Origin of the sequence: Halalkalicoccus sp. CG83 (genome assembly GCF_037081715.1) — an archaeon.
Taxonomy (GTDB): Archaea; Halobacteriota; Halobacteria; order Halobacteriales; family Halalkalicoccaceae; genus Halalkalicoccus; species Halalkalicoccus ordinarius.
In genome coordinates this window covers 1-57,671 of record NZ_JAZDDH010000003.1, presented here as the reverse complement: position 1 = coordinate 57,671, position 57,671 = coordinate 1, and the positions used below count along the sequence as shown (strand labels likewise).

Annotated in this window: 53 protein-coding genes and 2 pseudogenes (1 of these 55 running past the window's edge); 32 read left to right on the top strand and 23 right to left on the bottom strand. The window is 58.1% G+C overall.

Features of this window, described 5'->3' with window-relative positions:
• A protein-coding gene (locus tag V0Z78_RS17370) for a TIGR03557 family F420-dependent LLM class oxidoreductase (RefSeq protein ID WP_336345945.1) crosses the window boundary here: on the bottom strand, positions 1 to 510 show its 5' portion. The gene continues 468 nt to the left of window position 1, outside the view; only the first 510 of its 978 coding nucleotides appear in the window; it begins with the start codon at positions 508 to 510; its stop codon lies beyond the left edge, outside the window.
• A gap of 115 nt (positions 511 to 625) precedes the next feature.
• On the opposite strand from V0Z78_RS17370, the gene V0Z78_RS17365 reads away from it, so the two are divergent.
• The 4 genes from V0Z78_RS17365 (at position 626) to V0Z78_RS17350 (ending at position 3,189) form a co-directional block, all read left to right on the top strand.
• Complete coding sequence (locus V0Z78_RS17365) at positions 626 to 1,429, top strand: sugar phosphate isomerase/epimerase family protein (protein ID WP_336345944.1); 804 nt, start codon at positions 626 to 628, stop codon at positions 1,427 to 1,429.
• 112 nt (positions 1,430 to 1,541) lie between these two features.
• Entirely contained in the window at positions 1,542 to 1,706 is a 165-nt protein-coding gene (locus V0Z78_RS17360) for a hypothetical protein (protein WP_336345943.1), read from the top strand.
• Positions 1,707 to 1,734: 28 nt separating this feature from the next.
• The gene (locus V0Z78_RS17355) at positions 1,735 to 2,334 is read left to right on the top strand and encodes a sugar phosphate isomerase/epimerase family protein (protein ID WP_336345942.1); all 600 of its coding nucleotides are present in this window, start codon (positions 1,735 to 1,737) and stop codon (positions 2,332 to 2,334) included.
• Positions 2,335 to 2,643: 309 nt separating this feature from the next.
• Complete coding sequence (locus V0Z78_RS17350) at positions 2,644 to 3,189, top strand: VOC family protein (RefSeq protein WP_336345941.1); 546 nt, start codon at positions 2,644 to 2,646, stop codon at positions 3,187 to 3,189.
• A gap of 297 nt (positions 3,190 to 3,486) precedes the next feature.
• Here the strand turns inward: V0Z78_RS17350 and V0Z78_RS17345 are convergent, their stop codons facing one another.
• The 3 genes from V0Z78_RS17345 to V0Z78_RS17335 form a co-directional block, all read right to left on the bottom strand.
• Complete coding sequence (locus tag V0Z78_RS17345; protein ID WP_336345940.1) at positions 3,487 to 4,539, bottom strand: substrate-binding domain-containing protein; 1,053 nt, start codon at positions 4,537 to 4,539, stop codon at positions 3,487 to 3,489.
• A gap of 139 nt (positions 4,540 to 4,678) precedes the next feature.
• Entirely contained in the window at positions 4,679 to 5,440 is a 762-nt protein-coding gene (locus V0Z78_RS17340; protein ID WP_336345939.1) for an ATP-binding cassette domain-containing protein, read from the bottom strand.
• A gap of 5 nt (positions 5,441 to 5,445) precedes the next feature.
• Positions 5,446 to 6,447: an ABC transporter permease gene (locus V0Z78_RS17335; RefSeq protein ID WP_336345938.1), complete on the bottom strand. Its 1,002-nt coding sequence runs from the start codon at positions 6,445 to 6,447 to the stop codon at positions 5,446 to 5,448.
• 943 nt (positions 6,448 to 7,390) lie between these two features.
• Here V0Z78_RS17335 and V0Z78_RS17330 point away from each other — a divergent pair.
• Positions 7,391 to 8,488, top strand: coding sequence for a Gfo/Idh/MocA family protein (locus tag V0Z78_RS17330; RefSeq protein WP_336345937.1), 1,098 nt, complete (start codon positions 7,391 to 7,393; stop codon positions 8,486 to 8,488).
• Positions 8,489 to 8,593: 105 nt separating this feature from the next.
• Complete coding sequence (locus tag V0Z78_RS17325) at positions 8,594 to 8,962, top strand: MDR/zinc-dependent alcohol dehydrogenase-like family protein (RefSeq protein WP_336346136.1); 369 nt, start codon at positions 8,594 to 8,596, stop codon at positions 8,960 to 8,962.
• Positions 8,963 to 9,539: 577 nt separating this feature from the next.
• On the opposite strand, the gene V0Z78_RS17320 is transcribed toward V0Z78_RS17325, so the two are convergent.
• The 3 genes from V0Z78_RS17320 to V0Z78_RS17310 form a co-directional block, all read right to left on the bottom strand.
• Entirely contained in the window at positions 9,540 to 10,325 is a 786-nt protein-coding gene (locus tag V0Z78_RS17320; RefSeq protein WP_336345936.1) for a hydroxypyruvate isomerase family protein, read from the bottom strand.
• Positions 10,326 to 10,426: 101 nt separating this feature from the next.
• A complete protein-coding gene (locus V0Z78_RS17315) occupies positions 10,427 to 11,497 on the bottom strand; it encodes a 2,3-butanediol dehydrogenase (RefSeq protein WP_336345935.1) in 1,071 nt (356 codons plus the stop codon).
• Between the two features lie 150 nt (positions 11,498 to 11,647).
• Positions 11,648 to 12,229 carry a universal stress protein gene (locus tag V0Z78_RS17310; RefSeq protein WP_336345934.1) on the bottom strand — a complete coding sequence of 194 codons (582 nt, stop codon included), beginning with the start codon at positions 12,227 to 12,229 and terminating at the stop codon, positions 11,648 to 11,650.
• 220 nt (positions 12,230 to 12,449) lie between these two features.
• Here V0Z78_RS17310 and V0Z78_RS17305 point away from each other — a divergent pair, with 220 nt between their 5' ends.
• Positions 12,450 to 13,241 (top strand): sugar phosphate isomerase/epimerase family protein, encoded by a 792-nt coding sequence (locus V0Z78_RS17305; RefSeq protein WP_336345933.1) that lies wholly within the window; start codon positions 12,450 to 12,452, stop codon positions 13,239 to 13,241.
• Between the two features lie 154 nt (positions 13,242 to 13,395).
• Here V0Z78_RS17305 and V0Z78_RS17300 read toward each other — a convergent pair whose 3' ends face one another.
• A complete protein-coding gene (locus V0Z78_RS17300) occupies positions 13,396 to 14,628 on the bottom strand; it encodes a mandelate racemase/muconate lactonizing enzyme family protein (protein ID WP_336345932.1) in 1,233 nt (410 codons plus the stop codon).
• A 36-nt stretch (positions 14,629 to 14,664) separates the two neighbouring features.
• Positions 14,665 to 15,756, bottom strand: a complete 1,092-nt coding sequence (locus tag V0Z78_RS17295) for a Gfo/Idh/MocA family oxidoreductase (RefSeq protein ID WP_336345931.1) — start codon at positions 15,754 to 15,756, stop codon at positions 14,665 to 14,667.
• Positions 15,757 to 15,960: 204 nt separating this feature from the next.
• On the opposite strand from V0Z78_RS17295, the gene V0Z78_RS17290 reads away from it, so the two are divergent.
• On the top strand, positions 15,961 to 16,752 hold the full coding sequence (locus V0Z78_RS17290) for an HpcH/HpaI aldolase family protein (RefSeq protein WP_336345930.1): 792 nt from the start codon (positions 15,961 to 15,963) through the stop codon (positions 16,750 to 16,752).
• A gap of 82 nt (positions 16,753 to 16,834) precedes the next feature.
• Here V0Z78_RS17290 and V0Z78_RS19095 read toward each other — a convergent pair.
• Positions 16,835 to 17,573, bottom strand: a pseudogene (locus tag V0Z78_RS19095) (aldehyde dehydrogenase family protein).
• A 438-nt stretch (positions 17,574 to 18,011) separates the two neighbouring features.
• Between V0Z78_RS19095 and V0Z78_RS17275 the strand changes: the two are divergent.
• Entirely contained in the window at positions 18,012 to 18,779 is a 768-nt protein-coding gene (locus V0Z78_RS17275) for an IclR family transcriptional regulator (protein ID WP_336345928.1), read from the top strand.
• 181 nt (positions 18,780 to 18,960) lie between these two features.
• Here the strand turns inward: V0Z78_RS17275 and V0Z78_RS17270 are convergent, their stop codons facing one another.
• From V0Z78_RS17270 to V0Z78_RS17255, 4 genes are all read right to left on the bottom strand, one after another.
• Positions 18,961 to 20,913 carry an archaea-specific SMC-related protein gene (locus V0Z78_RS17270; protein WP_336345927.1) on the bottom strand — a complete coding sequence of 651 codons (1,953 nt, stop codon included), beginning with the start codon at positions 20,911 to 20,913 and terminating at the stop codon, positions 18,961 to 18,963.
• A 106-nt stretch (positions 20,914 to 21,019) separates the two neighbouring features.
• Entirely contained in the window at positions 21,020 to 21,646 is a 627-nt protein-coding gene (rdfA, locus tag V0Z78_RS17265; protein WP_336345926.1) for a rod-determining factor RdfA, read from the bottom strand.
• Positions 21,647 to 21,944: 298 nt separating this feature from the next.
• A complete protein-coding gene (locus tag V0Z78_RS17260) occupies positions 21,945 to 22,712 on the bottom strand; it encodes an IclR family transcriptional regulator (RefSeq protein ID WP_336345925.1) in 768 nt (255 codons plus the stop codon).
• A gap of 415 nt (positions 22,713 to 23,127) precedes the next feature.
• A complete protein-coding gene (locus tag V0Z78_RS17255; protein WP_336345924.1) occupies positions 23,128 to 24,162 on the bottom strand; it encodes an alcohol dehydrogenase catalytic domain-containing protein in 1,035 nt (344 codons plus the stop codon).
• Between the two features lie 372 nt (positions 24,163 to 24,534).
• Here V0Z78_RS17255 and V0Z78_RS17250 point away from each other — a divergent pair, with 372 nt between their 5' ends.
• The 6 genes from V0Z78_RS17250 (at position 24,535) to V0Z78_RS17225 (ending at position 31,227) form a co-directional block, all read left to right on the top strand.
• Complete coding sequence (locus V0Z78_RS17250; protein ID WP_336345923.1) at positions 24,535 to 25,929, top strand: extracellular solute-binding protein; 1,395 nt, start codon at positions 24,535 to 24,537, stop codon at positions 25,927 to 25,929.
• A 33-nt stretch (positions 25,930 to 25,962) separates the two neighbouring features.
• On the top strand, positions 25,963 to 26,895 hold the full coding sequence (locus tag V0Z78_RS17245) for a carbohydrate ABC transporter permease (protein ID WP_336345922.1): 933 nt from the start codon (positions 25,963 to 25,965) through the stop codon (positions 26,893 to 26,895).
• Entirely contained in the window at positions 26,895 to 27,773 is an 879-nt protein-coding gene (locus V0Z78_RS17240) for a carbohydrate ABC transporter permease (protein WP_336345921.1), read from the top strand. Before V0Z78_RS17245 ends, V0Z78_RS17240 begins: the two co-directional genes overlap by 1 nt.
• Before the next feature lie 82 nt (positions 27,774 to 27,855).
• Positions 27,856 to 29,028, top strand: a complete 1,173-nt coding sequence (locus V0Z78_RS17235; RefSeq protein WP_336345920.1) for an ABC transporter ATP-binding protein — start codon at positions 27,856 to 27,858, stop codon at positions 29,026 to 29,028.
• 67 nt (positions 29,029 to 29,095) lie between these two features.
• Positions 29,096 to 29,749 carry a class II aldolase/adducin family protein gene (locus V0Z78_RS17230; RefSeq protein WP_336345919.1) on the top strand — a complete coding sequence of 218 codons (654 nt, stop codon included), beginning with the start codon at positions 29,096 to 29,098 and terminating at the stop codon, positions 29,747 to 29,749.
• Between the two features lie 17 nt (positions 29,750 to 29,766).
• Entirely contained in the window at positions 29,767 to 31,227 is a 1,461-nt protein-coding gene (locus tag V0Z78_RS17225) for a rhamnulokinase (RefSeq protein WP_336345918.1), read from the top strand.
• Between the two features lie 5 nt (positions 31,228 to 31,232).
• On the opposite strand, the gene V0Z78_RS17220 is transcribed toward V0Z78_RS17225, so the two are convergent.
• Entirely contained in the window at positions 31,233 to 32,006 is a 774-nt protein-coding gene (locus V0Z78_RS17220) for an SDR family NAD(P)-dependent oxidoreductase (RefSeq protein ID WP_336346134.1), read from the bottom strand.
• A gap of 103 nt (positions 32,007 to 32,109) precedes the next feature.
• Here V0Z78_RS17220 and dgoD point away from each other — a divergent pair, with 103 nt between their 5' ends.
• The 3 genes and pseudogenes from dgoD to V0Z78_RS17205 all read left to right on the top strand — a co-directional run.
• Positions 32,110 to 33,261 carry a galactonate dehydratase gene (dgoD, locus tag V0Z78_RS17215; RefSeq protein WP_336345917.1) on the top strand — a complete coding sequence of 384 codons (1,152 nt, stop codon included), beginning with the start codon at positions 32,110 to 32,112 and terminating at the stop codon, positions 33,259 to 33,261.
• An 83-nt stretch (positions 33,262 to 33,344) separates the two neighbouring features.
• Positions 33,345 to 34,376, top strand: a complete 1,032-nt coding sequence (locus V0Z78_RS17210; RefSeq protein ID WP_336345916.1) for an NAD(P)-dependent alcohol dehydrogenase — start codon at positions 33,345 to 33,347, stop codon at positions 34,374 to 34,376.
• A 111-nt stretch (positions 34,377 to 34,487) separates the two neighbouring features.
• Positions 34,488 to 34,739: pseudogene (locus V0Z78_RS17205) on the top strand (FGGY family carbohydrate kinase); the annotation flags it as partial.
• Positions 34,740 to 35,025: 286 nt separating this feature from the next.
• Here the strand turns inward: V0Z78_RS17205 and V0Z78_RS17200 are convergent.
• Positions 35,026 to 35,421: a PIN domain-containing protein gene (locus V0Z78_RS17200; RefSeq protein WP_336345915.1), complete on the bottom strand. Its 396-nt coding sequence runs from the start codon at positions 35,419 to 35,421 to the stop codon at positions 35,026 to 35,028.
• Positions 35,418 to 35,813: a hypothetical protein gene (locus V0Z78_RS17195; RefSeq protein ID WP_336345914.1), complete on the bottom strand. Its 396-nt coding sequence runs from the start codon at positions 35,811 to 35,813 to the stop codon at positions 35,418 to 35,420. Before V0Z78_RS17195 ends, V0Z78_RS17200 begins: the two co-directional genes overlap by 4 nt.
• 176 nt (positions 35,814 to 35,989) lie before the next feature.
• Between V0Z78_RS17195 and V0Z78_RS17190 the strand changes: the two genes are divergently transcribed.
• Entirely contained in the window at positions 35,990 to 36,340 is a 351-nt protein-coding gene (locus V0Z78_RS17190) for an SWIM zinc finger family protein (protein WP_336345913.1), read from the top strand.
• A 178-nt stretch (positions 36,341 to 36,518) separates the two neighbouring features.
• Entirely contained in the window at positions 36,519 to 37,103 is a 585-nt protein-coding gene (locus V0Z78_RS17185) for a SprT family zinc-dependent metalloprotease (RefSeq protein ID WP_336345912.1), read from the top strand.
• A gap of 322 nt (positions 37,104 to 37,425) precedes the next feature.
• On the opposite strand, the gene V0Z78_RS17180 is transcribed toward V0Z78_RS17185, so the two are convergent.
• Entirely contained in the window at positions 37,426 to 37,851 is a 426-nt protein-coding gene (locus tag V0Z78_RS17180; RefSeq protein WP_336345911.1) for an EamA family transporter, read from the bottom strand.
• 440 nt (positions 37,852 to 38,291) lie between these two features.
• On the opposite strand from V0Z78_RS17180, the gene V0Z78_RS17175 reads away from it, so the two are divergent.
• Positions 38,292 to 38,957 (top strand): helix-turn-helix domain-containing protein, encoded by a 666-nt coding sequence (locus tag V0Z78_RS17175; RefSeq protein ID WP_336345910.1) that lies wholly within the window; start codon positions 38,292 to 38,294, stop codon positions 38,955 to 38,957.
• Positions 38,958 to 39,939: 982 nt separating this feature from the next.
• Here V0Z78_RS17175 and V0Z78_RS17170 read toward each other — a convergent pair.
• A complete protein-coding gene (locus tag V0Z78_RS17170; RefSeq protein WP_336345909.1) occupies positions 39,940 to 41,799 on the bottom strand; it encodes a glycoside hydrolase family 15 protein in 1,860 nt (619 codons plus the stop codon).
• A gap of 167 nt (positions 41,800 to 41,966) precedes the next feature.
• On the opposite strand from V0Z78_RS17170, the gene V0Z78_RS17165 reads away from it, so the two are divergent.
• The 5 genes from V0Z78_RS17165 (at position 41,967) to V0Z78_RS17145 (ending at position 46,836) form a co-directional block, all read left to right on the top strand.
• The gene (locus V0Z78_RS17165) at positions 41,967 to 42,737 is read left to right on the top strand and encodes an NAD-dependent epimerase/dehydratase family protein (protein WP_336345908.1); all 771 of its coding nucleotides are present in this window, start codon (positions 41,967 to 41,969) and stop codon (positions 42,735 to 42,737) included.
• Between the two features lie 713 nt (positions 42,738 to 43,450).
• On the top strand, positions 43,451 to 44,473 hold the full coding sequence (locus tag V0Z78_RS17160; protein ID WP_336345907.1) for an NAD(P)/FAD-dependent oxidoreductase: 1,023 nt from the start codon (positions 43,451 to 43,453) through the stop codon (positions 44,471 to 44,473).
• Positions 44,474 to 45,280: 807 nt separating this feature from the next.
• Positions 45,281 to 45,715 carry a hypothetical protein gene (locus V0Z78_RS17155; protein WP_336345906.1) on the top strand — a complete coding sequence of 145 codons (435 nt, stop codon included), beginning with the start codon at positions 45,281 to 45,283 and terminating at the stop codon, positions 45,713 to 45,715.
• Positions 45,716 to 45,907: 192 nt separating this feature from the next.
• Entirely contained in the window at positions 45,908 to 46,615 is a 708-nt protein-coding gene (locus V0Z78_RS17150; protein WP_336345905.1) for a hypothetical protein, read from the top strand.
• A 56-nt stretch (positions 46,616 to 46,671) separates the two neighbouring features.
• The gene (locus V0Z78_RS17145) at positions 46,672 to 46,836 is read left to right on the top strand and encodes a hypothetical protein (RefSeq protein ID WP_336345904.1); all 165 of its coding nucleotides are present in this window, start codon (positions 46,672 to 46,674) and stop codon (positions 46,834 to 46,836) included.
• A 334-nt stretch (positions 46,837 to 47,170) separates the two neighbouring features.
• Here V0Z78_RS17145 and V0Z78_RS17140 read toward each other — a convergent pair whose 3' ends face one another.
• Together V0Z78_RS17140 and V0Z78_RS17135 are read right to left on the bottom strand one after the other, a co-directional pair.
• Entirely contained in the window at positions 47,171 to 47,773 is a 603-nt protein-coding gene (locus V0Z78_RS17140) for a GNAT family N-acetyltransferase (protein ID WP_336345903.1), read from the bottom strand.
• Positions 47,774 to 48,047: 274 nt separating this feature from the next.
• Positions 48,048 to 48,932 carry a hypothetical protein gene (locus V0Z78_RS17135; RefSeq protein WP_336345902.1) on the bottom strand — a complete coding sequence of 295 codons (885 nt, stop codon included), beginning with the start codon at positions 48,930 to 48,932 and terminating at the stop codon, positions 48,048 to 48,050.
• An 819-nt stretch (positions 48,933 to 49,751) separates the two neighbouring features.
• On the opposite strand from V0Z78_RS17135, the gene V0Z78_RS17130 reads away from it, so the two are divergent.
• The 6 genes from V0Z78_RS17130 (at position 49,752) to V0Z78_RS17105 (ending at position 56,279) form a co-directional block, all read left to right on the top strand.
• The gene (locus V0Z78_RS17130; protein ID WP_336345901.1) at positions 49,752 to 50,663 is read left to right on the top strand and encodes a glycosyltransferase; all 912 of its coding nucleotides are present in this window, start codon (positions 49,752 to 49,754) and stop codon (positions 50,661 to 50,663) included.
• An 89-nt stretch (positions 50,664 to 50,752) separates the two neighbouring features.
• The gene (locus tag V0Z78_RS17125) at positions 50,753 to 51,085 is read left to right on the top strand and encodes a hypothetical protein (RefSeq protein ID WP_336345900.1); all 333 of its coding nucleotides are present in this window, start codon (positions 50,753 to 50,755) and stop codon (positions 51,083 to 51,085) included.
• 643 nt (positions 51,086 to 51,728) lie between these two features.
• Positions 51,729 to 52,466: an ATP-grasp domain-containing protein gene (locus V0Z78_RS17120; RefSeq protein ID WP_336345899.1), complete on the top strand. Its 738-nt coding sequence runs from the start codon at positions 51,729 to 51,731 to the stop codon at positions 52,464 to 52,466.
• Positions 52,467 to 52,778: 312 nt separating this feature from the next.
• A complete protein-coding gene (locus V0Z78_RS17115; protein WP_336345898.1) occupies positions 52,779 to 54,110 on the top strand; it encodes a hemolysin family protein in 1,332 nt (443 codons plus the stop codon).
• An 82-nt stretch (positions 54,111 to 54,192) separates the two neighbouring features.
• Positions 54,193 to 54,516 (top strand): hypothetical protein, encoded by a 324-nt coding sequence (locus V0Z78_RS17110; protein ID WP_336345897.1) that lies wholly within the window; start codon positions 54,193 to 54,195, stop codon positions 54,514 to 54,516.
• 560 nt (positions 54,517 to 55,076) lie between these two features.
• Complete coding sequence (locus tag V0Z78_RS17105) at positions 55,077 to 56,279, top strand: inorganic phosphate transporter (RefSeq protein ID WP_409338759.1); 1,203 nt, start codon at positions 55,077 to 55,079, stop codon at positions 56,277 to 56,279.
• Positions 56,280 to 56,302: 23 nt separating this feature from the next.
• Here the strand turns inward: V0Z78_RS17105 and V0Z78_RS17100 are convergent, their stop codons facing one another.
• Both V0Z78_RS17100 and V0Z78_RS17095 read right to left on the bottom strand, forming a co-directional pair.
• Positions 56,303 to 56,734, bottom strand: a complete 432-nt coding sequence (locus tag V0Z78_RS17100) for a universal stress protein (protein ID WP_336345896.1) — start codon at positions 56,732 to 56,734, stop codon at positions 56,303 to 56,305.
• Positions 56,735 to 57,119: 385 nt separating this feature from the next.
• Positions 57,120 to 57,671, bottom strand: a 552-nt coding sequence (locus tag V0Z78_RS17095; RefSeq protein WP_336345895.1) for an inorganic phosphate transporter, incomplete at its 5' end; no start/stop codon positions are given.

The window sequence follows — 57,671 nt, the reverse complement described above, 5'->3', positions numbered from 1 at the left end:
GACGTGGACCTCCGGGCGGGTCTTCGGCTTCGTGTAGAGGTGTGCGTCGTCGAGCCCGAAGTGCTCACCGTCATAGCTAACGAAGTCGTCGCGTTCGAACAGTTCGAGGACGATCTCGATGGTCTCCTCGAGCCGATCGCGGCGCACGTCGTACTCCGGCCATTCGTGATCGAGCGGCTTCTCGTTCATCGCCTCGCCGGTGGAGAGTCCCAGTACGACCCGGTCATCGTGCATCTCCCCGATGGTGGCGAACGCCTGCGCGATCATCCCGGGATGGTAGTGCTCGGCGGCGGGAGTCACGTAGGTTCCGATCGGCAGGTCGAGTTGCTGGCTCGCGGCCCCGAGCCACGACCACGCGAAGCCCGCTTCGGCGTCGGTGTGGAACCACGGGTGGAAGTGATCGGAGGTCCAGACGAAGTCGTAGCCGGCCTCCTCGGCGAGTCCGGCATACTCGAGTAGTTCGCTCGGGCTGTACTGCTCCTGGTGGGCCATGTAATCGATCGCGACCATGCTGGTCTCCCGTTCCGGGAGCGGCCGTAAAGGCGTTTCCAAACCCATAGTGAACCCGTCATGAACCGAACCGTTGGCACGAAACGTTTTTGTGGCACGTGAGAGATCCGAAGACATGGGTCTTGGATACGCGACCCTCATGTACGACCCCGACGAGATCGTCTCGGAGGGCCTCGGTGACATCGCCGCCTGTCGGTATGACGGCGTCGAGATCGGGTTCCCGAAAGTCAACGCGATCGGAATCGACACGCTTGAGGACCGCCTCGAGGAGTACGACCTCGAGCTCTACTGCGTGATGGCCGGTTGGCTGAACGACGAGGAGGACGTAGAGGAGGCCATCGAGGGGACCGAAACGGCGGCCGCCCTCGGCGCGGAGTTCCTCGGCATCCTTCCGCCGCCGCGGGGCGTCGTCGACGATGAGACGTTCGGGCGGTGGATCGACGAGATCGGTGCGGCCGCGGACGACGCCGGCGTCGTTCCCGTTCTCCATCATCACGCCGGCGCCCACGTCGAGCAACCCGAGGAGATCCGCCGGTGGCTCGACGATGGGCCGGATAATCTCGAACTGGTGTTCGACACCGCTCACTACTACGCCTACGGCGACGTCGCCGAAGGGATTGAGCGATTCGCGGACGCCATCGCCTATGTCCACCTCAAGGACATCGACCCGCCGTCGGATTTCGACAGCCACGTCGCGAACCTGAGCGCCGGCAAGGTCGATTACGACAGCATCGTCACCTACTTCGGTTCGTTCATCGACCTCGGTGACGGCGTCCTCGATTTCAGTGCGGTCGATCAAGCGCTTGACCGCATCGACTACGACGGCCACCAGACGGTCGAGATCGAAAATCAGCGGTCACTGCCGTTGGTCCACGCCAAACGTAACATCACCCATCTGCGCAAGGCGACCGATCGGTAGCGGCTCGTGGCGGTGGACGGGTACGCCGGCCTTGATCGCTCCTATCGATCCTCGAATCTATTTGGCGATAGGTACAGGTAGAAGACGTATGGGAGTCGGTTATACGACTATCATGTACGACGAGGAGTCGTTTGGCCAGGCTATTGACGAGATCGCGGTCTATCGGTACGACGGCGTCGAGATGAGCCTCGGGGAGGTGGACGCCTACGGGAGCGACGTCGTCGGTGACCGCTTAGACGAGTACGACCTTGACCTGTACATGCTGAGGGGAGGATGACTCGAATCGGAGGAAGAGGCCGACGCCATTGCGAAGGGCGCACACCGCGGCCGACCTCAGCGCGGAGTTCATCGGGATGTTTCCGCCTCAACGGGGACTCCTCGACGACGACGATCTATTAGAGACGTGGATAACGCGCGTCTGTGACGCCGCGGCGGACACAGGCGTCACGCCGCTGCTCCACCACGACGCGACGCATATCGAGCAGCCCGATGAAACCGAAGCATGGTTCGAGCGTTGTCCCGAGAATCTCGGACTGCTCTGGGACAGTGCACACGAGTATCTGTACGGCGAGAACGCGTTCAGCGAGGACGTCACCGACGGCATTGAGCGGTTCGCCGACGACATCGAGTACGTTCACCTCAAAGATATCAATCCAATGTCCTATTTCCCTGACTACATCGAGGCGCTGTCCTCTGGCACGTTCAACCTCGCGAACGTCATCCTGTTCTACTACGCACTCTCCGACCTCGGAGATAGCGTGATCGACTTCGAAGGCGTCGCGGATGTGCTCTCCGAGATCGGGTACGATAGCCACGTTACCATCGAAATGGAGAAGCAGACGACCGACACGCTGGTCCACGCCAAGCGAACCTTTGACCACTGGCTCGCCGCGAGGAGCGAATAGTGCGCATTCCATCCCATATCGATAGCATCGCCTCGAAGCGCGGCGGCCTCACCGTCATCGATCATCGATCAAGTACTGCTGACCTCCCGGTCAGTAACCGAGTGGCGGAAACGATACGGCGCCACAGGGTTTCGACCGTTCACCCGTTCTGCGCTTCGTCGAATTCTCGGAACAGCTCAGCGATCAGTTCGACGTCCTCCTTCGCTTCTTCGGGCGTCACCTCTACCACTGAACCTCCTCCGCTGGGGGCTCTCGTCTTCCTCTCGTCACATCGGTAGTTATTTGACTCGAATCGCCAATTCCTATATTATGGATATTGCTGTTCCAGATATAGGCATTGAAGTTCCGGAGATCAGCCAAATCGCATTCGTCACCGAAAATCTCGATGAGGCCATGGAGCGCTACCGGCGGACTCTTGGTATCGAACCTTGGGATGTCTACTACATTGGTCCACCGGAACACGAGGACGGATACTACTACGGTGAGCCGACGAATCCGGCGTTTGATATCGGATACGCCGAATGTGGCGATCTCGAAGTTGAAATCATTGAACCGCTTGAGGGCTCTAGTGTTCACCGAGACTTCCTCGATGAACATGGCGAAGGAATTCATCATATCGCCTGCTTCGAGTTCGATGATCCGTACAACGCCGCCGAGACGATCACGAATTCGGGAATTCCGATCGTACAAGAAGGGAAGTGGTATGATACGCACTACATATATTTCGATACGACCGATCTACTGGATGGACTTTACTTCGAGACACTCGCGGGGGGTGACATCGACCCAGGCCCGAAGTACGTCTATCCGATGTCGAGTGATGGCGACGCTACCGAGGACGATATAAATTACTGACTTTACTTTCCCAAGCTGTCGATGATGCTTGAGTGACGCGCTTGGCTTCGCAGTGTCATCGAACAGGGAACTGAATTTCCACCAGAATCGATGTCTTGAAGGGATTTGTAGGTCCGATTGGCGATGTGCATTCTCATCCGATGATATTGTTAGATGACTATTACCGTTAATGTCCGAGTTCTCAGAGACCGCTTGGAAGTCATCCCACCGGTTTCAGACTTCTCGACGTGTGTGACCGAGGGAAGTGAGGAGTAATAACGCCGGACTGACGGATCGATTTTAAAGAAACTTGGCGACTCAGGCGACGCCGAACGTCTCGATCTGCGTCAGGACTGTGTCGACATTGTCCGCGCTAACGAACGTCGGGCCCGTTGGCGTGTGCTCCGGGGTCAGAATACCCCACTGGATATTTGACGCGAGGTAGTGAGCCGCCAGGTAGCCCTGTAATGCCGGTTGCTGTATGACTTGTGCCAGATTGTAACCCTCTTCGATCGCGTTGGCCTGGTCTTGGGAGATATCGACGCCAGCGTGGTACACCTCGCCCTCGAGGCCTTCGTCCTGGATGTAGCCTAACGCTGCCTCCCCAGGTGCCGGGCCGAGTGAGAAGACGAGGTTCACGTCGGGATTGCTCGCGCGATGGCTGCCGAGCTGGCTGATCACGCCCGAGGGATCACCCGGTGGTACCTCGATCCAGTCGTGGGGGACGTTATTATCGCTAAGAACACTCTGGATCCCCTCTTGGCGGAGCTGGAGCGCCGAGTGACCCGGGTCGTGGTTGAGAATCACGACACCGCTCGGTGGGGAGCCGGCTTCACTCTCGAACAGAGGGAGCGTCTGACTTGCCAATGCCTCGCCAACCTCAGCCTCGTCTTGGCCAATGTACCCTTGCCAGGGCATTGTTTTCTCGCCTCTCTCGGTGACATTTGTGACGGTTACGTAGATACCCTCGTCGGCGGCGCGCTGGAGCGCGTCTTGGAATAGCGGCGGATCGGGTAACGTTACCGCGATACCGTCCACGCCAGCGTCGATGGCTGTTTCGATATTATCAACCTGTTCGGGGAAATTCGATGATTCCTCCGGAGCTTGATAGGCTGCCTCCACGCCGAGCTGGTCGACGGCAGTGTCCCAGCTCTGCTGTTGGGCCTCCCAGAACGGGTCCTCACTTGGCGCTCCGTGTGGAATGTACCGTATCTCGATGTCTTGCGCTTGATTGCCGCCGCCTCCGGACCCACCATCACCGCCGGCACATCCGGCGAGGCTGGCCACTCCGGCCGCACCGATCGTCGCCAATGCTTGGCGCCGGGATAGCTGTTCGGACTCAAAGCTGTCAGGGAGCTGCCTGGGAATCATGACCGTTTGATACCAATAAACATTACATAATAAATGTATCGATTATCCTCCTACGTCCGATCTACGCCGCCACTCACGCTTCACGCGTCGTCGACGGCTCACGCAGCTGTCTCGATGGTGGCTCCGAGGTTCCGGTCGGCTACGGGGAAGGTCTCTGCGTGGCGACCTTCTTCATCTGCTCGATTAGTTCCTTCGGGCTACCGATCTCCTCCTTGGTGAACTCATCTATCGTCCTACCCGAATCGAGGAGGTGGAATCGATCGGCGACATCGTAGGCGTTAAAGATGTTGTGCGAAATGTATATGGTGCCGATCCCCTGCTCTTTCGTCCGCTCGACCGTCTCTAGGACCTTCTCGGATTCTTTCACCGAGAGGTTACGGAGCGGTTCATCGAGGATCAAGAGGTCCGCATCGAAGTGTAGGGCTCGGCCGATCTTGATGCTTTGGGCTTCGCCGCCTGAGAGGTTCTCCGCCGGCAACTCGGGGTCGTTCATCGACGCCAGACCGATGTCGTCCAGGACCTTCTTCGTCTCGTCGTACATCAGGTCGAAGTCGAGCTGTCCAAAGCGGTTCGTCGGCTCCTTGCCGAGAAACAGGTTTCGGGCGACCGTCAGCGACGGGATCAGCTCCATGTCCTGGTAGACGACGCTGATCCCCCGCTCTAGAGCTTCGTCAGGGTTCTTGAAGTTGACGCGCTCGCCCTTCCAGTAGATCTCGCCTGAATCGGGCTGGTGGTAACCGACGATGGACTTGATGAGGGTGCTTTTGCCGGCACCGTTGTCGCCGATGAGTGCGAGGACCTCCCCTTCGTTCACTTCCAGGGACACTCCTTCGAGTGCCCGGATGGAACCGAAACTCTTCTTGATGTCGTTCAGCCGTAGTAGTTGGTTTCTTTCGCTCATTCTGATCACCGTTTTTCCTGTCGTAGCCGATCAACGTACCTGTTGAACACCACTGCACCGACGAGGACTATTCCGACGAAGAACTGGTACCAGGACGAACTCGCGCCAGCCGCGACCAATCCGGCACCGAACGTCCCGAAGGTCAGCGCGCCGAAGAATCCTGCGTTCGGGCTCCCCCGGCCGCCGAACAGTGCGCAGCCGCCAAGGACGGCTGCCGCGATTGCCACCAGCGGGAGTTCCGTCTGGAGAACGGGACGGGCAGACCCGAACCGTGCGACGTGCATCAAGCCAGCGAACGAGGCGGCCATACCGGTCAGCGTGAACGCGATGATACGAGTCCGGGTAACTCGAATACCCCTGGCGCGTGCGGCGTCCTTGTCGCTCCCGACCGCATAGAGATGGTTCCCGTAGCTCGTCCGGTGGACGAGGTACAGCGCCCCGAGCAAGACGAGGAACATCCACAGGACCAGCGCCTCGAAACCGGCACCGAATTCGTAGCTGAAGATCTGCATGAGCGCGACATCGCTTTCCAGCCTCGCGCTCCCGCTGAAGAGCAACAGCAGGGCCCCCCGGATGGAGAACCAGCCGCCCAGCGTGATGATAAAGGAGTGGATGCCGGTGGCCGTCACCATGGCCCCATTTAGTAACCCGACCATGCCACCCAGTGCGAGGGTCATGAGGATCGCAACGACTGGGGGGATCCCCTGATTGATAATGAGGATGAAAGCCATCGCCGACATTGCGTAGTTGGCACCGACGGTCATGTCGAAGTCGCCACCGATCATCAGTACGGCGACCATGATCGCTACCGGACCGATCAGTGCCGTCTGGCGGAAGATGTTCCCCCAGATGTTCGCCTGAGTCATCACTGATGGGTTCAGGACGACGAATATCCCGGTGACGCCGAGCCATGTCAGGATGGCAACCAGTACAGGATACTTTATTAGATACTCGATTATCGGGGCTGTGACTCTATCGAAATTTGCAGTCTGTGTTTCCGCACCCATGAGTGTGTCAATCACCACTACGATACATAAAACTTGGGGTGTTCTTAAACGAGATGCCCGGTTTGGAGTAATGGTGGAGAGTGCATCAAAGACCACGTGCCAGGCTTTCTGTCGAGTTTCTGGTACTGTCACGGGAGAATCGGCGACTCAACCACGTGAGAGTGTACGGATATGGAATCCGATGGGTGAGCGTTCACCCACGGTTCGTCGCTTGCCTTCGTGGACGTGGAGACCGACTGGTGCTAGTCGCTGCGATTGCTAACCCTCCAGGTCGGCTCGGGGGCGCTCCCCCCGATACGTCCGAAAGAGGTCGATGATGACGCGGAGGTCCTCGCGCGCTTCGGCGAACATGATATGGGCGTCAGCTTCGCTCTCGATACTCGAGGAAGTACGCTATTTTCCGCTTGAGACGCTCGACCATACGACGGCGTATAAACCGTATCCGAGAGTTTCTCGATGTCGTCGGTACCATGGAGTCCGGTCGGCGTATTCTCGATGAGCGGGTTCGAGAAGTCGACCTTGCCCATTCCGTCTGTCCATCGACGCAAACGAACTCCCCGAACCACTTCCGGCCGGAATCGCCTGTCTCAACCAGATGTCGTCCTCGTAAAAGAAGGTGCCGAGACGTACCACCTCGTGGCGAAGACGTTCACTCGATCGATGCGCTTGACCTCGCCGAACAGCCCGCGGAGCATTACGTTGACCACCTGTGAGAACCCTGAGTCGAGGATTGAACCGCCGATTCGAACGACGGACCGCACGGATCGGTTGAATCCACCGACGTGGACATCATCGAAACCCGGACGGTTATTACAGTAGCCGCAGTACGCGTATGTGGCTACCTCACGTGAGCCGCTATTGTGTATCGACGCCGGTGCACGATGCGCCGACCTCACGGGCCACTGGATCCCGGGCTGGACGATCTGACACATAACCCACAACGATGACACTCACCACTGGCTTCCTCGGCTACCAATTTATGGGTAAAGCGCACGCGAACGCACTCGACAGGCTGCCGATGTTCTTCCCCGACGTGCCCGAGGTCGAGCGCTCGGTCCTCATCGGCCGGAATCGAGACGCCGTCGAGGAGGCTGCCGACCGGTTCGGCTTCGACCGCGTCGAAACCGACTGGGAAGCGGCCATCGGCGACGTCGACATCCTGTACAACCTCGGGCCGAACCATGTCCATGTCGAGCCGACCGTGGCCGCCCTGGAGAACGACATCCACGTCTTCTGTGAGAAACCGCTTGCACCTACACTCGACGAAGCCCAACTAATGGCCTCAGCCGCACGCCAGAGTGACGCCCTTGCCGGCGTGGCGTTCAACTATCGCTACGTGCCCGCGATGCAACTGGCAAAACGGATGACCGACGCCGGCGCGTTCGGCGACATCCGGCGGTTCCGCGGGCAGTACTTGCAAGGCTGGTCCGCGGATCCGGACTTCCCGTGGTCGTGGCGCAACGATGCCGACATGGCCGGGACAGGCGTCCTCGGCGATGTCGGGGCCCACACGATCGACCTCGCCCGATGGCTCGTCGGGGAAGTCGACTCGGTCATGGGCCAGCTCAAGACCTTCGTCGACGAGCGCCCCGTCGAGGGAACGGACGAGACGCGACCGGTGACGACCGACGACGAGTACTCCGCCCTCGTGGACTTCGAATCGGAGGCGATGGGCGTCATGGAGGGGTCACGCGTCGCGACGGGACACAAGGGGAATAACGCCATCGAAGTGTATGGAACGGACGGGGGCTTCCGGTTTGATATGGAGCGGCTGAACGAACTGGAAGTGATGACCGGAGACAACGATAGCTGGGAGCGCATCCTGGTTACCGACGACGACCATCCGTATATGGACGCATGGTGGCCAACGGGCCACATCATCGGCTGGGAACACGCCTTCGTTCACGAGAACTACGAGTTCCTCTCCGCGGTCGCGGAGGACGGTGAGTACAGACCGGACTTTGAGGACGGTCTCGCCATCCAGGAGATAGTTGACGCGGTCAAGCGGAGCCACCGTACTGGTTCGCGCGTGACGCTCTGAATCGACCCAGTCGAGAACCATTCCCCTGCACTTTCGACGGCACTAGCACGTCGAAAACCGGACGCTCACATCTTGTGGACGTTCTAATACCCGTCTGGATATCACATCACACGCACAAATGCAAGCTATTGCGCTGTTCCCTTCTTCGAGACGACGGCATACGCGAGACACGCGATCGACGTCGTGAACGTACTGGCTCCCAACGGTGTCGCGACGCTCCAGAGCCTTCCGATATCGGAGACGTTCGAGATCGACGCCGCCTTCCACGCGGAACTCGTCACCACCAACAAGGCCCTTCTCGGGGTGGTCAACTCCCGACGCGACTACTTCAAGGCAGCCGCCGCGTGGCTTGACGAGACACCAAACGAACTGCTCGACGACTTGGTGTCCGGCGTGTACAGGGTCAAGGAGATCGACGAGACGCTCGCGGATTCGGACGAGACGATCAAGACGGTCGTCTCGTTCGATCGATGAGGGAAGCGACACGCTCCACGGAGACCGACGTCGGCAGCCGTCGGACGAGCGCGTAGGAGAATGGTGACGAGGAAGAGCGGATAGACGTTCGTGAGTGGGACCGCCGGGATGACTGCGGGCTGAAGCGCGGAGACGCACGCGAGCCAGTTCACCGCGCCGATCATCTGTTAACGCGACGCGTGCTTCCAGTCTCGGATGCAGACCTATCGTCGCGAGGACCGCGGGGGTCGCACTGACGACTGCCGCGGCGACGTGAGCGGTCGGCTGGCCTACTTCTCGTTGGACGTCCCGTAGTCGACCGAGACGGCTTGAAGCGCCGCGAACGGTGACGCAAACAAGGGGGACTATCACTCGATTCGAGCATTCACCTCACTCGCGTCGTCTCGTGGATCACGGATACGGCAGTTGACTGTCCCGGTTCGGTGTCGGGATCTTTGTGGACGTCAGACTATGGAACCGATACGATGGCGACGGACATCGTGCCGTGGTCGATGCGATTAACGGGATCGTCCTCGTACCTCCATCCGTAAGATAGGTGACCTAATCGTCGCGTGCGTCGAGATCTACCTAAGACGATCTACTCCGTCACCAGCTCTCGAATCGCGGTCAGCGCCCTGTCGTCGTCCACCGCGGCGGTGTACTCGAAGCCGACGTAGCGGTCGTATCCCGCGTCGTCGACCGCTGCGAGAATGTTCGGATAGTTCAGCTCTCCCGTTCCGGGCTCGTGGCGGCCCGGAACATCCGCGACGTGGAGGTGGCCGATTGCGTCGAGGTTCTCCGTCACGGTCGAGATGATGTTTCCCTCGCTGATCTGCTGGTGGTAGATGTCGAAGTTGATCTTCACCGCCGGACTGTCGACTTCGCGGACGATATCGAAGCCGACGCTCGATCGTTCGAGGAAGTAGCCCTCGTGATCGACGGCGGTGTTGAGTGGCTCGACAATCAGGGTGATACCCGCGGCTTCGGCCGTCGGTGCGACCTCTCGAAGGCAGTCGACGACACTGTCGTACATCTCCGCGTGCGTGTGCTCTACCTCCGGTCCGACGAGGACGATGAGGTTCGGACAGTCGAGTCGGTTCGCGACCTCGATCGACTCCTCGAAATCGGTGACGATCGCGTCCTGCTTTGTCGGGTCCGTCAGCGGCCGCTTGAGTTCCTCGGGTCGTCGAGGTTCCGTGTTCGCGGCCATCCCGGCGATGGACACGTCGTGTTCGTTGAGACGGGCCTCGACGGCGTCGAGGTCCTTGTCGGGCCACGTCCAGAACTCGACCGTATCGAAGCCGTGATCGGCGACGCGATCGATGCGGTCGACGAACGACACGTCCTCGTAGATCATCTCCAGACAGATCGACGGTCGAATCATCGTCGCATCGTCCGTTTCTGGCCGGCGGTTCGCTGTCGTGTCTTCGATTCGAGTAACGAGTACATGTGATGGTGCTATCTGTTGGGAATATGGGGGGAGTACTATGGCTCGACCAAGATTTTCACGTGGTCGGTCTCGGAGTCGAGTAACGCCTCGAACCCCTCCTCGGTGATGTCCTCCAGGTCGATCCGGCCCGTGACGAACGCGTCGGTGTCGATGTCGCCGGCTGCGAGCGACTGGATGATGGCATCGAATTCGGTCCTGAACGACCGCGGGGGGAATCCGTAGCAGTTCGTCCCGACCACCGTTCGTTCGGTCGTGACGATGTCGTTCATGTTGATTTGGATCTCCGAGTCGTTGAGACTCCCGACCGTGATCGTTCCGTCGTGCTGTGTGCTCTGGACGGCTGCGTTTAACGCGGGGCCGATTCCGGCGAACTCGAAGGCGATCTCCACACCGTCGTCGGTCTCTTCCTTGATCGTGTCGACTGCGTCTTCCTCCATCGGATCGATGCCGACGTCGGCACCGAGTTCGAGAGCGACCTCGCGGCGGCTCTCGTTCGGCTCCGACACGAAGATGCGCTTCGCCCCGGCTGCAACCGCAGCGTGGATGACCGTGAGCCCGATGGGACCACAGCCGAACACGCCGATCGTGTCGCCCGCTTGGAGCCCCGACTGCCGAACAGCGTGGAGGCCGACGGCGAGCGGTTCGACGAGCGCACCGTCCTCCAGTGGGACGCCATCGGGAAGGACGTGCACCTGCTGTTCGGGAACGACGGCGTTCTCCGCGAACCCGCCAGTTCCGGTATGGAACCCGACGGCTGTGGCGTTCTTACAGAGATTGTACTTCCCGTCTTCGCAGTAGAGACAGTCGCTACAGGGGATGTTCGGTTCGACCGTCACGCGATCTCCGGTGGTAATGCGTGAGACGTTCGAACCGACTTCGCTCACCGTCCCGCTGAACTCGTGGCCTAAGGTGATCGGAATACTTTGGCCGGTTCGAGGGTTCGGTTCACGGGACGTGATATGTGGGCCGACCCGGTACTCGTGTAGATCGGACCCGCAGATACCACAGGCTTCGATCTCGATGCGGACGTCCGTCTCTCCGATCGGGGTGTTTTCGATGTCCTCTACGCGAACGTCGCCTCCGTTATGGAATCGTGCTGCTTTCATTGGTTGATCCTGATCGTCGCGTTCGTGTTGACGATCCGTGTGAGTGGATTCGTCCTGAAGATAAATGGTTTTCTATCAAATCCGGGAGGATATCGCAACACGAACTCCGGCTGCTTTCCAAGCATGTCGTGGTTCACCACGAGGGTCCGTTCAGTCCCGCTGGACGTACGTCACGGGGCAGGGCGCGTTGAGAAGCACCTGCTGGGCGTGGTCGCCGAAAACGGCCTTGCCGGCCGGTGACCGCCCGGTCCCTCCGATGACGATTCGGTCGACGCCGAGGTCGCTCGCCACGCGAACGATTTCGGAATCCGGATCCCCGATGATACCACGGATCTCGTAGTCGATATCGGCCTTTTCGAGTCGGGTCGCTGGCGTACTGATGCTTTCATGGCGTGCCGCGAGCTCGTCAGGTGAGATAGTCCCGGCCGTAGATTCCATCTGCATTTGGTCGAGGAGGTCTTCGTACTCCCCACGCGGAAACACGTGGAGGAGATAGACCGTCGCTCCGGTCGGGACCGCGACGGCGAGCGCTTCGTCGAGTAGTGCGTTGACGTGATCGCGGTCCTTCGGACCGACAGCGAGAAGAATACTGTCTATTGATCTTGGCATGTCATAACGCACTCGACGTGTGCATATATCGCTTGTGGTTCCGGGAAGCGCAAATTCATAGCGTTCGTCCGTGAGGGACGTGATGAGAGGAGTAGAGCGTAGGACACGACGATCGTAGACCACGTCGTGTCCCCAACGGTGAACCACCCGAGAACCCCGTCGACGACTCGCGGTAGACGGGTATCGCTGACGCTCTCGTCGTCGGTCAGAATGGTCGTTTTGCCGGTTCGAGACGTACGAGCCTGATCGGACCGCCCCGCCTACGATCTCCTCTATCGAATCCAGAAGCTATTTTTCGAGGTGCTACGACGTACTCTACATGGGTACTGGATACACCACTATAATGTACGGTGCCGAGGAGATCGAGCATGCGCTCGGAGACATCGCTGCCTGCCGGTACGACGGGGTCGAGATCGGTATCGAGAAGATCCAAGCTGCGGGATCCGGGAACGTCGACCGGTGGATCGACGACTATGGACTCGAACTCTACCTCGCCATGGGGGAGTGGATTGAGACTGAGGCGGCGGTCCAACGGATGGTCGACGTCATGCCGATGGTCGCCGACCTCGGGGCCGAGTTCGTTGGGATACTACCCCCACAGCGCGGTCGACACGACGAGTCGACCGTCGAAGGCTGGCTGTCGCGGATAAGCGACGCGGCCCTCGACGCGGGGGTGAGGCCACTTGTTCACCACCACGGCGCGACTGCGGTCGAGCAACCCGACGAGATACGACGCTACCTCGACGCCGTCGATGGACTGGAACTCGTGTTCGACACCGCTCACTACTACCCGTACGGCGACAACTACCCCTCAGGGGACGTGACCGACGGCATCGAGCGGTTCGCCGACGACATCGCCTACGTTCACCTCAAGGACATCGATCCGGTTAAGGACTTCACCGCGAATCGTGACGCGCTGTCGAACGCCGACTTTCACCTCGACAACGTCATCAATTACTTCCGATCGTTCATCGATCTCGGCCAGGGCATCCTCGATTTCGAGGAGATCTACGGAGCGCTGTCGGACGCCGGATACGACGGCCACTACACCATTGAGATCGAAAATCAGACGGAAAAACCGCTCGTCCACGCTAAGGAGAACTACGACGTCTGGCGACAGGTCAGCGGCGACTGAGCTTGTAGACTGCCGAACGCTCTGCTATCCCGACCAGAGAGTGATGACCACACGTTCTGGTCCATCGGTCGTGTATTCCGACGTCCAAGCGAGTGTTCGTCCGTCGAAATGGACGGTAATCGCTCCGCAGAAAACGCCGGTGACGTTCGAGCAGCTATGACTTCTCGTGTTCCTCGACGGCGTCCCAGTCGAGTTCGATTCCGAGGCCTGGTCCATCGGGGACCTCAATCTCCCCCTCTTGGATGAGCGGCTCGTCGCGGACGAGGAGGTCTTCCCACCACTCCACCTCGCGTCCGTGGAACTCGAGGGCATAGAAGTTTGGGACGGTCGCACCCACGTGTGCCGTTGCGACGGTCGCGACGGGGCTGCCGATGTTGTGCGGGACGAGCGTCTGGTAGTACGTCTCGGCAGCGTCGGCGATCTTCTTCGTCTCCGCGATGCCGCCGACCTTCGGCACGTCAGGTGCGAGAAAGGCCACACCTTGTCCCTCAATGAGGTCACGAAAGCCGTGGCGACCATATCGGTTCTCGCCCGTCAGGATCGGTACGTCGACCCGGTTTGCGAGATCCGTGGTCGCGTCCGCGTTCTCCGGCGGAAGCGGATCCTCGATCCAGGCGAGCCCGTATCCCTCGATCGCTCGACAGAGTCGTTCGGCCGTCTCGGGACTGAAGTTCCAGTGGAGATCAACGGCCACCTCGGCATCAGCACCGATCTCGTCGGTGACGGCCTCAACGATCCGTTGTTTATGTTCAATTTCGGGATTGTCGAAGTGGCGTGACTTGCGGTTGAGTGAGCGACCCGATGGAACGTCGAGATCGAACTTCACAATCTCGAAGCCATCGTCGACCGCGGCTCGTGCAGCCTGGGCGTACGCCGTCGGTTCGTAGGTCTCCTGTTCCTGGCCTTCTTGCGCCGAGGAGACCATCGCCTCGCCGGCGTGACAGTCGGCGTACACCGTCACCGACTCGCGCATCTTCCCCCCAAGCAGCTGGTACACCGGCTGGTCGAGAAGCTTTCCGGTGAGGTCCCAAAGGGCGATCTCAACGCCGCTAATGGCGATGGTGCCGATCCCCTGCTGTGAACCGCGACCGGATAGACTCTCACGCATCAGGTAATAGAGGCGTTCGACGTCCATTGGGTTCTCGCCGACCAACACGGGTTGGAGGTAGTCGGTGATGACCTCGTGGACGCCCGGCGAGGGATAACACTCTCCGATGCCAACGGTGCCATCTTCGGTCTCGACGCTGACGATCGTCCACGGGAAGTTGCCGTCGACGACGACGGTCGAGAGGTCGGTGATCGTTGCGAGCGAACCGTCACGCGCGGGCGTCTCGTCGAAGTCGGCCCACATCGTGACAGCGAGGTCGGAAGCGAAGTCTTCGTACATGGTTATGAGCGTATGTGGTGTGTTACGGCAGGCCACTTAGGCGTGCTGTCTAGTGTCGCCGGAGGTTTCCGCCCGATACGTCCGAAAGAGTTCGATAATGAGTTCGAGATCGTCGCGGGCTTCCGAGAAGGTAGTTCGGACGACGGCATCGTCCTCGACACAATGGATGAATCGTTCGAGTTCACGTTTGAACGGTTCGTCGTACGAGGGGGTGTGGGTCGTGTCTTCCACCTCCTTGATACCCGACTTCACGCGCAGTTCGGTCGGCGTATTTTGGATGAACGGGTTCGAGAACTCGAGGTTCAGCATTCCGTTGGGCGCGTCAACGCGGATGAACTGCTCGAACCACTTCCGATCGGAGTCGCCGGACTCCAGTACGCAGCGTTCACCTCCTTCGTACTCAAGGTTCGCGACGAGGTATCGGTGATCGTCGGAGACCTCAACGTGATTAATCCGTTTCACGTCACCGAACAGGCCGCGAAGCGCGTTCACGTCGTGACAGACGTGATCGAGTTGGAAGTCATAGGCGGCAACGAGCGTCTCATCGTCTGTATCGATGGCTTCCTTGATTTGTTCGCGGCGCTCTGCGACGCTCTCTTCAACGAACCCGTTCGGGAGTGCCCCTCCGACGAGATCGTATACCTCGTCGATGATGCGACCGTGATCCGGATCGACGTCGTAGGCGGTGACGAGATCGACGTCGGTCAGCGTTTCGAGCTCCTGTTGTGCCCGTTCGTACGCTGGATCGTACCGTTTCATGTAGGCCACCATTGCGGTCGCGTCGGATCGCTCGGCGGCCTCGACCATGCGATCAGCGTCGGCAAGCGTCGCGGCGAGCGGCTTCTCGACGAGCGTCGGGATGTCGGCGTCTAACGTGTCGACGACGACGTCCGCGTGCGTATGTGCGGGTGTTAGCACGACAACCGCGTCGAGCTCACTACCAACCGCGTCGAGCAACTGATCCGCCTCCTCGAACCGATGAGGGACATTGTAGCGATCCCCTAACGCGTTCGCCCGGTCGATCGCCGGGTCGACGAGCGCGTGTAACTCTGTCTCGGGGATCTCCGCCAGATACGGCAAGTGCATGATCTGAGCAATCGTCCCGCAGCCGATGATTCCAAATTGCATCACTCTCGGAATACCGGCATTCTATCTTATAATTTGGGGTATTTGACCCCCTATGTTTATATAGAAGGCAATGTATTCTCTGACGACGGAGCTACGACCGATGGTCACGGCCGATGATGGCGCGCCGTCGGTAGACCGATACGCCGCTGGATGACGCGACGATATCGGCCGGCCCCTCACCAGCTACCAGCCATGACAGAGAACATGCAACGAGCACTCGAAGACGAGACGTATCCGATGGGAACGTGGCTGTCGATCGGCCATCCAGCCGTCGCCGAGGTCAGTGCCTCGAGCGACGTTGACTTCGTCCTCATCGATACCGAGCACACTACCATCTCCCTCGAAACGGTGGAAAACATGACCCGGGCCGTTGACGCGTCGGAGAGCCCGACTGACACCATCGTCCGTGTCCCCTGGAACGATCCCGTCCGTCTGAAGCGCGTCCTCGATATCGGCGTCGACGGAGTGATGGTCCCCATGATCGATAGTGCGGCTGAAGCCCGCGAACTTGTCGATGCGATACGATATCCGCCGGAGGGAAGTCGCGGCATCGCCTCGGGGCGCGCGACAGAGTACGGCGACCAGTTCACGGAGTACGTCGAGAACGCTAACGGCTCGTTCACAACGATCGCACAGATTGAGTCCCGCGAGGGACTTCAGAACGTCGAGGAGATCGCAGCCGTCGAGGGGATCAACGCGTTGTTCGTCGGCCCGGCGGATCTCTCCGGGGCACTCGGCGTGTTTGGCGAGGAGGAGCCGCCAGAGCTCGCCGACGCGATGGATCGGGTCATCGAGGCCGCGGCTACCGCCGACGTGGCCGTAGGGACACTGACCGTCGATGTCGCCGACGTTGAGGACCGGATCGACCGAGGGTTCGACTTCCTGATCGTCGGTAAGGACACTACCTACCTCTCGAACGCGCACCGAGAGAGCCGAACGGTGTACGATCAGGCGATTACAAACCGCCGCAATCGCGCAACACAGAACCAGCCGTAACACGGAGTGCCGTCCATTTCTCGGACGACTGATTAGAATCGCCCGTTCGTTGTGAATCGAGAGGAGCGGATTGTCAGTTGAACTAGCGCTCGATCTGAATCGTCTTCTCGGTGTAGAAGTTAATTGCGTCCTCGCCCTGCGCGTGGAGATCACTGAAGAACGACTCCTTTCGTCCGCCGAAGTGGAAGAAGCCCATCGGGGCACAGATCCCGATATTGCCCGCATCGACCTCGTAGCGGTATCGTCGTGCCTCGCCGCCACGTTCGGTATAGATTGAGGAAGCGTTGCCGTACTGGGTCCCGCTCACCATCTCGATGGCTTCATCGGTTTACGAGGTTCTTCACAGCGTCTCGACGGCCTCGAAATGATCTGTGAGCTTAAGGGGACACGCTCACTCGGCTTAAAGATAAACGTGTTCCCCGTCGCGACGGCGTAGAGAAGGAACCACAGCGGAATCATCGCCAGGAATTTGAACGGCACGATCGCCGCGAACACGCCGAGGGGTTGTCGAACGGCGGACTCATTGATCCCGTCGGCGACGTTCTCGACCGTACCGTTTCCTTCCTGGAGCATGTTCGGAACGCCCGTTGCTACCTCCACGTTCTCGATACCCCGGCGAATCTCGCCACGCGCCTCTCTGACGGTCTTACCGTGTTCACGCGAGAGTGCCCGCGCGATCTCACCACTACGGACTTCCAGTTCGTCTTTCAGATCGAAGAGATACTATGACCGTTCGACCGCCGGCATGGCACGCCACTCCTTGAAGGTGTCATTAGCGTACATGACGACATTGTCAACCTCATGATAGGCGTGAACGTCATTGATGGCAGCGTCTCGCCAGTCGCCGGATCGACGATCGTTTGTTCGTCTCTTCTGTCGGATTCAGTCCATTCACCGCCTACGTAGTTTCGGACGGTTTAGGCACCGAGACAGCGTCTACTGCCGCCTCTTGCGTACCAGCCATTGCAGGCGAAGGGAGCGAGCGGCGATTAAAAAAATTGTGAGCCGTGTCATCAAATCTCTTGCCCTTCGTGTTCGCGAAGTACAAACGATCGGCTCAGAATTACCGGTTGCGTACCGTGCCTTCGGGAGCTACTCGCACGAATATCAACGGTTACGTGAAACCCACTAACGGGTGGATGCGTAAACGATAGATCGAAGCGATGTCCCAGATACGAGAATCCCGCCTGATCCGAGTGTCCGTAGCCTCTGTTCGGGACACCCAAACACCTTTGTGTTACAGTGATCCACAGTACTGCATGGTACAGAACGAATCAGAACGGACGGTGCAGGCCGTGCGAACAGCGCTCGACATTATCGAGTACTTGCAGCATGAGGAACGCGCAGGTGTAACTGAACTATCGAATGAACTGGGGAGATCGAAGAGTACAGTTCACAGTCATCTCACGACGCTTGTTCAGGGTGATTACCTAATACGAGATGGGTCTGAGTATCGATTGAGCCTTCGGTATCTTGACCTTGGGGAGACGGTAAAGGAACGCCTCGAGTATTATGAAGTCGCGAAAGCCGAACTTGACGATCTAGCGGAAGAGAGTGGTGAACTGGCACAGTTCGCGACCGAGGAACACGGCATGGTCGTCTATCTCTATAAGTCGAAGGGCGAGAAGGCCGTCGAGTCCGCTTCGAGCGTCGGTAAGCGGGAATATCCGCATTGTATCTCGTTGGGAAAGGCGATCCTAGCGCATCTACCACGCGAGCGTGTCGAGACCATCATTGAGCACAACGGCCTTCCCGAGTTTACTCCGCAGACTATTATGAGGCGTGGGGAGTTGTTCGAGGAGCTCGATCGGATTCGTGAACGGGGGTACGCGTTCGACAACGAGGAGAAGATTCAGGGACTCAAATGTGTCGCCGCACCGATCACCGGTCCTGATGGGAACATCCTCGGCGCACTCAGCGTTTCTGGTCCGTCAAGCCGGATGACTGGCGAACGCTTCACCGAGGAGATCCCCAATATGGTCACTCGCTCAGCGAACGTTATCGAGATCAACACACAGTTCTCCTAAGCTGTTCGTTTCTTACGAACGATCAGATCCTCACAACGAGAAATCGGCGATGCAGTGGAGATGTCGCCGTGCTTCCCGAACACGCTACGCACAGAAAGATGACTACACGGATCACTCCTCAGAAATGACCCGTGTAGGGTTCTAGCGGTCACACGTGGACTCCGGAAGCGACTGGGCGAGCTCAGATCTCCCGGATCCGTCGATACGATTGATCGAGTGCTTGTTCGTCCTCGGGCAGCAGCGCGATGACCGAATAGTCGGTGTAATCGCTGAAGTAATCAACCAGCGCAGAGATGCGATCAGAGTCAACCGCCTCCAACGAATCGAGAATGATGAGCGGTAGCGTCTCGTAGACCTCGTTCGCGAGATAGCCCGCTAGCGCGAAGACGAGCCCCGTTACCTCTCGCTCGCTCTCGCTGAGGTGATCGATCGTATCCTCGTATGCGGTTCCGTTCTCGTTGGTTCGAACGATGTGCAGCTCGAACTGTGTTCGATCCACCTTTCGCCGCCCCTCACGGACCTGGCGCTCGACGCGTTCGATCCATATCCGATCGAGGTTTCCGTAATCCAGCAGGTCCAGTACGGTCTCCATGTGCGTGTTGAACTGCTCGACGGCGCGTTCCTCGATCTGATCGATCCGGGTCCGAACATCGACGAGTGCCGCTTTGACCTCCTCTCGTTGTGCCTTCAGATCGTCTCGCTCTTCAAGTTCGGACTCGATCGTCTCGATCTCCTCACCAACGTCCTTGAGGTCGTCATTGAGCCGGTTGATCTCGAACTCGATTTGATTGGCCTCGCGATGTTGCTCCAGAATCCCTCCGAACTCCTCACTCTGGAGGGTTTCTACTTCTATCTCAAGGTCTTCGAGCCGGCGCTCGAGCTCCTCTTGCTCATTCTGTAAGTCGTCCTTTCGGTCACGGCGCTGCTCGATCTCGTCATCGATGTCCCGTAGTCGGCTCTCAAGGTTCTCTCTGCGACGTTGGCGTTCTTCGCGCTCCTGTCGCTCGGTTCGCAACTCATCCAGTTCGTCTTCGATCTCCCGGATCGTTTCGAGCTTCTCGCGACGGAACTGACGCAACTGGTCGAGGGTCGTCTCGATCTGATCCGTCTGTACTTCGCTTCCACAGGTCCAGCAAACGGTCGTCGAATCGACGAGCTGGTCCGTGACTGCCCCGCCCTGTTTCTCGCCCTGATCGAGGGCGCTTCGTATATCGTTGCGATCCCCCTCCAGCATTTCTTCGTTGAACTGGATAATGTTCTGGAGTTCGCCCATCATCGAATCGATCGTCCGCTTTCGCTCGCGAAGGCGTTTGACCTCCTGATCAATGCTAGTCGTGCCGACGTCGGCATCACCTTCGAGCTCGTCGAGGTCGGATTCGACGTCCTCGCGTTCATCTTCTAGGGATTCGATGCTCCTGTTTTCGGTTTCGATCCGTTCTCGTACGCTGTCTAGTTCACCTCGTGTCTCGCGCAGATCATCGAGTTTTGACTCGAGTTCCTCTTTGTCCTCGCGACTCTCTTCGACGGTACCGTCGAGTGTTTCGAGGTCGTCCTCTGCCGTCTCCAGTTCTGCCTTTTTCTCTTCGATTCGATTCGTCAGTTCGGCTTTTCGTTCCTCCAGCTCTGGAAGACGCCGTTCCTCCTCTTGAATCTCCTCTAGCCGTTCGTCGATCTCCCGGCGCTCAGCATTGAGACGTTCGATCTCTGCTTTGATCTCCTCAGTGTCGATCGGCCGCATGATGATCTCACGAAGGTCGTCTCCCCGAGCGACGGCTCGTCGAGCTTTGTTGTCCTCCAACAAGAACGCGAACAGATCCGCGGCTTCGGCATCCTCAAGATATGGGTTCCCGTCGACGACGACGCTGTCTCCCTGCCTGGTCATTGTTCGGCTGTACGTTTCCCCGCCGATCGAGAGTTCCACCTCGCCGTGATCTGCATCACCCTTCAACGAGGTCTGATCACTCCCGAGCGCGAGCATGATCGCACGGAGCAGTGACGTCCGATTCGTGGCGTTCCGACCCGCGAGGATTGTCACACCCGGCTTGAACTCGACCTCCGTCTCGGAGATTCCACCGACGTTCCGGGCCTCGACTCGAACCGACTTGGCTTCGGTAGCGGTTTGTTCCGAACTCATGCTTTCGTTTATCAGTTTGCCCATCAAAAGGGTGCTGGTTGCGTTCTCAGAAATGTGTAGCAGGTGGAATAACAGACGTAACAGTGTTATTACTGTGGGCGCGTTCTTACTCTTCCTCACAATCACAACCGCCGCGAGCGAGTAGAGCCGTTACGTCGTACTGGGTCTCACACTCCTCACAGTAGACCGAAACGGTCGTCCGGACTCGAGGAGCGCCTAGCGTGAGTTTGCCCGTCGACGCGAGACTACGAAGTTTCTGTTCTACGACTGCAGTCGTTCGGCCTACGAGTCGGTCGAAACTTGCCCTCGCCGTTTCGACGCTATCCGTCTCCTCCGGGTTGTACTCCACTCCGCGGACTCCTTTCAGGTACGTTCGAATCGCTTGGTAGGTGACGAAGTCGCCGCGTAATTCCTCGATATCGATCCCTCGTTGGCGAAGTCGTGTCTCCGTCTCCGTTCGCGTTCCACTAGTTACGTCGTCACCCGTAAGCAGCTCATAGACGTTCTCAACCTCACCCTCTAGCGGCTGCATCCCGTTGTTTTCCATCGCCTGCTGGAGAATTCGTTGATTAAACAGGTCTGCGAGAGTTCGTAGACTATCACGCTTTCCGGTCTGCCCAGTCCACCGACGCTCAATTTCATCTCCGAGACCGTCAAAACCGTACTTCTGGAGTAGTCGCGCTACTTTGGTGGTCGGCGACTCATCAGCTGAGGACGAACCTGGTTCGCTCATGGCCGTCTATTCATCTCTACCATCAAGTACTCCCCGATTCACTAGCCCGTCGAACGCCATCTGATTCGGCGAAATATATCAAATGAGACATGGTAATTTCCTCTCCGGCAATTGGGGTGAGCGTCGTCCGAGGCCTGCTTGAGAAGGCTTCACTGGACCTTATAGCGCTTGCGCCGATGACCGTGTCCTCCCAGTCCGATCATCGTGTACGGTGTGAGTAGGAATTTTCTGTCTATCCGTTACACGGAAGCTTTCATGACTCGAGATAATAGCTGAGAGCAGCCCCCGTGAACAGGTGTCAGTCCTCGGTGAGTGCGACCTGAATAGATTTCGTCGTGCTCAACACCTGTCCCGTGATGTCCTCCTCGAGATATCTCCCGTTCAGTCGATCTACCGGGCCGGAAACCTCGAGTGCCGTGGGTCGATGATCATCTGTCAATGGAATCGGGGCTGCGACACCGACGATCCCCTCATAGTGTTCACCTCTACAGAACGCGACACCGTCATCGCGGACTCGGCGGAGTTCCGTTGAGAGTTCTGCGGAATTAGTGATCGTAGCATCGGTGAACGCTGTACGGTTGTTCTTCTCTAAGAGTGTCTCCATTTCGTCGTTGGGAAGGGACGCCATGAGACACTTGCCCGAAGCGTTGACGTGAAGGGGGATCCGGTCACCGGCATGGAAGGGCGGTGTCCAGTCCGCGTTACCCTCGGCAATGTATACCGGTACAGCGTAGCCTTCTTCTCTCATGAACAGCGTCGTGGCCTCACCGGTCGCGGCCGCCAGATTGTCGACCGCTTCTTTCCCGCTTCGGTAGATCGGGAGGTTGCTACGTACTCGCTCTCCAAGAGATAGGAGCCCTAGTGACGGTTCGTACTGTCCCTCGTGTTTGATCACGTATTCGTGCGCGCGAAGCGTTGAAAGGTGGTTGTGAACAACGCTTTTGGCGACACCGACGTGTTCGGAGAGAGCCGTAACCCCCATTGGTCCCGGCGTCTGGACAAGAGCTTCGAGTATCGCCAATGACGTCCCCGTTGCCTCGACCGCGTACGGTGGTGTTTCACTCATTCTGGATTCTCATACTATGGTCGAGGGCAAAAAGCTGTTCACGACAGCAGAACGTATTAGATATTCGTTCCCTCATGTTTATTAATTCGTATGCAATGGACTTTCATACGTCACCAAATATCAGGCGGTTCTAAGACGAAAAAACGCCGTTCATTTCTGCAGAACGAATCGAACCTGCAGACTAATGCGTCCACCGGGGGGGAGGGATAACGTAGAACCGGAGCACGGTTCAGAACGCGTTGTCAACGCTCGTCACCCTCGTTGAACGACTCCCTTAGAAAGAAGAGACTACGGCCTATCTATTCACAGTACATCAATCTACAGGGGTCACGGATCCCACTGAACGCGTCCATAGCGTTGAGCGTGCAGCGCTGAAACTCCTAGTCCGCCGTCCATGTTCGACGGGGATACTGATTCACTCCATATCGGGGATGACGACGTGCTTTAGGCCGACGGCATTCTCCATATGCTCGAACGCTGTCGGCAGCTCTTCGAGGCCGATCCGGTCGGTCACGAGCGCGTCTGCCTCGATTCGTCCGTACTGGAGCAGGGTAACGGCCCGCTCGAAGTCCTCGGTCGTCAGCGAGTACGAGCCGCGATAGCCCACTTCGTCGAAGAAGACGTCGAAGGGGCTGATCTCCATCTTCGCCTCCTGGTCCGGGACGCCGAAGAGCAGCGTCGAACCGCCTTTCCCCGTCACTGCGTTGGCCTGTTCGATAGTCGGAATGAGCCCGATGGCCTCAACGCCGATGTCGACTGGCCCGCCCGCGGCGGCCTGAATAGCTGCAACTGGATCGTCGTCGGCCTCGGGGTTGACGACGGCGTCTGCGCCGAAATCAGCGGCGAGTTCCCGTCGTTTCTCGTCGATTTCCGAGACGACGATCGGAGCGGCGCCGACGTTGCGAAATGCCTGGAGCAGAAGCAGTCCGATCGGGCCTGCCCCGATAATGGCGACGCTGTCTCCCGGTTTGCAGTCGACCTGACTGACGCCGTGAAGACCGCAAGCCAGTGGTTCGGCCAATGCGGCCCGCTCGAACGGCATCGCACCGATCTCTTCGACGTTCGTCTGGGGAACCCGGACGTACTCGGCAAACGCCCCGTCAATGACTCTATCGGCCGCTCCGCCGATGCTCGTGTTGTGTTCACAGAGGTGGGTCTCGCCGCGCTTGCAGTACGTACAGGCATTACACGGGATGGTCGGGTTGATCGCGACCCGGTCACCGGGCTCGTATTCCGTGACGTCCGTACCGACTTCGGCGACGGTCCCGGCGCTCTCATGGCCCAAGACCAGGGGTGTCTCCGCGGCGAACGAACCGTGGAACATGTGGTAATCGGTCATACAGACGCCGCAAGCGCCGACCTGGACCAGTAACTCATCGTCGTCCGCTATTGGTTGGTCACGTTCCTGTACCTCGATCGATCCAACGTCAGTCAGGGTCGTCGCGCGCATCGTTAGCTGCCCTCCGTTTGGTGGTCGGCTTCGGACGTGGTTCGACTTGGATATCGCGTGTAGTGTCTCTCTTTCATGGTTCGTGGACTCCGTCGTGATCGACACCGTCGGTCACTGGCGGACGGCATCGACGCGAGGAAGTATACCGGGGGCGGCGCATTCCGCTCCCGTGCTACTTCCTCTGGACTGATGTTCTCAAAGCCTCTATTAAAGTTTTGTCACGGCCTCGTAGCCGTTACGTGGACGAAACGCCCCGAAAAACCAGCGAGACGTGCTTTTTTGACCGTTTTCCGATACTGGATCATATAACCTGAACGACTAATGAATAGTTTTATTATTGGTGGCTAATTCGGTAGGAGCGAGGCAACAGATATGGTCATCCAACGGAATAGGCGGAACTTCATCAAAGCGACAGGTGTCGGCCTAATCGGCGGTCTTGCAGGCTGCACGCGAGGCGGCGAGGGTGAATCGGGCGACAGTAGTGGCGGGTCCGATGAGCTTGCCATCCCACTCAGTGAGTACGAGGACGCTGACATCGAGTGGAAGCAGTTCGAGGGGTCGAAAATCAACATCGGTGCGGTTCAGCACCCGTGGGTTAGCGCCATCGAACCTGCCGTTCCGGTGTTCGAGGAGCTTACTGGCATCGAGGTCGGCTGGAACATCCTCCCGGAACAGCAGTTCCGGACCAAGCGTCAGACGGACGTCAGTACCGGTGCCGGGCAGTTCGACGTCTTCTTCCTCGACCAGGTCGTCAACCAGTTCCGAAACGAGGGGTGGCTGCAGACACTGGACCAGTATTTCGACGACAGCAGCCTCTACGACGAGAATTGGTGGCAGCCGGATGATCTCTTCGAGGCATCCCGCTGGCAGGCTCATGGGGGTGGATACACTGATGAGTGGACTGGCATTCCGATTACCACCGAAGTCCAAACCCAGTTCTACCGAACGGACCTCTACGAGGAACACGGTCTCGAGGTCGCGGAGACGCTTGAGGAATTCCGCCAGAACGCACAAACCATCCATGAGAATGGGTCCGACGTGGTCGGCACGGCCGGTCGTGGCCAGAAGGGGTACGGGATGAACATCTATATCTTGAACACGTTCATCCGCGAGTTCGGCGCTGAGCTCTGGACTGAGTTCCCGAGCGACTCCGGACTCGATACGGAAGGCGCCATCAATGCGGCCCAGTGGTACAGCGGACTGCTCCAGGACTACGGGCCCGAGGGAGCGTCCAGCCAGACTTGGTCTGACGTGCTCTCGACGATGCAGGAGGGTCGCGCGGGCCACATCGTCGCCGACGCCAACCTATTCTGGCCCGACCTGACGGGTGAGGACTCGCAAGTCGCCGACTCTATCGGAATCGCTAAGGCGCCACGACCCGCTGACGGCGAGTTCGGGCCGAACGCTTACAACTGGCAGATCTCGACGTCGAAGAACGCCGATAATTCCGAACAGGCGTTCCTGTTCATGCTATGGGCTTCCTCACAGCCAACGAACACGTGGATGCACTTGGAGAACGGTGCAGCGTTCTCGGTGCGCCAGTCGGTGTGGGAGAACGACGAGTTCCGCTCGCGTGTCGGCGAAGAGTTCGCACAGGTCTCGCTTGAGTCGCTGCAACAGGCGCAACCGGACCCCTTCGACGAGCAGTACCCCGAATGGGGCCAGAGCTACTCCGAAGAGCTGCAGCGGGCCATCGCCGGACAGAAGTCCGCTGAGGCCGCAATGACTCAGGCGGCAGAGCTCGCTGAAGAGATCTACAGCGACTGACATGATGCCTCGGATCCGAGCCACAATCGACCTATGAGTACACCAACGCAGACGGAAACGACAAGCGAGTCGACCTTCACCAGACTCAGTGGTGTGTGGAACGAGTATCTCCCGTACTGGTTCATGGCACCAATGGTGCTGGTGATGGTGATGATCACCTTCTTCCCCGGTGCGTACGACCTCTATCTCAGTCTGGTGGCAGAGCCCACCTTGAACGTACTAGATGCGGAGTTCGTCGGTCTGAGAAACTACGAGACGGCGTTCACCCGCGGGGGTGCGGTTCACTCGTTCATCATCACGATCACTGTCGTCGTCAGCGCGTTGCTCCTTGAGAGTGTCCTCGGGTTCTTCCTCGCCGCACTCGTCACCGGCGTCGAATCCTCGCGAGCGAAGTCGTTCTATCGGGTACTGTTCATCATCCCAATGGCCGTCGCACCCGTCTCGCTCGCGACGATCGGCCGGATCATGCTGAACACTGAGATCGGAGTCATCCCCTATTTAATAAACGCCGCGACTCCCTTTACGGCCCCGGCGTTTCTCTCTGACGTTCCGCTTCTGACTGTGATCCTCCTCGATACGTGGAACTGGACGCCGTTCATGTTTATCATCTTCTACGCCGGTCTCTCGTCGGTTCCAGGAACCCTCATTGAGGCCTCGCGGGTCGACGGTGCACCGCTGTGGCGGCGGTACGTCCACGTCATCATCCCATACATGAAGCCGGTCGTGTTCGTCGCCGCCCTCATCCGAATGATCGACCTGTTTCGGACGTTCGGCGTAGTCTACGGCCTGACCCGGGGTGGTCCGGGAACGGCAACCCAACTGGTGAGCATCAACGTCTACGAGCAGATGTTCATCAACAACCAGGCTGGCGTGGCTGCTGCGATCGCGATCGTCTACCTCGTCTTCGTGATCGTATTGTGTAACGTCCTCATTGCGAAAGTCGGCTTCAAGGGGGTGTTGGACTGATGGCGACCGAAGACATCGAACCCGCGACTAAGTCCCAACGGCTCGACGAAGGGACGCGCAAGACTGTCGTCCGAGTCGTTCGTCACTCCCTCTTATTGACGTGGTCGTTCGTCGTGTTATTTCCCCTCTACTGGCTCGTGTCCATGTCGCTGAAGCCGCCGGGACTGGCCAATTCGCTTCCGCCCGATTGGATATTCCTGCCGACGGTATACAACTACATCCAGCTCCTGCAGCGCGAGGAGTTCCTGATGGCCTTCGCCAATAGTATTATCATGGTGACGGCCTCGGTGATACTCGTCTTGCTCATCGGTGTCCCCGCCGCGTACGTCCTTTCACGGTACGACGTACCCATGCAGCGGGACGTTCTCGTGTGGATTCTCTCCTCGCGGATGCTTCCGCCTATCGCCGTCGTCATCCCGTTCTTCGTCATCTTCCGGGAACTCAACCTGTTCGACACCCGGATCGGGATGGTCATTATGTACGTCAGCATTAATCTCTCGCTGGTCGTATGGGTGATGAAGGCGTTCTTCGACGGCATCCCCGAGACGTTGGAGGAAGCGGCACGCGTCGACGGCGCGACCCAGTTTCAGGGATTCTTGAAAGTCGTTCTTCCGGCAGCCAAGCCCGGAATCTTCTCGGTCGCCATCATCAGTTTCATCTTCGCGTGGATAGAGCTTCTCTTCGGACTCGTGTTGACGAGCTTCGAAGCGGTGCCGGTGACGCTGTTCGTGTACTCGTTCATCGGCTCACGCTCCATCGAATGGTCGATGCTCGCAGCCGCCTCGACGGCGATGATCGTCCCGGTCGTCGTCTTCCTCATCGCGGTCAACAAGTACCTCGCGGCAGGCTTGAGTTTCGGTGTGGTGATCAAGGAATGAGCGCAACTTCACGACGTCATGCACTGCTCGCAAACCGCGCTCCTGCGGCGGCGAGAAACAGCCGCGCAATGAACGATAGATAATGGCCAGCATTACGATAGACGACGTAACGAAGCAGTTCGGAGAGGGGAATGGATCGATCATCGCGGTTGACGACGTTTCCTTGGACATCAGAGACGGCGAGTTCGTCGTCTTCGTTGGTCCATCCGGGAGCGGAAAGTCGACGCTCATGCGCATCGTCGCCGGGCTCGAAACACAGAGTGAAGGCGACATCGAGATCGGTGACGCTATCGTCAATCAACTCGGGCCCCGTGCACGAAACATCGCTATGGTGTTCCAGAACTACGCCCTGTACCCGAATATGACCGTCGAGGAGAACATGTCGTTCGGGTTGAAGATGTCGACAGACATGTCCGGCGACGCTATCAAAGAGACCGTCACGTCTACCGCCGAAATGATGGGCATCGGGAACTTGCTGGACAACAAACCCGGCGAACTCTCGGGCGGCCAGCAACAGCGGGTGGCACTCGGCCGGGCGATCGTTCGCGATCCCAACGTGTTCCTGATGGACGAGCCGCTCAGCAACCTCGACGCGAAGCTTCGGACGCAGATGCGTACCGAGATCAATCGCCTTCAGAACGACCTCGGCGTGACGACGCTGTACGTCACCCACGACCAGACCGAGGCGATGACGATGGGCGACCGCCTGGTCGTCCTCAACCACGGCGAACTTCAGCAGGTCGGGACACCGCTCGAGTGTTTCTACCGGCCGACCAACCAGTTCGTCGCCGGCTTCCTCGGTTCTCCCTCGATGAATTTCTTCGAGGGACGCACGGAGGGTGGGACGCTCCGTACGGACGGCTTCGACTACGACCTCACCGGGGAGATGCAGACCTCGGTCGGCGACCGGACCGACCTCACCCTCGGGGTTCGACCAGAGGACCTCGTCCTCCACGACGACGCGTCGTCCGCCCACGAGTTCGAGGCGATCGTCGACGTGGTCGAACCGATGGGGAGTATCTCCTACATCTACCTGCGGGCTGCATCCCAGGACCACGACGAGACCTTCATCGCGGAGGTGGAGGGACAGCGTCCAATCGCAGAGGGGGAGTCTCTCTACGTGGAGATCCCCGACGACGACGTACACCTGTTCGACGCCGCGAGCGGCGAGACGATCCATCAACGGACGCTCGACACGGAAGCGAAGGAAGCGATGGAGAAGCGACTCGAGACGGCCAGCGCGAACGCCGAGTAATCGAACGTAACCTACAAGCGTCTCCCCGATCCACACGACGATCCCGCTTCGGGACTCCGATTCAACAATGACCGAAACAGAAACCAAACGCTACGAGACGAGACGAGCCATCGCCGAGTACGGCCGCAGCCTCCTCGAAGACGACCTCACGACTGGCACCGGAGGCAATCTGAGCGCCCGCCTCGATGAGGACCATATCGCGATCAGTCCGTCGGGAATCCCGTACAAGGAGGTCGATCCCGAGGACGTGATAGTCGCTCGAATGGACGGGACAATCGTCGACGGTGATCACGACCCGTCGACAGAGCTGCCGATGCACTTGGCCGTCTACCGCGAGCGCGACGACGTTGGCGGCGTGGTTCACACCCACTCACCGTACGCGACGACGTTCGCGTCGCTCGGCGAAACGATACCGGCATCACACTACCTAATCTCGTTTACTGGGTCCGAGGTACCGGTCGCAGAGTACCGCACGCACGCAACCGAGGAGTTAGGCGAGGCGGCCGTCGACGCCCTCGGAGAATCGTTCAACGCGACACTGCTTCGCAATCACGGGGTGCTGACTGCCGACGATTCGCTGGACGACGCCTATACCGTCGCGCTGATGGTGGAGTACTGCGCCCGCATTCACTACCAAGCCCGAGCCATCGGCGAGCCGGAGATCCTTCCGAACGGCGAGATCGACCGACTGAGCGATAAACTCGATAGCTATGGGCAGTAAGCGCCCGTGACTGACCGATGAACCACGTCGCCATCGACCTCGGTGCTAGCGGTGGAACGGTGTTCCTCGGGAGGATGACCGCATCGTCGTTCACCATCGAGGAGGTCCACCGGTTCGACAACCGTCCCGTTGAGCGCAACGGGCGGTACGTCTGGGATCTCGACGGGCTCGTCGACCACATCGCAGATGGACTCGATGCCGCTGCCGACCACGCCGACGGCCTCGACACGGTCGGGATCGACACCTGGGGACTGGACTTCGGGCTCCTATCGGACGGCGAACCTCTACGGGATCCGATCTCATACCGGGACCCCGAGTCGACGGCCGCCCGCGAAGAGCTGTTCGAGACCATCGGAAAGCGACGGCTATTCGAGGCCACCGGCATTACGAACTGGAACACGCCGAACACGCTGTGGCAGCTTTACACCGTCGCTCAACGGGAACCCGAACTTCTAGAGCGGGCCGAGAGGCTGCTCATGATGCCACAGCTACTCTCACTGCTGCTGGGCGGCTGGCCGACCGGCGAGGTGACGGTCGCCTCGACCACACAGATGGTCGATCCTGACAGTCGAGATTGGGCGACGGATCTGCTCGAGGAGCTGTCGTTGCCGGCTGACCTACTGCCCTCGCTGGCCGAACCCGGCGAACGGCTGGGGGTCGTCGACGAGCGTTTCGCGCCGGATCCTGACGCGTCGCCCGAACTCCTCGCGCCGGCGAGCCACGACACTGCAGCCGCCGTCGCCGGACTCCCGTTGTCTGACGACGCGGCGTTTCTCAACACCGGCTCGTGGTTCATCTTGGGTGTCGAACGCGACGAGCCGGTCCGTACCGACGCAGCGTTCGAGTACTCGCTGTCGAACGAGCTCGGTGCGAACGGCACCGTTCGAGTGCTGAAGAACGTCAATGGGTTCTTCCTACTAGAGGAGTGCCGGACGACATGGCTCGAAGCCGGCGAGCCGGTCGACTACGATCACCTCCTGTCGGCAGCCCGGCAAGCGCCGCCGCGGACGGCGCTCATCGACCCGGACGCCGAGGACTTCTCGATCGAGGGGCCAATGCCCGACCAGATTCGGGCGTACTGTCGCCGCACGGATCAGCCGGTTCCGACTGGACGGGGCGACATTGTCCGCTGTCTGCTGGACAGTCTGGTAACGAAGACGGCACTGGTACTGGATCAGTTGGCGGCAGCCATCGGCGAGTCGCCGGATCGAATCGCCCTCGGTGGTGGTGGCGCCCGTAACGACCTGTTCTGTCGGCTCCTCTCCGACGCCACTGGCCGACCGGTGACGGCCGGCCCGGTAGAGGCAACCGCCGTCGGGAACCTCCTGACCCAAGCCATCGCGGTCGACACGCTCTCCGACCTTGAGGCAGGCCGTCAGTTGGTTGAGGCGTCGTTCGATCCGACGACTTACGAACCCGCCGACTCCGACGGCTGGGACCGCGCGAAAGAACGGATGCGGGAACTCCCGGTGGACTGATCGCGCTATCGCGACGTGTATCCGCCGTCCATCACGACCGTCGAGCCAGTCATATACGACGAGGCGTCCGAGGCGAGGTAGACAACTAACTCCCGCAGTTCCTCCGGCCGACCGAGCCGGCCTATTGGCGTGTTCTCGAGCCAGGTCTCCTCCATCTCCGGGTTCTCCTCGAGCACCTCGTCGACGAGCGTCGTTCGCATGTAACCGGGTGCGATGGCGTTGACTCGGATGCCGCGGTCGGCCCACTCGACGGCCAGCGACTTCGTGAGCATCGAGACGCCGGCCTTCGTCGTGTTGTAACTGGCCTGTTTCTGCGGGACGTTGACGTCGAACCCGGACATCGACGAGACGTTGACGATACGACCCTCTCCTCGTTCGAGCATCTGCTGTCCGACGTGTTTGGCACAGAGGAAGACCCCGTCAAGATTGACCGCGACGACGCGCCGCCAGGACTCGATTGACGTCTCCTCGGCCGGTGAGTTCTCAACGATACCCGCGTTGTTGACGAGCACGTCGACGGGTCCTAGCCGGTCCGTTACTTCCTCGATCATTGCCTCAACCGATGTCTCGTCGGTCACGTCCACTTCGACGGCGATCACGTTCGTTTCGCCGTCGATGTCTTCCGCCGTCTTCGATGCTTTCGATGCGTTCACGTCGGCAATGGCTACGTCGGCTCCCATCTCCGTGAGGCCAATCGCCATCTCCTTGCCGAGTCCCTGTGCTGCACCGGTAACGACGGCCGTCTCTCCCTCGAGGGAGAAACTCTCCAGTACGCTCATGTACGTCCCTACCAGGGAAGCCCCCGAAGTTAAATGTATGTGGCTTCCTCCCACGACCGCTGGGACCCGTCTATTCAAGTGCGCGCCACCAGTTAACACGGCCATGCAAATTACCGACTACGAACTGTTCGCCGTTCCCCCGCGGTGGTTACTGCTTAAGTTGGAGACCGACGAGGGGATCGTCGGTTGGGGAGAACCAATCGTCCAGGGACGACTTGAGACGGTTCGGACAGCGGTCACCGAGCTAATCGAGGGGTACCTCCTGGGGGCTGACCCGCTTCGGACGGAGTACCACTGGCGGAAGCTCTACCAGAGCGGCTACTTCCGTGGCGGCCCGATACTGATGAGCGCACTGGCGGGGATCGACCATGCTCTCTGGGACATCAAGGGGCGACGATATGACGCGCCGATCCATGAACTGCTGGGCGGTCACGTTCGCGACCGGATGCTCGTCTATCAGTGGCTCGCCGGTGGGGAGACGGACGACGTTGCTGCGTCCGCTACCCAGGACTACGAGCGGGGATACCGGGCCTTCAAGCTCAACTTCGCCCGGGAATTTCGGGCGCTGGAGACGACCGGTGCCGTCGATCGCGTCATTGAACAGGTGGCCGCGGCCCGGGACGCCATTGGCGACGAGGCGTTTCTCGGCATCGACTTCCACGGTCGCGTCTCGAAGCCGATGGCCGTCGAACTCGTCCGGCGACTCGAACCGTACGGTCTGATGTTCGTCGACCAACCGCTGCTTCCCGAGCACGCCGACGGATTCGAGGCTATTAGCGACCAAACGACCGTCCCCATCGCTACCGGCGAGCGCTTCTACTCCCGGTACGAGTTCAAGCGGCTGTTCGTCGACGATGCCGTTTCCGTCATCCAGCCCGACGTCACCCACGTTGGCGGCATCAGCGAGCTCCGTAAGATCGCTTCCATGGCCGAGTCCTTCGACGTAGCCGTCGTTCCACACTGTCCGCTTGGGCCGATCGCCTTCGCGGCCAGCCTACAGGTTGGGTTCTGTTCACAGAACGTCGTCATGCAGGAACAAGACCTCCGCCTGGACGACCCCGGCTCAAGCCAGCAGCTGGCGCTGCTCGAGGATCCCGAGACGTTCACGTTCCACGACGGCTACGTCGAGCGGCCCACCGGCCCCGGGCTCGGCATCGAGATCGACGAGGACCACGTTCGTGAGCGGGCTCAGACTCAGGTCAACTGGCACAATCCAGTCTGGCACCACGAGGACGGCAGCGTCGCCGAGTGGTGACCTACCGCTCCAAAATGGTCGAGATGGTGCTTCGCGGTCAGCCATCCCCCACGTTTTAATAGCTGATCGCCGTATTCGTGGGTATGCGAACCGCCGTGTTAGTCGAACCGACCGAGTTCGAGCTGCATGATCGCAACCGTCCCACGCCTGGATCGGACGACGTACTCGTAGCGATTCGCGACGTCGGCATCTGTGGTTCGGACGTTCACTACTACGAACACGGTCGTATCGGCGACTACGTCGTCGAGGACCCCCTCGTTCTCGGTCACGAAAGCGCCGGCGAAGTTGCCGAGGTCGGCGAGAACGTCGTCGGAATCGAGCCTGGCGACCGAGTCGCACTGGAACCGGGCGTCCCGTGTCGGCGCTGTACACACTGCAAGCGCGGTGACTACCACCTCTGTGAAGACGTGGTGTTCATGGCGACGCCACCACATGACGGCGCCTTCGCCGAGTATGTCACCTGGCCGGCCGATTATGCGTACGAACTTCCTGACTCGGTCTCGATGACAGAGGGGGCACTGTGTGAACCGCTGTCCGTAGGGATCCATGCCTGCCGACGTGGCGACGTCGGCATCGGCGATACCGTCCTCGTCACCGGCGCGGGTCCGATCGGGCTGATGATCATCGAGGCCGCTCGTGCGGCGGGGGCGACCGATGTGATCGTAACCGACGTCGTTCCGGAGAAACTCGAGTTCGCTCGTGAACGCGGCGTCGATCTGGCGGTGAACGTTTCTGAAACCGATCTCGAAGCAGCCATCGACGAATTTACGGACGGCGTGGGAGCCGACGTAGTGATCGAGGCCTCCGGAGCCGAACCGTCCATCCGGTCGACCCTAAACGTGGTTCGTCGTGGTGGAACGGTAGTTCTCGTCGGACTCGCCAGCGAGGCGACCGTCCCTATTGACGTGCTAAAGCTCATCGACAACGAGATCGACGTGCACGGTTCGTTCCGCTACAAGAACACCTACGACGCTGCGATCGATCTCTTGACCGACGGTACCGTCGACGTCGAAGGGATTGTCGACTTCCGATCGTCTCTCGGTTCGATCGACGACGCCTTTCAACAAGCGACCGAGTCCACTGTCATTAAAGGGATGATCTCTATCGAAGAGTGATACAATAGATCAACGCCGATCATGATCCCTGATTGCACGACGTGTAGATGAAGTCGAGTCGAATTCCTCGTATAGCAACGACGTGGTAGGACGGTCAAGGCGGCTCATGGTCATGACGAGCAGAGCCCCGATCAACTATGGGACGCCGTCTGTGAGACGATTGGCGCGGTCACCGAGCACGACGCCGTGTCGAAGGACACCATCACGGGCGTCAGTATCGCCGGTCACGGACACGGACCCTACGGCCTCGATACCACCGGGGAACCGATCTGTGGCATCAAATCTACCGATAATCGCGCGCTCGACACCTTCGTGGAGCGTCCTCTGGAGGTCCGCGATTCAGTCATTGGTTGTCTCGGATAGGAGCCGTTCGGCGCCTCGCTTTTTGACATGGTTGAAAATCTTATTCCGTTGATCAATGGAATACGAATTAAGCAAATGATCCGAATGCACCGCTTGAAAGCTCTCTGTGGCCGATATCCTATATGTAAACTGTATAATGATATACTAAAACATAAAAAGTGGTAGAATGACCACTTCTATAAGATATTAAGAGGGGGGATCTTTTCGGTTTATTCGAACTTTCCGACAATACTCTGAATGAATGAAGCTTTATAGGCATATTATACCGAATATAGTCAGTTAAACATTATATACTACGTGGATTATAAAAATCAAAATCAGGAATTTGCGCAAAGTGCTCGTCAGTAGCGATTAGTTCACCACTGACGGCACGAGCGATACTTGCATTCAACATATCGGGCACAGGAATCGGCTGCCCTTGATCAAGTAACGTCGCTCGAATCCTCGCCGCTTCGCGAGTAGCACTGTCATTGAATGCTACTACACTAGCCCACTGAAGCGCCTCAGCGACCGTCGTAATCGTTTCACTCGTTGCATCCGAGCGAATCGCGCCAGCATACAGTTCGTAGAGGGCGATCGTGGGGACAGCGTACTCAGCCTCAGCGTTCGCGTTCAGATAGTCGAGCGTGTACGACTGCTCGTTGAGGTAATCGACGAGAAAACTAGTTTCAAGAACCTTCATGCGTCGGCGTCATCGGTATCAGCGAACAGCTCGCGCTCGCTTTCGCGAAAATCCCGATTCAGATCGTCGCCTACCGCCTCAACCTGTTCAGCGAAGTCACTGCCAGCGAGTGCTCCGAAACCGGAACGGAAATCAGTCGTATCATCGCTGGTATCGTCTCTTGAGAGCCACCAGACGACCGATCGTGCGCCAACAGTCTTCCGAGCGACCTTGTCGCGTTCCTCAAGGTCGAGTAACCGTTCACGAATCGCTCGCCGTCCGATCGGCAAGATCTCGGCGAGTTCAGCTGCCGTCGCGACCGGGCCGGGTGCCTGATCGATCGCCTTGAGAATATCCGTGTCGTCGACTGATGTCGCAAACCTCCCGCCGCCGTCGCGATTGTTGTTTGACATAGCTGTTTGTAGAGGTGGTAGAGGTATAACGGTTTCCCACATGGATCATGGAAACACTTAATACCATGTAACACGTCGGAAATGGTAGAGACAGACCCACTCCTTAGGGCGTTCCATTCGTAGGAATGCCCGCGTGCTGGAACACGCGAGCCGGTCTGTTTCAGGCTACACAGACCTTGTACACGAACGCAATCGACGTACTTGAGTTCGATGCATCGACCGCTCAACGCGCTCAGTACGAAGCCGTCGACTTCGAACTTGAAGCACCCGGACTCGTCATAGTTCGCAACGAGAGTCACGAGAACGCCGACGAGCACAGTTATGGCGTGAACGTTGAGAGCGGGATCCCCGTTGCGTTTGAATGTCCGTCGGATACGTATCACAAGGGTGCGTGCAAGCACCGCGTTGCTATCGTGATTCGCGAGACTGTCCTTGAGGCCGCAACCGAGTATGAGGGCGACCAGGAGCCAGACGTCGCTCCCGACGGTGGGACGATAATTGAGCGCTCAGCAGCGTGCGAGCAGTAAGCGGAGAGTCGCCCAGTGGACTGCAACTGCCCGCCGACGTTTGAGGATCTCCCATACTGGCCCTGCTACCAGGAGCGGTTCCGAACGCCGAATCTGAACCCTGACGCCGACGTAGACAACTGAAGCGGTCCAGCTCTCGCCTCGATCGGAGAGCAATACTCTTGATACAGTTCGAACAATGGCACAGACAGCATTGACTGACGACGTATGGACCACGGTGACTGCAGACGAATCAGCAACGACTGACAGCGATGAGACTAGCGGAGATGACGACGATGATTCCCCCCAGACGAAGCAGGCACTCTGTGAGCGTGCCGAGGCGCACGCAGCCAGTGTGGCGGCTGAGCACTTTCCGGCATTGCCTGTTGACTCGATCGCGTGGGAGACCTCGACGCGGATGCAGCGCTCAGCAGGAGTGGCGATTTACGACCGCCAGAGTACTGAGATTACGATTCGCCTCTCGTGGGATGCCTACGAGGCGTACGGCTGGGAGCAGTTTGTCCGAATCGTTCGCCACGAGTTAATCCACGCCTGGCAGTATCACGAGCATGGCGAGGCTGATCATGGGCCAACCTTTCGTCAGTGGGTTGAACCACTAGAGACGGATCGCCACTGTGAGCAGTACACTGAGCCCAAATACTGGGTCGTGTGTAGGGAGTGTGAGAGTCGTAATCCCCGCTATCAGCGTTCGAAAGTCGTGAAGCAGCCGGAGCAGTATTCATGTGGCCGATGTGGTGGCGATATTTCGATTGAGACTCCCTAGTGACGATTTCTAGTGAGCCTTGTGCAACAGATAGCCTCCAAAAAGGATATTGCACAAGGCACAGTGAAACAGGAAATGCTGATTAGAGTCCGGTAGCTTCGTTAAGATATCTGAAAATCGATCGAAATGCTATGCTGAATACAGAGCGAAAATCCAGCACGGCGACAAGTGCAGACGGAGACACCGTGGACTGGTAAATACAGATGAACCAGCAACGAGAAGGATTCTGCTTCCTCTACTATCTACTAAGAAGGCGGAAGACGCGTCTTGGCTCACCTTTTTTAGAGTACTATCCCATGTCCAACAATTACGCAAGGGTAATCTATTGGGAAACCAAGATGACCCCAATAATTGCGAACGCTATCCCAGCAAATCTCGTTATCGTAACTTCGTCTCCGAGGATGACCATACCGATGAGAGCCGCGACGACGAAGTACATCGCACCGAGAGTAGAGACGACTGTTGTTGACCCACTGGAAAGGCCGACGTACATCGAAATCAGGCCTATTCCGGTGAACAATCCGGCCACGCCGGCGAGCAGTCCCCCTCTCGCAGTAATGACAAGCGATGCGTCTGTAACGAGGATGTATCCGAGTGCAAGGGGTCCCGCAACGAGATAGGAGATCGCGGCGGCCGTCCTCGGGTCGATAGACTCCGACGCAGCGTTGCCCAAGACCACCCAGATTCCCCACGTTACCATTGTAATCAAACCGAAGAACACAGCCGAATCTATCTCGGGGAAACCCATTATGGTGATCCAACGTAATGGTTGAATAGCGACGCCCAGAGACACTCGAAGCGACTGGTATCGAACGGTGGGGTAATTCCGACGGGGAGGTAGAATTCTGGTTCAGTGTCGCTGCCTTGGTCATCGGCATGGTATCTCTGTGCCATACATGATGCACACCGACCGTACTCGCATTGGTCTCTCCCTTAATCGAATAATCCATTTATATTCGATCTAGGAGATCTCATGTATTCCTGACCACTTTTGCAGGTTGCTCGGTGGATGCGGTGAGGACGACGAGGGCAAGCAAAAGGGATGATTATCGCCCAGAGAACTCCACGAGAGATTTTCGATGCGCGTTCATCCTCGTTCTGAGTATGCAGTAAACAGGTTCTGATAGTTGCTAAGGGCTTCACCAGATATACATATTCAAATATTAAAGGCACCTACCCTATAGAAGAGTGACCGATATTAAAGCAGTTGTCCGAATCGAGCACCCTGACATAGTACTCACCAAGACAGTCACTCACGACCAGAGTTCGAAAGTCAAGTCGGTGTTAGAGGCAGGAACTGACCCTACATCGGGGAAATTCTTCTATCGCGTACAGTCATCTGATTTCCGCCAGTTCGAAGACGGATTGCGGAACGATCACACCATTGGCGAGTTTGAACGAGTTATTGAAACCAGAGACGAGAAGGCGATCTATAGCTTCGAGTATACAGACGAAGCGAAGATCATCTCACCAATAATTTCGACCGCGAATGGTGTCATACTCGATATGAAGAACGACAGAAACGGTTGGATTCTAACAGTCTGGATGCCCGATCGGACGAATCTAGCCCCTCTATGGGACTATGCAGAACAGAACGACATTGATATCGAGTTACTGCGCGTAAACGAATACGCTAGCTTAGGGGATACGGATGCAGGATTGACCGATAGCCAACGAGAGGCACTCCTCGTCGCACTTGACACAGGGTATTTCGAAGACCCACGGAACGCAACTCTCAGCGAAGTCGCCGCTAACCTGGATATCTCTCAACCTGCAGCCAGTGGTCTCCTTCGGCGTGGGACCAAACGACTCATCATTTCTTCCCTGATGGATGACGGTGAAAATCCGGATTGATCAACGGCTACTCGGTGCAGTGGCGACGATATCACTCAGAGGGCACGATGTATCTTCGTTAGCGTCCTAGGGTGAGTGTCGTGACCGAAACGCGCCCTGTATTCAGCACGCCGCGAAGAACACCTATCGAAGCTAGCAGAATCGTTAGTGGTCAATATGTACGAACTACCTAACAGGTGCTTCATCCATTCTAGTTGGGAAATGAAGTTGGCATCAACCACTACAGACCGAATCCATCAGTAGTGGCATAGCATTCGATGTGTATACACAGACGGAATCAGTGGATAGAGCTCATGCACGGTTTCTGTCGTTCGTAACTAGAGACGGAACCTGTAGTTCCGAATATGGTTACTCTGGGCACTGACCTGTCTGAGAAACACCGTGCATAATTGCTACAGAGTCGCCTGAAAACAGGAAGATCTCTCATCAGAGACGATATAAGCTGGACTTACCCAGAATGACGTACAAAACGGGAAATCAGAAAGGAGTTGCAACTAAGAAAAGGGCGAACATCGCCTCAGCGCATTTCCATCCGATTCCGGCGGGCCGCTTCCGTACTAAGTTCAAGAACTGCTTAGCGGTCACACGTGGCTTGTAGCGGTGCTCTATATCAAGACTGGCCTGCACAGTAGATCAACCAGGGGCCACATATTGTACAGTAACACGGCAAAACCGAAGTAGAAGATTCGGACACCGAATCCCTTCGAGGTGGTCCAGGCCAGGAAGTCTCTGATCGTCTTGGAGCTGTTTTCGATACCCCATCGCCGGCTGTAGCGACCGATCAATCCCTTCGTTTCTCATCTATCTAATGACATTTAGTCGTCCACGTCCTCGTTTGTGATGAACGAAACCGTCTTCGACTTGCCCTTAGAGGACGGTAGAAGCACCAGATTCGTCTCTGTAGGCTGCTGAGTTTTCTCACCACACGGCCGTAGATGGTGTCTCCCTTCTCGACTTCTATCTCGCCGAAAGCGGTCAGTGGTCACTCCCGTTCAGGAAGGATCGGATCGCCGAGCCGAATACCCATCGGAGACGCCCCCGGTGAGTCCTGTCCCTGGGCGTACCCTACGTACAGGGCGCTGTTGATGATCCCGATGTGACTGAACCCCTGCGGATAGTTCCCCAGGTGGGCGCCGGTGTTCGTGTCGACCTCCTCGGCGAGGAGGCCGAGCGGGCTCACGTACTCGAGCAGCGCCTCAAACCGCTCGCACGCCTCGTCAACCCGTCCGGAGAGCGCGAGTGCGTCGATCAGCCAGCACGAACAGAGGACGAATGCCCCTTCCTCTCCCGGCAACCCGTCATCGCCGTCGTACCGGTGGACGAGCACCTGGTCCTCGACCAGTCCGTTCTCGATCGCTTCGATCGTCCCCTGGATACGCTCGTCGTCGAACGGGAGGAATCCCACGATAGGGAGCAACAGCCCTGTCGCGTCCAGCGCATCCGAGTCGTACGCCTGAACGAACGCCCCGACGTCCTCGTCGTAGCCGTTCTCGATCACGTCCGTCTTGATCGTCTCTCTGGTATCACGCCACTCCTCGAGCGGCGCGTCGTACCCGTAATCGCTCGCAATTTCGATCCCCCGGTCGAGCGCGACCCAACACATCACTTTGGAGTAGACGAAGTGTCTGGCGCCGCCGCGGACTTCCCAGATCCCGGCGCCGTTCTGCTCCCACGCGTCGCCGGCGTACTCGACGATACTGCTAACTGTACTCCACTCCTCGTCATCGAGTTCGCGGCCGTGACGGAGCATTTCGTCGATGGCGAGTAGCAGTTCCCCGTAGATGTCGAGCTGGGTCTGGTCGACGGCGCCGTTCCCGATGCGGACGGGCCGGGAGTTCCGGTACCCGGCAAGGTGGTCTAGCTCTCGCTCCTCGAGGTCCGTCCGGCCGTGGAGCCCGTAGAGCGGCTGGATCTTCTCCGGCTCGTCCGTCTGGCAGAGGTTCAGGAACCACTCGAAGTAGTTGACCGCCTCCTCGACGTGGCCGAGGTTCAACAGCGCCTGTACCGTGAATCCCGCGTCGCGGAGCCAGTTGAACCGGTAGTCCCAGTTACGAACACCACCGATCTCCTCGGGAAGTGACGTCGTCGGTGCGGCGAGAACCGACCCCGTCTCGGCGTGCGTGAGCAATTTCAGGACCAGTCCGGAGCGGACCACCACGTCGTGCCACGGGCCGCCGAAGGCGCAGTCGGCCTCGGCGTCGCAGGTGTGGGCCCAGTCGGTCCAGAACTGCACCGTCTCGTCGAGCGCGGTCTCCGGGTCCGCATTCGCGTCCTCGGCACCCGTACACCGGAGCAGGAACCACTCCGCGTCGCCCGCTTCGAGCGTCACGTCGCCGGCGACGCGGTCGTCGTGGATCTCCAGATCGATCGGACTCTCGAGCAACGTCCGTTCCTCGTCGCCTATCGAGAGGATGCCCTTCTCTGTCGACGTGATCGCCGTCTCCGCCCGCCCGTAGTCGAACCGCGGCTCGAACTCGATCTCGAGATCGACCGTCCCCTCCGAGCAGGTGACCTTGCGGTAGATGACCTTCTTCGGCTGGTCGACCTCGCCGGTCGGCGGGAGGAAGTCGGTCACCGTCGCCGTACCGTTCGCCGTTCGGAACGTCGTCTCGAGGACGTTCGTTGTTCCCACGTACTGCCGGCTCGTCTCGTACTGCTCAGCCGGCCCGATTCGGAACTGCCCCCCGTCCCGGTCGTCGAGAATCGCGGCAAGGATGCTCGGCGACTCGACGTGCGGAAACGGGAACCAGTCGATCGAACCGTCCGGCGCGACCAGGGCACACGTCTCTAGGTTACCGACGACGCCGTACGCCTCGATCGGCGTGTACCCGGACTCAGCCATCGGCATCACCGGTGGAGCGATGCTTGCGTCTGGTCCGGCCGTTGCCGGTCGACGATCGCGAAGCCATGGACCAAAATGCGGGGGGGACCTACAAAAGGGTGGGGCGCAGGTACGTCACCGACGTCCACCCCCCAATGATATCCCGCGCGCCGGCGTAGCTCCCGACGATGGTGCGAATCGCACTCACCGGCGCCGCGGGGAACGTCGGCCGCGAGGTACTGGACGCGTTCAGTGACGAGCACGACGTGGTACCGTACACCCACTCCGAGCACGAGGATCTCGACAGCGACCTGTTAGACGTCACCGACGCCGACGAGGTGGCCGAGACACTGAACGGGTTCGACGTCGTGGTCCACCTCGCCGGGGCGTCCTCGCCGGACGCCGACTGGGAGGCGGTCTCGGAGACGAACGTTCAGGGGACCAAGAACGTCTACGACGCCGCCGTCGAGAACGGGATCGACCGGGTGGTGTACGCCTCGTCGAACCACGCGGTCGGACGGTACAACGCCGCGAGCGACGATCCGGAGGCGACGACGACCGGCTACGCGCGGCCCGTCGATGGCGACGCGCCGACGCGGCCGGACTCGTTCTACGGCGTCAGCAAGGCAGCCTGCGAGGATCTGGGGAAGTACTACGCAGAGCTCCACGGGGTAGACGTGGTCAACCTGCGCATCGGCTGGTACATGACCGAAGACGACCTGCGGGACGCGGTCGAGGACGCCTCTCCCGAGCAGCGCCGCTTCGCCCGCGCGACCTGGCTCAGTCCCCGCGACTGTCGCGACGTCCACCGCAAGGCGGCGACAGCGGATCTCCCCGAGAACCCGGTAACCGTCAACGCGGTATCCCGCAACGACGACCGGTTCTACACGATCACGGAGACGATGCGACTGCTCGGGTACGAGCCGCGGGACAACTCGGCGGAGGTCCTCGACGAGTAACTCCGCCGATCGGCCGGTCGCCGACCCCTTCAAAATTCAGGAAGAGAACTCGCTGGCCGCGGGGACCCTCAGTCGAGAAGTGCTCGAACGTCCAGTGGATCACGCCTGTCTACGATGCGGTCGTCGAGAACGGGATTGATCGAGTGGTGTTCGCTCGCCGTACTCCGATATCGGACGGTACAACGCTGCGAACGGCGATCCGCAGGTCACGACGACGGATACGCCCACACAGCCGACGCCGACGCGGTCTGACTCCTACTGCGGCGTCGGCAGGGCCGCTTGCGAGGACCTTGGGACACACTATGCGGACGTTAACGAGGTAGAGGCGATCGCCCTCCGGGCCGGCTGGCAGACGAGTGGAGGTTTCGGCGTCCCCGCCATCAATCGGCGGACGCGCCCGTCACTTCGGCGGAGCCCGATGCCAGCCGACCGACGACCTACGTCGGTCGTCGCCGTCTCGTGGGCGATGAACGTGGTTAGTGAGCGCCGCTTCCAGCTCGTCCTCGCCGGCGGTCGCCGTCGCGTCGGTGACCATCAGCACATTGCAACCGAGACAGCGGAGACGACGTTTCGTATCGGGAACTGCGCATGTTGCCACTAACTCTGAGCCGATTCACCGAGCCGAATTCCGTGCGTTTTCGTGGCTGCCGAATGGTTCCGGTTGGGTGCCCACAAATACATTTATTTGCCGGATGCGACCATCAGATCCGAACATGAGTGAGGAGACAGATAGCTACCAGTACGAAGTTATCGTAGTCGGTGGCGGTCCCGCCGGAATGACGGCAGCGCTGTACAGCACACGACTCGGACACGATACGGCCGTCGTCAGCCGTGGAGGTGGCCGTGCAGCGATGATGCAGGAAGTCCACAACCTTCTGGGCGTGAAAGAGGAAACGAGTGGGCCGGAGTTTCTCAGCGTCGGACAAGAGCAGCTCGAGGAATACGGGTGTGACGTTCATCGCGACATGGTCACGACCTGTTCACGGCCCGACCCGGATCGAATCCGACTGTCGGGCAACAGCGCAGAGTACGAAGCGGACCGGGTCGTTCTGGCGACCGGCTTCAACGACGTGCGCCCGGAACCGCCGCTTCCGCGGACAGGTCGGGGACTCCACTACTGTCTGCACTGTGATGCCTACATGTTCGTCGACGAGTCGGTGTACGTGATGGGCCATGCCGAAAGCGCCGCCCACGTCGCCGGGATCATGCTGAACTTCACCGACGAGGTCGACCTGCTCACTCGCGGTAACGACCCCGAATGGAGCGAGGAAACGGGTGCGATGCTCGAGAAACATCCCATCGACGTCGTCACGGACGATATCACCGGCGTCCAGAACGGCGAGGACGGCTGGTTGAAAGCCCTCGAGTTCGAGGACGGCAGCGTCCGGAAGTACAAAGGTGGATTTGCGATGTACGGTGCCGAGTACAACAACGGTCTCGCCCGGGAACTCGGCTGTGAGATCAACGACGATGGCACGATCGAGGTCGGCGACCACGGGCAGACGTCCGTCGAAGACGTCTACGCCGTCGGCGACTGTACGCCAGGCCATAACCAGGTACCGGTAGCGTTGGGCCAGGGGGCGAAAGCGGGTATCGACGTACACTTCCAGCTTCGGGACTTCCCACGGGATCCCGATCTCCTCGACGAGCAGGGACCGGTCCGGTCCGAGGAGGTCCCGGGGATTCCCGACGAACTGCTCGAACAGGCAGTCGACTTCCACACGTACGAAGAGTGAGAAGCCATTCACACGAGCGCGGAGTCAGACCGATTTCTCGAACTCGTCGATAGCACACTGATCGTCGCGGCAGTTCGTCGCTTTCCGCAACGAGTCGAGATCGGGCTGTTCGTCAGGGTTGTGCGCTGATTGCACAAGGTTCGAGAAAAGAGGAAGAGAAGTATCTAGTGATCAGAACAGCTGCTTTTCGAGTCGGTCGAGGAGTGTGTCGAACCGATTTTCGAGATCGTTGAGATGCTCATGTTGCTGGTTGACTTTCGTCTCGAGACGCTCATTGGTCGATTGTAGGTCGTCGACTTCGTCCTCAAGACGCTCGATCCGCATTTCATAGCTGGTGCGTGGATGGCTACCGAAATCCTGCCGTGATATGGACGTTGAACCGATGGCTTTCGACGGTCGACTGGGCGCGATCGACTACGAGGCGATTTATCATTCCGACTGGATGTATGACCCGCTCGACTGGCATCGCTCACCGGAGCTACGCCGGGACACTCCTCATACAGCCACAACCGTTCTCGCTTGTGACGAGTGGGACGCGTAAGGCACTAGGAGGCCTGGCGTTTGGGCATGGCGGCGAAGGGCCGTCGAGAAGTTGCACTACTCGCGGGTGATGTCACGCCATGAGACAAGACGCCTAGGGGCGGATATGAAGCGGGAATCGGAGGGATATCCCCGCGAGGAAATCCACCGATTGACGGCTGAGGTAGAACATCGGCGCGGGACGTGAGTCTGTAGCTCCGAGACCACCCGATCTGCCTACTTGGGGACCCATAGATTTGTGCTGTTAGCCTTTTTACTTCATTTTACATGACGGAGAGCTACAACACACAGGTCCGCTTTAACAGAGAGAAGCTGTCGGATGAGGAGTATGAGGAGATTCTCAAGCAGTTTGAGCAGTTCGAGGAGATCGAGATTGAGACGCGCAAGAAAAAAATGGAGGAGGCTCAATTAGCAGACCCTGCTACAGTCATTGTACTAAACGCTGCTGCGTTGGTCGTTCATGGAACAGATGTTCTCGTATCGATTTACAAGATAGCTCAATCCCATCCAACATTCGCAGGCGCTGACATCCAAGATGAAAACGGGGAGTCGATTCAGGCCGTTGGGAGAGACTACATCGACGTGGGAGCAGTCAAACAAGAAACGATCATCGAGAATGTCGAGGGTGATGTCTATCTCGTAAGAGACTCCGATATCGATTGGGACACAGTTGCGAAAGCGGGGACTAAACACGAGGAGTGATCAGGCCGGTGTCGATCGCTTGCGAACCCGTTTTTGGTGCGACTCTGCTAGTCCTCTCTCTGCACGACTCCCTTGATAGGAGAGTACGGTTTATGCAAGCGTACGGAATACGACAACCAAACTAAAACAAGATTAAACTATCCATCTCGTCACATTAATAGAGTGAACATTCGGAAATTATTCGCAATCGTGATGGTAGTCGTTATGGTTGCCTCGGCTGGGTGTGCAGGCTGGGGAACGGATGGTCCAGCCGGCCAAAACGAAACGAACGATACCAGCGACCGTCATAACGCCTCAAACGAATCGAACAATACGGAAACCAATACTACTGAGTCAACTGAAGCATCTGACACGGAAAACAACACTCAATCCGCCTCATCCTCCTCAGAAGCCGATACTGAGGAGAGCAATAACGGCGATACGAGCACGTCGAGTTCATCGTCGGCCTCTGATTCTACTACGGAGGATACATCTACATCTGAAACAGAACAATCCTCCGTAGATTCATCCTCGGATGATGGTGATTCCGGTAGCAACGGGGACAGTAACAGCGACGGTGACGATAGCTCATCAACCGATACTGGTAGTACGCAGCAACCGTCATCCGAATCAGAGGAGAGGGACAGTGAGAGTTCTGGATCATCTGGGAATGGAGATGATTCGGATACTCCCGAAGACCCACCTGAAGACCCGCCTGAGGACCCACCAGAAAATCCACCAGAGGACCCGTCTGAAGATCCGCCCGAGAACCCGCCCGAAGAACCGCCTGAAGAACCACCTGAGGACCCGCCTAGGGATCCTGGACCTGATCGTGATTGCCCTTCTTTCACATATCAGGAGGAGGCTCAGGAGTTCTACGAGCAGTTTGAAGGCGACCCCCACCGCTTAGTATGCAAATAACGACGGGATTGCCTGTGAGGAGCTTCCGAGTCGGAATGACGACAGCGGTGGAAACGATGGAACTAGCGACCCGCCTGGGGATGACAACGACAGTGGAAGTAACGGAACTGACGATCAGCCCGGAGATAACAACGGCAAAGAGATGGACGAGAACGATGAAACGGGGGGCAATGACGGAAGCGATGGAGGAACTGAAAGCGACGCAGGTGGTAGTGAGATGAACGAAACCGCTATGTCTTCTTGAAAACTGTGAAGATGCACTTGGTGAACGTGTGAGTAAATTCCTTGCCGAGGGGACGGATCAGACACCAGAGAAGATCGATACATCAATCGACGACTACTCTATGCCTGATCCACTTGAGGATAAGCCAGCTAACGATAACTGAAAAGTTGCTGCAGCTATCGGAAGCGTCTTTGGCATCGATACCGGCGCAATCAACGCTTAGGCAGTGGGACTTCCCATCGTCGGACTTATTGGAAGTCTCAATTGGTGACCATTCTCAGAGGTCGTGCTGAATAGAGAGTGCGTCTCGGTCAGAGACTTTCGAATAAAAGTCACTCTTTATCACGATTCGACACCCACTCCATTCGTGAGATGCTATACCGGATCGAGTCGCGGGGCTTTCCGTCTACTACGATATCATTCCGGATGCGTCCCGTCTTTTGTCCGCCGAAGCACTCTACATACTTCTGGATCGCCCGGGCGGACTGCTCGTTCTCGGGATCGTGGGTGATTGCCACCACTTCAAGGTCCAGCTGGTCGAAGGCCAACTCCAGAAGCCGACCGGCCCGCTCCCCGGAAAACCCCCGCCCCCAGAACGGTTTCCGGAGCCAGGTTCCCATGGTCGCCAGTCGTCGGTCCCAGTCTACATCCAGGCCCGCGAGGCCCGCCAGCTCACCAGCCTGCTCACTTTCCTTCGGTCGCAGAACGTAGGTGGCCCCCTCGCCCGTCTCAGTGTCCTCGCCGCACTGCTCAACCCAGTCGAAGGCGATTTTCGGGTGGGCGTACGGTTCCCAGGTCATGTATTCGGTGATCTCCTCGATGTGGGGAGCTTCTGCGTTTACGTGCTCATACAACTCGAAGGGGTCGAAGGTCTCAGGCTCCAGCAGCTCGTATCGGAGTCGCTCGCTCTCCATCTCGGTAGGGAAAAGCAGCATACCTGCTAAAATCAGGGGCTATATTAAAGCCATTTCCCGGGACGCACCCGTTCGGCCGATGTCCCCCGTGTTCGGGTCGAACGAACGTGGCAATATAGGAGAAGACAAGGTAACCAACCACACTAGTCAGCAACTTCTTATCCACAGAGCGTATAGACAGTATCATAATGGAGTTTGACGAGTTCAAGCGCGCCCTGGACGAAGAGACAGGGGAACGCTCGGAGCTCAGTAAGGGCGCATACGAGACCGGACGTCGATTAGCCCACCTCCCCGACTAGCGAGTCGCCCGAAGCCGATCAGCAAACGCTCGTTTTCCATCATCAGTTCGCTCACGGAGGTGAGACGCTCCTACTTGCTCAAGCACTGTCGAGACGACAAACTCTCGAGTGAGATCGAGATGGCGATCAGCGTAGTAGTCCCATGGATCGGACCGCTCTAAGTCAACAGCCGAAAATTCAATGCGAATCCCTTCTTTCCGTTCAACAGCCTCGTACCCGTACTGATGTGCCCAATACAACAATTGGAGGTTATTCCGAAGTGTGAGAAGCTGCTTTGAATCATAGATATACTCCTTGATCCAGTCGTACCATTGCCCTTCTTCGCCAGTTGCCGGAAGGGTAGCACTGGGATCGTATGACGTAAGATACCGATCAAGGAGGCTAAGCCCCGTTCGATGATTCGTATTGGGCATCGGATGTGTGAGAATAAATTGAGAGAGAAGTTGTGCTCCAACCTCGGGCACTGACTGGCGCCATTCGACATTATTCAGAATCGTAGGGATAGCCTCTAGATCCATCGATTTGTAGGTAGAGAACGTCCCATTGGCGTCTTCCGTTTCTGAGATGATTCCGTCGAATGCATTGATCACGACGAAGAGAATCTGCTTGTCAGCGTCGGAAAAGTGCTCGTCAAGCCATTCAAGAACCTCCTCGGTCGTCTCAAACGACTGGTAGGCGGCGTCGAATCGAGTTTTCGTATAAAGGAGATAGAGCTGATTGCCGCCGATTGTCTCTTCGCGAATCACAACTTCGATATCTGGGTCTTCCGTTAGGACCTGTGCTTTCCGGACCCGTTCCGTCTTCTCATCAGTGATGAACGCGAGACTAAAACGACTATCAGCAGGATGGTGAAGCTGCACGGCCGGCGGTGCATCAGCCATAGACACGTGACCATTCAGCGGCGATCATCGTTAAGTATTGGATTGACTCGACACCGCAATCCAGCTAGATCTGCAAAGTAACTCGAGTGCCCTACAAACGCCTCTACAATCCAAGCTTTTCCGAATGTCAGCCTCGGTAAGAACCCCACTCTCAACAAAAAGTCCGGGTACTAACGACAATCTCGATACCGAAACGAGCCGATCAACAGACGTCTACTCATACGGACTTCGAGACCTCAAGACCAATGGCGAACTCCCGCTGGCCGTTCGCCATCAGGACTCGGTGCCCGCCGAAGATACCTAGTAGAGACACATTCTACTCTATCCAGACCCATCCACCAATCGGACCCGCCTTGTGCAACACGCGCCACTCATTAACCGTCGTTGCACAAGGTAAGAAACTCGATCACCAAACCCATCGAATTGCTTTAGCCCTCATCCCCTACTTCGAGCACCGCTAGCTGAACCTCCTTGTTCGCGAACTCACTCCCAAGCGTGACCCGCCGGCGGCTATCGACTCGCTTCTCGATAAGTTGATCCTTCGCTTGCTTCATAATGAGAAGAGTTATCGCATATCACTCTAAATTTGTTGTAGTAAGAGTAACAAAATGGACGCATTCAACCTCAAGCGCGACGGATCTCCAACGGGACGAGATCAAGCACCGGAGGAGAGGGGCGGTGCCCGCGTCAACACCTGTTCCAGCTGTGGTGCCTCCCTCGAGACGTCACTGACGTTCTGTCCTGGCTGCTTAACGTCCTACTGAACTCGAATAGCAGTGACCGGTCCGTTTTTCACCGCATCACTAGAAGCCACCACCAATGGCCGACCGTCCGCCGATGAGCGTCCTCCTGCCAACAACAACGTGGACCGACGCCTGTACGGAGCTGGCCGCTCAACTCCAAGACCACGACCAACTCCTCCTCATTCACGACGTCGAAAGCGACCCCATCACCGAGCAACACACCCCTGAAGGCGTCCAACTCATCGCTGCCGGTGAGCCCGAGCACTGTTCGGGGAAGGCAAACACCATCGTTACCGGCATGGAAGCTGCACGCCACGACCGGCTCGTCTGGACCGACGATGATTTCCACCATCCCCCGGACTGGCTGGCGACCCTCAGTGCTGACTACGAGACGCATGGACCAGTATCGGAGGTGCCGTACTTTGTCGGACGAGATCCCCTCTCAGTACTACTCGAACCGCTGTATGCCTCGGCAGGCTCGCTTGGCATCTATCGCAACAACCGAATCTGGGGCGGCGCAGTCATCTTCGAGCGAGACGACATCGACGAGGCCGCGTTTCTCGAGAACCTGCAGCGAACCGTCAGCGACGACGGACTCCTCATGGAGTATCTCCAGGTGACGACGGTTGGGCGAACGCGCATCGTCCCTATTGGAGGGACCATCCGTGAGACAGTCGAGCGCCAGGTCCGGTGGACGCAGATTCTCCGATGGCATTTTCCCGGTGCCGTTGCCGGGACAGTTCTCGTCTTGTTGTTCGTCCTCGCTGGTGCAATCGTGGCCCCACTCCCGATGGCAGTCCTCCTGACAGTGTTGCATCTTGCTGTCAACGAGGTCCTGGGCGTCCGTCGGTGGACGGCCGTGCTGGCCTATCCGGCAGTGTTCGCCTTCGTGCCCCTCATTGTGTACGCACTGACCCGTCGGACGTTCGTTTGGGGTGGTCGACGATACCGCTGGCGTAGGAAGGTCGACGTAACGGTCCTCGAGTAGCTCCTTGCAGTGTCTCGCCCAGTGTTCATCAACGACCTGTTTCAGAAGAGCGTACACTAAAGAGCATGAAGTGCCTACGTTCAACTGAGATGCCGATCAGCGAGGACGACTGGGGACGGGCACACGAGGAGGCCGATCTCCTGACCACGCTTCACGAAACACTCGTCGAATACTCGCCCCAAGCGCTTCGGGTAACCGATCTACTTCGGGACGCTGGTCCGGGTGGCCCTGAAGACCACGGTCTCTGGGGGGCGTTCACCCAGGCGATTCAGTGGCAGTTCTCGCGCGAACGCTCCAAGGCTGTTGTCGAATCTGCGCTCGAAACGCTCGTATACGACGGGTTAGCTGAAAAACGCGCGCTTGAACACGATGGGGAAATCACGATTTACTACCGAGCGACGGAGCCGGAGGATCTACCATAGCTCGCTTTCTCCCCCTGCAGCTCACGTCCCCTTTCGACTGGTAGCTGTCGGCTCAACGATAACTGAGAGATAAACTGGCGAAGGATTTACTATCAAGACGCTAGAAAACACCAAGAGCGCCGCTTCCACTGAAATAAGCACTCACCTCTAGATGACCAACTATGATATATTTCTGTTACATCGAAAGACTCAGAAGGACTCTCCAGACACCATTACATGGGTGTCGAAAGGCCACCCTCCGATCAGGAAAAACGGGGTGATGTCAGAGACTCCCCGTTCGCTGAGCGTCACTCGCCTGTAGTTCTGGGCGCAGACAGGAGCTCATCCGTTCTCCTTCCTCGTTACCCTCCCCACAGACGGTAACGGCCAGAGATTGAGCTCGCCATATACGAAACCCTGTGTGGGGCAGGCGTATAGGTTTCTAGACGGCATCTCACCAGTTGCTGAACCATATCCTGTATCTCGAACGCCGTTCCTGACTATATTCTGATAAACCATTTAGACGACGGTGAATAAATGACGCATAGTTTGTACGTTGTACGGCTCCACCACTACTGAACTCGGTCGTGCCGTGCGTTCGAATCCGTTAGTGCAAGACTATATCAAAGGATTATCTTCCCTGCAACACGTACGTCTGCTATCTATGAAGACGGCTGGCGCGGAGCAGATCGGGATCCTCTGTGCTGATGATCAGCCGGTGTTCACTGCCGTCGCCAGCCAGCTTCGGGACGCAGGACATACAGTTCGGTTCCTGGATCCGCGATCCGAACTCTCTGCGACCCAGATCGAAGATCTCGCTCTGCTCGTCAACAAGCAGGTGTTCCCACTCAATCTCCCCGCTTTCAGGTATGCGTGGCGAACGGGGACACCCTTGTGGAACAATCTCATCGCGACGATTGCGTTGAGTTCACGGTTAATCGGGCTACGAGCGCTTGAGGCAGTCGGGTTTCATACTCCTCGAATAACCTTCGAGAAACCCGAGTTTGAGTACATTGCAAAGCCCTACTACATCTGGCACGGCGACCCCGAACTGAATGGTGAGGGAGGGTTCTATCAAGAGCGGATTCACACGGACCCCATCGATTACAAGTACTACGCCGTCAACGATGGAACGCGAGTCCAGACGGCGGCCAAGCGCGTTACCTCGAAGCTCCACGGCCCCAAACGATTCCTGAATCAGATTCGTCCCAAACCGACGCTTACGCGATGTCTTCGCCGTCTCGTCAACCGACTCAAGCTTCGTGGCGTCGGGGTCGACTTTGTCAAAGACGACGAGGATCGGTTCTGGGCCGTAGACGTTAATCTCGCTGCAGGCTACCGGGACAGCGGGTTGGAACTGCCCCTCTATGAGTCGATCCGTGTGGATCTACCCGATCGGTAATCTGAGAGTCACTTCTTCGAACTAGTACCGAGCAGAGAGTTCTGCTGAATACAATCTCTGAGCCTTGTTTAGACGCGTAATTTCATCGGTGAGAGTCCTCGATGGCGCGTTCGATGTTTCGGACAGAGATATGAAAAACAACCCGAACGGATTCTCTTTCTCTTTCTCTTTCGATCTCAGAATTACTCGTCTACCGGAAGAATCGTCGTGAGTCGGTCACCCGCGAATCATTTAAAGGCTTTTAGTAAATGGGACGAGATACATAGATATGGATACATTCCACTCGAACGGCAGTACTTTCTGGGAGTACCGATGGTAGACGTTGCGCTCTCGGTGTCACAACTCGTCTTAGCGCTGATTCTCGTGGTATTAAACGGCTTTTTTGTCGCTGCAGAGTTCGCTTTCGTTCGAATTCGGGGGACATCGGTCGATCAGCTCGTCGAGGAAGGGCGGCCCGGCTCGGGGACGCTCCAAGAAGTGATGACGAATCTCGACAACTATCTCGCCACGACGCAACTCGGTATCACCATCGCCTCACTCGGATTGGGATGGGTCGGCGAACCCGCGGTGGCAGCACTCATCGAGCCCATACTGGAACCGGTTCTCCCGGCGAATCTCATCCATCTCGTCGCTTTCGCAATCGGCTTTAGTACCATCACGTTTCTCCACGTCGTCTTCGGTGAACTCGCACCGAAGACGATCGCAATTGCCAAGACCGAGCGCCTCTCGCTGTTCCTCGCCCCGCCCATGAAGGCCTTCTATTATATACTCTATCCAGGAATTGTCATCTTCAACGGGGCGGCCAACGCGTTCACGCGGTCGCTCGGTGTGCCACCCGCTTCCGAAACGGATGAGACACTCGGTGAGCGGGAACTCCTTCGGGTACTAACACGATCCGGCGAGGGTGGGGACATTGACGTGGCAGAAGTGACGATGATCGAGCGCGTCTTCGATCTTGACGACACCGTGGTGCGGGAGGTCATGGTCCCACGACCGGACGTGGTGGGCGTTCCGGCGGATGCCACACTATCCGAACATCATTCGATTATCTTAGAGGCCGGACACACGCGCTATCCGGTTCTTGATGCCAACGACGGTGGCCAGGTGGTCGGATTCGTAGATGTCAAGGACGTGCTGAGAGCAGAGGTGGACAATGGGGATGCCGAGATAGTCGGTGACATCGCCCGTGAGATTCTCATTGTCCCAGAGACGATGGCAATTAGCGATCTCTTGATACAGTTCAGGGAGGATCGCCAGCAGATGGCCGCAGTCATCGACGAGTGGGGAGCGTTCGAGGGGATTGCAACGGTTGAAGATATCGTTGAGGCCCTCGTCGGAGACCTTCGAGACGGGTTTGATCTCGATAAGCGCGAACCCTCGATACGCCAGCGTGACGATGAGGGGTACGACATTGACGGAGGAGTCCGATTGTCGAAAGTTAATGACACCCTCGCTGGGGACTTCGAAAGCGATAAGGTTGAAACGATCGGTGGACTGGTGCTCGGACACCTCGACCGCGTGCCAGAACGTGGCGACCGCATCGAAATCGCCGATCATGTCATTGAGGTAACGAACCTTGAAGGGACCAGAATTTCGACGGTATGGGTCCACGAAAGAGATATCGATGATCAAGCAGAGGAGTGACTAGGAGTAGGACCTGCTCGCTTGGATACGAATGGGTAGGAATACCAAACACTACCTTCGAGAGTAACATGGGAGCAAACAGATGACCGACCGACTAGAGAAAGAAGTTGGCATGATCGAACGGAATTTAGATATCTTGACGAGAGTTAATGAACACGAGCCGATTGGAATCGTGAAATTATCGAACTACAGTGGGTATGAGCATCATGAAGTCCGCTATTCACTCCGAGTCCTCGAAGAAGACGGACTTATCGAGCCATCTCCGCAGGGGGCAATGACGACCGAGCGTACTGACGAGTTTGTCAGTGAGCTTGATGACCGACTTGCGACGCTTGCCGAGAGGCTCGATGCGATGGAACTCGATAATCCTACCGAGAGCAAACTAGCGACTCGTCGGGAAATCTGATGGAGAGGACGATCCAATCTTTCAGTACCAGGTGAACGTATTTACAGCCGGCATCAAGAGCGACTGCGTTCGAACTGTACCCATCGAGTAATCTAATCGGCATCCATACTTGATCAGACTGCCTCCGTTGAGTAGCGAAGTTGATTGGTGTGTTAAGTGTTATCTTCCTCCACCTCGTACAGTTAGTATGGACCTCGTGGCTAAATTCACACGAGCACTTCTCCCTGAGAGATCCTCTCGAACACACGATGGGACGTATTACTGCCAATCATGTAATGTGTCTTTCAAATCGTCAGACAAGTGGTGCTCTGGGTGCCAGTCAATACTGGTCGAAGAATCCAATACACGATGTGAGAGCTGCGGGTCAATCCTGTTCGATATACGCCGCCAATACTGTCCACTCTGTGACTCAACCGATGTTGACCAAGTAGAGTGAGTAGTCTCGCTATGAGACGGGAGAAGACGGTCATCTTACCCCTGTGTCACACCACTGAGGACGAGCGCATCCCTTTTTCTCTCCAGTGGCCCCACACAAAGGAAACACTGATCCGCAGACGATCATGACGCTGGCGTTCTGGATTCTCGTCGGCCTTGCAACGATGACCTGCCTATTCATGGCGTGGTCACTCGGTGCGAACAGTAACTCGCCCCCCTTCGCACCAGCGATCGGGGCCAATGCTATCTCAACGTTGCAAGCCGCCTTCCTGATCGGGATTCTCGCGGCAGCAGGCGCACTCACGCAGGGGGGAAGTATTTCTGAAACAGTCGGCGCAGATCTCATTCTCGGCACCACGATCACGCCGCTCGCTGCAACGACGGGATTGCTGGTCGCAGCGTCATTCATGATGTTCGGCGTCTACACGGGCTATCCAGTTCCAGCAGCCTTTGCGACAACCGGTGCGATGGTCGGTGTCGGCCTCTCGCTTGGCGGCAATCCCGCGTTCGATACCTATCGACAGATCGGGACATTCTGGCTGCTCGTTCCGCCGACATCGGGCGGAATTGCCTTTCTTACGGCAACACTCCTTCGCAGAGATGACGTCCCTGAAACTGTCACCATTCCACTGTTAGCAGCCATCGTTGCGGGCATCCTTACCCATATCCGTCTTGGAGTGATCCCCCATCCCGAGCGCGCACAGGGGTCAGTCGCAGAGCTGGTGTCATACGTGCTTGGGAGTCCAAACGTCGTCGGCATCGACCTGTCAGTCGTTGCCGTCACCATTGTGTTTGCCGGCATCGGCTTTCAGTTCATTCGCCGAAAAGTGTACGCATCGACCGAACAGGGAATTCGAACGTTTCTCCTCATCCTCGGCGGGATTGTTGCGTTTAGTAGCGGCGGCAGCCAAGTCGGACTCGCAACGGGGCCGCTGGAGCAGCTGTACGGCGTCGAACTTGGGCTGCCGGGGATCGTGCTGCTGGTTATTGGAGCATCAGGTATTCTTGCGGGGGCGTGGATGGGGGCGCCGCGGCTGTTACAGGCCACATCCCGTGAGTACGCCCAGTTGGGGGAGCGCCGCTCGATCGCGGCGCTCGTTCCGGGATTTATCATCGCTCAAACAGCGATTACGCTTGGCATTCCGATTTCGTTCAATAATATCATCATTTCGGGTGTAATCGGTGGCGGACTGGCTGCTGGCACCGCCGGCGTCTCCCGGCGAAAAATCACCGTGACGATCACCTTCTGGTTGCTCACACTGGCGGGTTCTATTGGGATCGGATTTGGACTCTACCGATTGTTCTCGACGCTTCTAGGCATCAAGTGAGGCGGCATCCAGTCCACGGGAACTTACCGAACGACTGTCACGGAGATAGGTGCTTCACCGACCACGGTGGTTGCAACGGTTCCGAGTAAGCGACGAAGGGCACCAATTTTGGGCCCTCCGTGGCCACCCATCACTATATGATCGACGTCAGCAGTGTCGATGTACGCGAGGATCGTCTCCGCCGGTTCACCAGTCTCGACCACTGCTTCGACCGTGCGGTCCATGGCTGTTGCTTGGTGGCGGGCCCGCTTGATCAGCTGGTCGGCCCGAGCATGTGCTTCATCGAGCTGTGCCTCATCCATCTCCAGAATGCCGCTTTCACTCATGCCTGCGTCGAGCGGCGTTATGACGTTCAACACAGTGATGCGGCAGTCAAAGACATCGAGTGCGTGATTGAGAGCAGCGTCGGCTAATGGTGAGCCATCCAGCGGGACGAGCACATGTGATGGAGCCACATTCTCTTATTCGGGAAGTAGAGTCTTGTATCTCACGTCAGCCAATAGTTCTCTGGGTTCGGCACCAAGATCGAGATACACCCAGTCAAGCGCCACCAGCTCGCTAACGCGAAGACCGTGTCTGCGAAGATAATGAGAATCGTTTCATGCTCTTTTGCGATCGCTGTCGTCGTTTCGGTGGAGTTGGTCTTTGGTCTCTCGCTACAGGGGCTAGGACCCAGCATCGTCTCGGACGAGGAATCCCGTTCCTCAGTATCACGTATCTGCTGTCGGTCGCAGTCACTTGATTCGTCCCGCGAGCACGTGAGTTTCTGGAATGACCAGGAGTGAGTTGGCTCGGGCACTGCGCGGGTTAGCGCCTGCAAGGTTGCATCGATCGGGAGGGTCAGATCCCGAAGATGGGGACGAATCGGAAGGTCAGGTACGCCCCAAGGGTCGCGATCACCGGAACGAGGTTCTGCATCAGGATGACTCGGGCTGTCGTTGATGGGTCGAACAGGTCCGACGCCCTCGGAATCGTCGGGGGGTTCTCTTCGCCGATCGGCGGCAGCTCCTCGCCCACCTTATCGGCGGCCAGCGCCCCGACGGAGACCGTCATTGGTTGTTCCCCGCGCACTGCCTCGGAGACTGTAAGCGGGCGGGTCGCCCGTCCCCAGCCGAGGCCAATGATTGACATCGTCGCGATTACGACGAAGCTCGCGGGGATCCCGATCCAAGAGAGGAAGGTTACGAGCGTGGCACTGACGGTCGCAACGACAATGGCCGCCGTCAGCGGGAGTTCGGTGAGGTCGTTGCCCATTGTCTCCAGAGTGCGACGGGCGATGGTGAACGTGCCGATGCCGACAGCCAGACAGCCAATAACGATGGCGGGGTTCATCTCAAGTGCACCGCTGCCGACCAGCGGAGCGATCGCGTTGGCGATGTTCGAGGTGCCGGA

Coding starts and splice junctions, on each gene's coding strand:
- V0Z78_RS17300 (WP_336345932.1), bottom strand. CDS start 14,628: ATGTACGAAGACTTCGCTTCCGACCTCGCTGTCACGATGTGGGCCGAC.
- V0Z78_RS17115 (WP_336345898.1), top strand. CDS start 52,779: ATGGTAGACGTTGCGCTCTCGGTGTCACAACTCGTCTTAGCGCTGATT.
- V0Z78_RS17305 (WP_336345933.1), top strand. CDS start 12,450: ATGTACGGTGCCGAGGAGATCGAGCATGCGCTCGGAGACATCGCTGCC.
- V0Z78_RS17270 (WP_336345927.1), bottom strand. CDS start 20,913: ATGAGTTCGGAACAAACCGCTACCGAAGCCAAGTCGGTTCGAGTCGAG.
- rdfA (WP_336345926.1), bottom strand. CDS start 21,646: ATGAGCGAACCAGGTTCGTCCTCAGCTGATGAGTCGCCGACCACCAAA.
- V0Z78_RS17195 (WP_336345914.1), bottom strand. CDS start 35,813: ATGTCAAACAACAATCGCGACGGCGGCGGGAGGTTTGCGACATCAGTC.
- V0Z78_RS17120 (WP_336345899.1), top strand. CDS start 51,729: ATGAAGACGGCTGGCGCGGAGCAGATCGGGATCCTCTGTGCTGATGAT.
- V0Z78_RS17220 (WP_336346134.1), bottom strand. CDS start 32,006: ATGAGCGTACTGGAGAGTTTCTCCCTCGAGGGAGAGACGGCCGTCGTT.
- V0Z78_RS17350 (WP_336345941.1), top strand. CDS start 2,644: ATGGATATTGCTGTTCCAGATATAGGCATTGAAGTTCCGGAGATCAGC.
- V0Z78_RS17365 (WP_336345944.1), top strand. CDS start 626: ATGGGTCTTGGATACGCGACCCTCATGTACGACCCCGACGAGATCGTC.
- V0Z78_RS17260 (WP_336345925.1), bottom strand. CDS start 22,712: ATGAGTGAAACACCACCGTACGCGGTCGAGGCAACGGGGACGTCATTG.
- V0Z78_RS17235 (WP_336345920.1), top strand. CDS start 27,856: ATGGCCAGCATTACGATAGACGACGTAACGAAGCAGTTCGGAGAGGGG.
- V0Z78_RS17315 (WP_336345935.1), bottom strand. CDS start 11,497: ATGAAAGCAGCACGATTCCATAACGGAGGCGACGTTCGCGTAGAGGAC.
- V0Z78_RS17130 (WP_336345901.1), top strand. CDS start 49,752: ATGGCCGACCGTCCGCCGATGAGCGTCCTCCTGCCAACAACAACGTGG.
- dgoD (WP_336345917.1), top strand. CDS start 32,110: ATGCAAATTACCGACTACGAACTGTTCGCCGTTCCCCCGCGGTGGTTA.
- V0Z78_RS17230 (WP_336345919.1), top strand. CDS start 29,096: ATGACCGAAACAGAAACCAAACGCTACGAGACGAGACGAGCCATCGCC.
- V0Z78_RS17200 (WP_336345915.1), bottom strand. CDS start 35,421: ATGAAGGTTCTTGAAACTAGTTTTCTCGTCGATTACCTCAACGAGCAG.
- V0Z78_RS17345 (WP_336345940.1), bottom strand. CDS start 4,539: ATGATTCCCAGGCAGCTCCCTGACAGCTTTGAGTCCGAACAGCTATCC.
- V0Z78_RS17155 (WP_336345906.1), top strand. CDS start 45,281: ATGACGGAGAGCTACAACACACAGGTCCGCTTTAACAGAGAGAAGCTG.
- V0Z78_RS17225 (WP_336345918.1), top strand. CDS start 29,767: ATGAACCACGTCGCCATCGACCTCGGTGCTAGCGGTGGAACGGTGTTC.
- V0Z78_RS17255 (WP_336345924.1), bottom strand. CDS start 24,162: ATGCGCGCGACGACCCTGACTGACGTTGGATCGATCGAGGTACAGGAA.
- V0Z78_RS17240 (WP_336345921.1), top strand. CDS start 26,895: ATGGCGACCGAAGACATCGAACCCGCGACTAAGTCCCAACGGCTCGAC.
- V0Z78_RS17150 (WP_336345905.1), top strand. CDS start 45,908: ATGGTAGTCGTTATGGTTGCCTCGGCTGGGTGTGCAGGCTGGGGAACG.
- V0Z78_RS17105 (WP_409338759.1), top strand. CDS start 55,077: ATGACGCTGGCGTTCTGGATTCTCGTCGGCCTTGCAACGATGACCTGC.
- V0Z78_RS17250 (WP_336345923.1), top strand. CDS start 24,535: ATGGTCATCCAACGGAATAGGCGGAACTTCATCAAAGCGACAGGTGTC.
- V0Z78_RS17170 (WP_336345909.1), bottom strand. CDS start 41,799: ATGGCTGAGTCCGGGTACACGCCGATCGAGGCGTACGGCGTCGTCGGT.
- V0Z78_RS17295 (WP_336345931.1), bottom strand. CDS start 15,756: ATGCAATTTGGAATCATCGGCTGCGGGACGATTGCTCAGATCATGCAC.
- V0Z78_RS17245 (WP_336345922.1), top strand. CDS start 25,963: ATGAGTACACCAACGCAGACGGAAACGACAAGCGAGTCGACCTTCACC.
- V0Z78_RS17180 (WP_336345911.1), bottom strand. CDS start 37,851: ATGGGTTTCCCCGAGATAGATTCGGCTGTGTTCTTCGGTTTGATTACA.
- V0Z78_RS17275 (WP_336345928.1), top strand. CDS start 18,012: ATGGTACAGAACGAATCAGAACGGACGGTGCAGGCCGTGCGAACAGCG.
- V0Z78_RS17125 (WP_336345900.1), top strand. CDS start 50,753: ATGCCGATCAGCGAGGACGACTGGGGACGGGCACACGAGGAGGCCGAT.
- V0Z78_RS17165 (WP_336345908.1), top strand. CDS start 41,967: ATGGTGCGAATCGCACTCACCGGCGCCGCGGGGAACGTCGGCCGCGAG.
- V0Z78_RS17145 (WP_336345904.1), top strand. CDS start 46,672: ATGGAACTAGCGACCCGCCTGGGGATGACAACGACAGTGGAAGTAACG.
- V0Z78_RS17210 (WP_336345916.1), top strand. CDS start 33,345: ATGCGAACCGCCGTGTTAGTCGAACCGACCGAGTTCGAGCTGCATGAT.
- V0Z78_RS17135 (WP_336345902.1), bottom strand. CDS start 48,932: ATGGCTGATGCACCGCCGGCCGTGCAGCTTCACCATCCTGCTGATAGT.
- V0Z78_RS17110 (WP_336345897.1), top strand. CDS start 54,193: ATGACCGACCGACTAGAGAAAGAAGTTGGCATGATCGAACGGAATTTA.
- V0Z78_RS17360 (WP_336345943.1), top strand. CDS start 1,542: ATGTACGACGAGGAGTCGTTTGGCCAGGCTATTGACGAGATCGCGGTC.
- V0Z78_RS17335 (WP_336345938.1), bottom strand. CDS start 6,447: ATGGGTGCGGAAACACAGACTGCAAATTTCGATAGAGTCACAGCCCCG.
- V0Z78_RS17330 (WP_336345937.1), top strand. CDS start 7,391: ATGACACTCACCACTGGCTTCCTCGGCTACCAATTTATGGGTAAAGCG.
- V0Z78_RS17320 (WP_336345936.1), bottom strand. CDS start 10,325: ATGATTCGACCGTCGATCTGTCTGGAGATGATCTACGAGGACGTGTCG.
- V0Z78_RS17185 (WP_336345912.1), top strand. CDS start 36,519: ATGGCACAGACAGCATTGACTGACGACGTATGGACCACGGTGACTGCA.
- V0Z78_RS17140 (WP_336345903.1), bottom strand. CDS start 47,773: ATGCTGCTTTTCCCTACCGAGATGGAGAGCGAGCGACTCCGATACGAG.
- V0Z78_RS17290 (WP_336345930.1), top strand. CDS start 15,961: ATGCAACGAGCACTCGAAGACGAGACGTATCCGATGGGAACGTGGCTG.
- V0Z78_RS17340 (WP_336345939.1), bottom strand. CDS start 5,440: ATGAGCGAAAGAAACCAACTACTACGGCTGAACGACATCAAGAAGAGT.
- V0Z78_RS17160 (WP_336345907.1), top strand. CDS start 43,451: ATGAGTGAGGAGACAGATAGCTACCAGTACGAAGTTATCGTAGTCGGT.